General features: G+C 67.9%; 47 protein-coding genes, 1 tRNA gene and 1 pseudogene (1 of these 49 cut by a window edge). 10 read left to right on the forward strand and 39 right to left on the reverse strand.

Features of this window, described 5'->3' with window-relative positions; genetic code table 11:
* From H623_RS0115345 to H623_RS0115380, 7 genes are all read right to left on the reverse strand, one after another.
* Nucleotides 1-67 carry the beginning of a DUF58 domain-containing protein gene (locus H623_RS0115345; protein WP_022901810.1) on the reverse strand. 1,277 nt of this gene lie to the left of the window's left edge, so the window shows 67 of its 1,344 coding nt (coding positions 1-67); the start codon lies at nucleotides 65-67; its stop codon lies off the left edge, out of view.
* Complete coding sequence (locus H623_RS20395) at nucleotides 64-1,068, reverse strand: AAA family ATPase (protein ID WP_051143289.1); 1,005 nt, start codon at nucleotides 1,066-1,068, stop codon at nucleotides 64-66. The genes H623_RS0115345 and H623_RS20395 overlap by 4 nt, the downstream gene beginning before the upstream one ends.
* Before the next feature lie 113 nt (nucleotides 1,069-1,181).
* Entirely contained in the window at nucleotides 1,182-6,962 is a 5,781-nt protein-coding gene (locus H623_RS20400) for an Ig-like domain-containing protein (protein ID WP_245559009.1), read from the reverse strand.
* A gap of 29 nt (nucleotides 6,963-6,991) precedes the next feature.
* Nucleotides 6,992-8,392: a serine/threonine-protein kinase gene (locus tag H623_RS0115360; RefSeq protein WP_157561002.1), complete on the reverse strand. Its 1,401-nt coding sequence runs from the start codon at nucleotides 8,390-8,392 to the stop codon at nucleotides 6,992-6,994.
* 108 nt (nucleotides 8,393-8,500) lie between these two features.
* Nucleotides 8,501-9,325, reverse strand: coding sequence for a PP2C family protein-serine/threonine phosphatase (locus H623_RS0115365; RefSeq protein WP_022901814.1), 825 nt, complete (start codon nucleotides 9,323-9,325; stop codon nucleotides 8,501-8,503).
* Nucleotides 9,326-9,392: 67 nt separating this feature from the next.
* Nucleotides 9,393-10,808: an FHA domain-containing protein gene (locus H623_RS21240; RefSeq protein ID WP_022901815.1), complete on the reverse strand. Its 1,416-nt coding sequence runs from the start codon at nucleotides 10,806-10,808 to the stop codon at nucleotides 9,393-9,395.
* A 293-nt stretch (nucleotides 10,809-11,101) separates the two neighbouring features.
* Complete coding sequence (locus tag H623_RS0115380) at nucleotides 11,102-11,593, reverse strand: HIT family protein (RefSeq protein WP_022901817.1); 492 nt, start codon at nucleotides 11,591-11,593, stop codon at nucleotides 11,102-11,104.
* Between the two features lie 199 nt (nucleotides 11,594-11,792).
* Between H623_RS0115380 and H623_RS0115385 the strand changes: the two genes are divergently transcribed.
* On the forward strand, nucleotides 11,793-13,118 hold the full coding sequence (locus tag H623_RS0115385; protein ID WP_211218013.1) for an HNH endonuclease signature motif containing protein: 1,326 nt from the start codon (nucleotides 11,793-11,795) through the stop codon (nucleotides 13,116-13,118).
* A gap of 276 nt (nucleotides 13,119-13,394) precedes the next feature.
* Here the strand turns inward: H623_RS0115385 and H623_RS0115390 are convergent, their stop codons facing one another.
* From H623_RS0115390 to H623_RS0115410, 5 genes are all read right to left on the reverse strand, one after another.
* Entirely contained in the window at nucleotides 13,395-14,498 is a 1,104-nt protein-coding gene (locus H623_RS0115390) for a DUF4192 family protein (protein ID WP_022901819.1), read from the reverse strand.
* 134 nt (nucleotides 14,499-14,632) lie between these two features.
* Nucleotides 14,633-16,609: an ABC transporter ATP-binding protein gene (locus tag H623_RS0115395; protein WP_022901820.1), complete on the reverse strand. Its 1,977-nt coding sequence runs from the start codon at nucleotides 16,607-16,609 to the stop codon at nucleotides 14,633-14,635.
* Entirely contained in the window at nucleotides 16,606-18,339 is a 1,734-nt protein-coding gene (locus H623_RS0115400; protein WP_022901821.1) for an ABC transporter ATP-binding protein, read from the reverse strand. The genes H623_RS0115395 and H623_RS0115400 overlap by 4 nt, the downstream gene beginning before the upstream one ends.
* A 27-nt stretch (nucleotides 18,340-18,366) precedes the next feature.
* Nucleotides 18,367-19,083, reverse strand: coding sequence for a TetR/AcrR family transcriptional regulator (locus tag H623_RS20410; protein WP_022901822.1), 717 nt, complete (start codon nucleotides 19,081-19,083; stop codon nucleotides 18,367-18,369).
* A gap of 62 nt (nucleotides 19,084-19,145) precedes the next feature.
* Complete coding sequence (locus tag H623_RS0115410) at nucleotides 19,146-19,907, reverse strand: hypothetical protein (protein WP_022901823.1); 762 nt, start codon at nucleotides 19,905-19,907, stop codon at nucleotides 19,146-19,148.
* 122 nt (nucleotides 19,908-20,029) lie between these two features.
* Between H623_RS0115410 and H623_RS0115415 the strand changes: the two genes are divergently transcribed.
* Both H623_RS0115415 and H623_RS20415 read left to right on the forward strand, forming a co-directional pair.
* Nucleotides 20,030-20,518, forward strand: a complete 489-nt coding sequence (locus H623_RS0115415) for a methylated-DNA--[protein]-cysteine S-methyltransferase (protein ID WP_022901824.1) — start codon at nucleotides 20,030-20,032, stop codon at nucleotides 20,516-20,518.
* Complete coding sequence (locus H623_RS20415; RefSeq protein ID WP_022901825.1) at nucleotides 20,515-21,213, forward strand: DNA-3-methyladenine glycosylase I; 699 nt, start codon at nucleotides 20,515-20,517, stop codon at nucleotides 21,211-21,213. Before H623_RS0115415 ends, H623_RS20415 begins: the two co-directional genes overlap by 4 nt.
* A 338-nt stretch (nucleotides 21,214-21,551) precedes the next feature.
* Here the strand turns inward: H623_RS20415 and H623_RS0115425 are convergent, their stop codons facing one another.
* From H623_RS0115425 to H623_RS0115485, 13 genes are all read right to left on the reverse strand, one after another.
* The gene (locus tag H623_RS0115425) at nucleotides 21,552-22,319 is read right to left on the reverse strand and encodes a YaaA family protein (protein WP_022901826.1); all 768 of its coding nucleotides are present in this window, start codon (nucleotides 22,317-22,319) and stop codon (nucleotides 21,552-21,554) included.
* A 52-nt stretch (nucleotides 22,320-22,371) separates the two neighbouring features.
* A complete protein-coding gene (locus H623_RS0115430; RefSeq protein WP_245559010.1) occupies nucleotides 22,372-22,938 on the reverse strand; it encodes a P-loop nucleotide/nucleoside kinase family protein in 567 nt (188 codons plus the stop codon).
* A gap of 227 nt (nucleotides 22,939-23,165) precedes the next feature.
* Entirely contained in the window at nucleotides 23,166-23,426 is a 261-nt protein-coding gene (locus tag H623_RS0115435; RefSeq protein WP_022901828.1) for a F0F1 ATP synthase subunit epsilon, read from the reverse strand.
* A gap of 2 nt (nucleotides 23,427-23,428) precedes the next feature.
* Nucleotides 23,429-24,910 carry a F0F1 ATP synthase subunit beta gene (atpD, locus tag H623_RS0115440; protein ID WP_022901829.1) on the reverse strand — a complete coding sequence of 494 codons (1,482 nt, stop codon included), beginning with the start codon at nucleotides 24,908-24,910 and terminating at the stop codon, nucleotides 23,429-23,431.
* Between the two features lie 54 nt (nucleotides 24,911-24,964).
* Nucleotides 24,965-25,861, reverse strand: a complete 897-nt coding sequence (locus H623_RS0115445; protein ID WP_022901830.1) for a F0F1 ATP synthase subunit gamma — start codon at nucleotides 25,859-25,861, stop codon at nucleotides 24,965-24,967.
* Nucleotides 25,862-25,917: 56 nt separating this feature from the next.
* Nucleotides 25,918-27,555, reverse strand: a complete 1,638-nt coding sequence (atpA, locus tag H623_RS0115450) for a F0F1 ATP synthase subunit alpha (RefSeq protein ID WP_026940428.1) — start codon at nucleotides 27,553-27,555, stop codon at nucleotides 25,918-25,920.
* A 56-nt stretch (nucleotides 27,556-27,611) separates the two neighbouring features.
* Nucleotides 27,612-28,406, reverse strand: coding sequence for a F0F1 ATP synthase subunit delta (locus H623_RS0115455; RefSeq protein ID WP_022901833.1), 795 nt, complete (start codon nucleotides 28,404-28,406; stop codon nucleotides 27,612-27,614).
* On the reverse strand, nucleotides 28,406-28,954 hold the full coding sequence (locus H623_RS0115460) for a F0F1 ATP synthase subunit B (RefSeq protein ID WP_022901834.1): 549 nt from the start codon (nucleotides 28,952-28,954) through the stop codon (nucleotides 28,406-28,408). The genes H623_RS0115455 and H623_RS0115460 overlap by 1 nt, the downstream gene beginning before the upstream one ends.
* Before the next feature lie 31 nt (nucleotides 28,955-28,985).
* Entirely contained in the window at nucleotides 28,986-29,222 is a 237-nt protein-coding gene (gene atpE / locus H623_RS0115465) for an ATP synthase F0 subunit C (RefSeq protein WP_022901835.1), read from the reverse strand.
* Nucleotides 29,223-29,273: 51 nt separating this feature from the next.
* The gene (gene atpB, locus H623_RS0115470; protein ID WP_022901836.1) at nucleotides 29,274-30,071 is read right to left on the reverse strand and encodes a F0F1 ATP synthase subunit A; all 798 of its coding nucleotides are present in this window, start codon (nucleotides 30,069-30,071) and stop codon (nucleotides 29,274-29,276) included.
* A gap of 302 nt (nucleotides 30,072-30,373) precedes the next feature.
* On the reverse strand, nucleotides 30,374-30,904 hold the full coding sequence (locus H623_RS0115475; protein WP_022901837.1) for a Cg1360 family ATP-synthase-associated protein: 531 nt from the start codon (nucleotides 30,902-30,904) through the stop codon (nucleotides 30,374-30,376).
* On the reverse strand, nucleotides 30,901-32,223 hold the full coding sequence (locus H623_RS20420; protein ID WP_022901838.1) for an MraY family glycosyltransferase: 1,323 nt from the start codon (nucleotides 32,221-32,223) through the stop codon (nucleotides 30,901-30,903). The genes H623_RS0115475 and H623_RS20420 overlap by 4 nt, the downstream gene beginning before the upstream one ends.
* On the reverse strand, nucleotides 32,220-32,930 hold the full coding sequence (locus tag H623_RS0115485; protein ID WP_022901839.1) for an L-threonylcarbamoyladenylate synthase: 711 nt from the start codon (nucleotides 32,928-32,930) through the stop codon (nucleotides 32,220-32,222). The genes H623_RS20420 and H623_RS0115485 overlap by 4 nt, the downstream gene beginning before the upstream one ends.
* A 172-nt stretch (nucleotides 32,931-33,102) precedes the next feature.
* Here H623_RS0115485 and H623_RS20425 point away from each other — a divergent pair, with 172 nt between their 5' ends.
* From H623_RS20425 to H623_RS0115500, 3 genes are all read left to right on the forward strand, one after another.
* Nucleotides 33,103-34,173, forward strand: coding sequence for an ATP-binding cassette domain-containing protein (locus H623_RS20425; RefSeq protein ID WP_022901840.1), 1,071 nt, complete (start codon nucleotides 33,103-33,105; stop codon nucleotides 34,171-34,173).
* On the forward strand, nucleotides 34,170-34,976 hold the full coding sequence (locus H623_RS0115495) for an ABC transporter permease (protein WP_022901841.1): 807 nt from the start codon (nucleotides 34,170-34,172) through the stop codon (nucleotides 34,974-34,976). The genes H623_RS20425 and H623_RS0115495 overlap by 4 nt, the downstream gene beginning before the upstream one ends.
* A 69-nt stretch (nucleotides 34,977-35,045) precedes the next feature.
* Entirely contained in the window at nucleotides 35,046-35,996 is a 951-nt protein-coding gene (locus tag H623_RS0115500; protein WP_022901842.1) for a TetR/AcrR family transcriptional regulator C-terminal domain-containing protein, read from the forward strand.
* 8 nt (nucleotides 35,997-36,004) lie between these two features.
* On the opposite strand, the gene prmC is transcribed toward H623_RS0115500, so the two are convergent.
* Nucleotides 36,005-36,877 (reverse strand): peptide chain release factor N(5)-glutamine methyltransferase, encoded by an 873-nt coding sequence (gene prmC, locus H623_RS0115505; RefSeq protein ID WP_026940431.1) that lies wholly within the window; start codon nucleotides 36,875-36,877, stop codon nucleotides 36,005-36,007.
* A gap of 161 nt (nucleotides 36,878-37,038) precedes the next feature.
* Here prmC and cysK point away from each other — a divergent pair, with 161 nt between their 5' ends.
* Together cysK and epsC are read left to right on the forward strand one after the other, a co-directional pair.
* Nucleotides 37,039-37,977, forward strand: coding sequence for a cysteine synthase A (gene cysK, locus H623_RS0115510; protein ID WP_022901844.1), 939 nt, complete (start codon nucleotides 37,039-37,041; stop codon nucleotides 37,975-37,977).
* Between the two features lie 13 nt (nucleotides 37,978-37,990).
* On the forward strand, nucleotides 37,991-38,578 hold the full coding sequence (epsC, locus tag H623_RS0115515; RefSeq protein ID WP_022901845.1) for a serine O-acetyltransferase EpsC: 588 nt from the start codon (nucleotides 37,991-37,993) through the stop codon (nucleotides 38,576-38,578).
* 40 nt (nucleotides 38,579-38,618) lie between these two features.
* Here the strand turns inward: epsC and H623_RS21245 are convergent, their stop codons facing one another.
* From H623_RS21245 to argS, 12 genes are all read right to left on the reverse strand, one after another.
* Nucleotides 38,619-39,191: a TetR/AcrR family transcriptional regulator gene (locus H623_RS21245; protein ID WP_169514930.1), complete on the reverse strand. Its 573-nt coding sequence runs from the start codon at nucleotides 39,189-39,191 to the stop codon at nucleotides 38,619-38,621.
* 59 nt (nucleotides 39,192-39,250) lie between these two features.
* Nucleotides 39,251-40,018, reverse strand: a complete 768-nt coding sequence (locus tag H623_RS21250; protein WP_022901847.1) for a CPBP family intramembrane glutamic endopeptidase — start codon at nucleotides 40,016-40,018, stop codon at nucleotides 39,251-39,253.
* Between the two features lie 165 nt (nucleotides 40,019-40,183).
* Complete coding sequence (locus H623_RS20440; protein WP_022901848.1) at nucleotides 40,184-41,101, reverse strand: bifunctional methylenetetrahydrofolate dehydrogenase/methenyltetrahydrofolate cyclohydrolase; 918 nt, start codon at nucleotides 41,099-41,101, stop codon at nucleotides 40,184-40,186.
* The gene (locus H623_RS20445; protein ID WP_022901849.1) at nucleotides 41,098-41,673 is read right to left on the reverse strand and encodes a cyclodeaminase/cyclohydrolase family protein; all 576 of its coding nucleotides are present in this window, start codon (nucleotides 41,671-41,673) and stop codon (nucleotides 41,098-41,100) included. Before H623_RS20445 ends, H623_RS20440 begins: the two co-directional genes overlap by 4 nt.
* A 63-nt stretch (nucleotides 41,674-41,736) precedes the next feature.
* Nucleotides 41,737-42,813: a peptide chain release factor 1 gene (gene prfA, locus H623_RS0115540; protein ID WP_022901850.1), complete on the reverse strand. Its 1,077-nt coding sequence runs from the start codon at nucleotides 42,811-42,813 to the stop codon at nucleotides 41,737-41,739.
* Nucleotides 42,814-42,925: 112 nt separating this feature from the next.
* Complete coding sequence (gene rho / locus H623_RS0115545) at nucleotides 42,926-45,382, reverse strand: transcription termination factor Rho (RefSeq protein WP_022901851.1); 2,457 nt, start codon at nucleotides 45,380-45,382, stop codon at nucleotides 42,926-42,928.
* Nucleotides 45,383-45,642: 260 nt separating this feature from the next.
* Nucleotides 45,643-46,554 carry a homoserine kinase gene (thrB, locus tag H623_RS0115550; RefSeq protein ID WP_026940432.1) on the reverse strand — a complete coding sequence of 304 codons (912 nt, stop codon included), beginning with the start codon at nucleotides 46,552-46,554 and terminating at the stop codon, nucleotides 45,643-45,645.
* Nucleotides 46,555-46,628: 74 nt separating this feature from the next.
* Complete coding sequence (thrC, locus tag H623_RS0115555; RefSeq protein ID WP_022901853.1) at nucleotides 46,629-47,726, reverse strand: threonine synthase; 1,098 nt, start codon at nucleotides 47,724-47,726, stop codon at nucleotides 46,629-46,631.
* Nucleotides 47,727-47,728: 2 nt separating this feature from the next.
* Nucleotides 47,729-49,075 (reverse strand): homoserine dehydrogenase, encoded by a 1,347-nt coding sequence (locus H623_RS0115560; protein WP_022901854.1) that lies wholly within the window; start codon nucleotides 49,073-49,075, stop codon nucleotides 47,729-47,731.
* Nucleotides 49,072-50,574: a diaminopimelate decarboxylase gene (gene lysA, locus H623_RS20450; protein ID WP_022901855.1), complete on the reverse strand. Its 1,503-nt coding sequence runs from the start codon at nucleotides 50,572-50,574 to the stop codon at nucleotides 49,072-49,074. Before lysA ends, H623_RS0115560 begins: the two co-directional genes overlap by 4 nt.
* 280 nt (nucleotides 50,575-50,854) lie before the next feature.
* Nucleotides 50,855-51,697: an LmeA family phospholipid-binding protein gene (locus H623_RS20455; protein ID WP_022901856.1), complete on the reverse strand. Its 843-nt coding sequence runs from the start codon at nucleotides 51,695-51,697 to the stop codon at nucleotides 50,855-50,857.
* 155 nt (nucleotides 51,698-51,852) lie between these two features.
* Nucleotides 51,853-53,535 carry an arginine--tRNA ligase gene (gene argS / locus H623_RS0115575; protein WP_022901857.1) on the reverse strand — a complete coding sequence of 561 codons (1,683 nt, stop codon included), beginning with the start codon at nucleotides 53,533-53,535 and terminating at the stop codon, nucleotides 51,853-51,855.
* 303 nt (nucleotides 53,536-53,838) lie between these two features.
* Here argS and H623_RS20460 point away from each other — a divergent pair, with 303 nt between their 5' ends.
* Nucleotides 53,839-54,288 (forward strand): iron ABC transporter ATP-binding protein, encoded by a 450-nt coding sequence (locus H623_RS20460; protein ID WP_169514931.1) that lies wholly within the window; start codon nucleotides 53,839-53,841, stop codon nucleotides 54,286-54,288.
* A gap of 218 nt (nucleotides 54,289-54,506) precedes the next feature.
* Nucleotides 54,507-54,579, forward strand: a tRNA-Arg gene (locus H623_RS0115585).
* Nucleotides 54,580-54,635: 56 nt separating this feature from the next.
* Here H623_RS0115585 and H623_RS21985 read toward each other — a convergent pair.
* Nucleotides 54,636-54,892 (reverse strand): annotated as a pseudogene (locus tag H623_RS21985) (IS481 family transposase); the annotation flags it as partial.

Genomic DNA, 54,892 nt, shown 5'->3' on the forward strand with positions numbered 1-54,892 from the left:
GAGCGCCGACCAGCCGCGTGCGCGCGTTGTCGACTCCGGTGTTGCCGGAGTGTCCGTCGAGGCTCACACCGCGGTCCCGTCGAGTGGCGGCGGCGTCTCGAGCACGACGTTCGCCACGACACTCGACGCGGTGACGCCGTCGAACTCCGCTTCGGGGTCCAGCACGATGCGGTGGGCCAGCACGGGTTCGGCGAGCGTCTTCACATCGTCCGGTACGACGTAGGTGCGCCCCAGCCCGGCCGCGTAGGTCTTGGCAGTGCGGATGAGTGCGAGCCCGCCGCGCACGCTCACGCCGAGACGCACCTCGTCTGCGTGACGGGTGGCATCCACCAGTCGCGAGACGTAGTCGTTGATCGTCGGGTCGACGTGCACCGAGCGGGCCAGCTTCGACATGGTCGTCACCATGTCGCCCATCACGACCGTCGGGAGCACCGTTTCGTGCGCTGCGTGGTCCGCGCCCTCGAGAATGCGCACCATCGAGGTGTGGTCGGGATACCCGATCGAGGTCTTCATGATGAACCTGTCGAGCTGCGCCTCGGGCAGGCGGTACGTGCCGGCCTGCTCGACCGGGTTCTGCGTGGCGATCACCATGAACGGCGCCGCCAGCGTGTGGGAGACGCCGTCGACGCTGACCTGGCGCTCCTCCATCACCTCGAGCAGCGCGGACTGCGTCTTCGGGCTCGCCCTGTTGATCTCGTCGGCGAGCACCACGTTCGCGAAGACCGGACCCTGGTGGAACTCGAAGTCGCCTGCACGCTGGTCGTAGACGCCCACGCCCGTGATGTCGCCGGGCAGCAGATCCGGGGTGAATTGGATGCGACTGCTCGTTCCCGAGATCGACTCGGCGAGCGCCCGGGCGAGCGACGTCTTGCCGGTGCCCGGCACGTCCTCCAGCAGCAGATGTCCCTCGCTGAGCAGCGCCGTCACCGCCAGGCGCACGACGTGCGTCTTGCCGAGCAGCACCCGTTCCACGTTCGACACGATGGCGTCGACGGTGCTCTGGAACCAGGATGCCTGGTCATCGGTGAGCGGGGAATGCTGGGTCGTCGCGGTGGGGGCGTCCGTCATGGTTTCGGTCTCTCTTCTCGGATGGCGGCGGTCGTCACTGAGCTGCCTCGGTTCGGGGATGCCCGCATCGGCCGCAAAGAACGGGTCACGATGTTCGTACTCGTCGGCGGGCGTCACGGTCTGTACTCCATGGTGTAGGTGCGCCCGAAGGGATGAGCGATATCGGCGTTTGCAACGACCTGGACTGTGAGCGTTGGGTTGGTTGCTGTCGAGGTACAAGAGCCGCCAGACGCGGGCGTTCCGCTGCATTCGATATCCACGGACGAGTACGGAGGTGACGTTGGCGCACCTGTCCAGCTGAACTTGCCGCCGTTCGCTTCTGTCGCGGGCGAATATCCCGAAAGCGTCGCATCAACGGCCATGCCGGCAGATACTGGCGATGACCATCCGCTCATCAAAATTGCACCATTCGAGTAGGTCGCGACCACTTGCACGGAGACGGACAGGTTGATGCCGTATTGATTCGCGTTGACAGATATCAGACTTCCCGGGCTCAGCGTCTGATAAGTCCCTCCTCCGTCAAGGCTGACGTGATAGGAGACAGTTCCGCCACCGCCGGATTGCGGCGCCGGCACAACGCCATCGAACTCGGGCACAAAATGACCAGACTGCCCCGCGTCAGGGTCGGCGACGCTGACGCGGACAGAGCTAGAACTCGGAGTCTGCGGCGGCGCCGGCGGAATGGCTGACACTCGGTCGGAAGTAGTGCTTCCCACTGCATTGCGTGCGGTGACCGTAATCCAAGACTGCTGACCTTGAGGAAGTGTGCAATCCGCTGACGAAGCGGTCGGCCCTACCGTTTCAGCGCTACACGAAACCGCAAAGGCCTTGATTGCTGAGCCGTTGGCGCTCACCACATTGGAGCTCCAACTGACCGTGACAGTACCGCTCGCATCATTCTTTGGCGTGACAATCGGTGTGCCAGTCCAGATCGGGGCTCCGGCCGGCAGAGCGGTCACCGGCCCCGCTGAGTTCCAAGCGGGCTGTGCCCCATAAAAGGAGTTCATTGCCGCGACCGTAACCGACACTTGCTGACCGTTCGTCAGCCCTGTGAAATCCATCGACGTGCCGGGCGTGTTCGTTGCCCGCACAGCGCTCCCGCCCGCCGAGAGAGTGACCCGGTACTGCGTCACGGCGCTCGCACCGTTGACCGGATCGGGCGCGCTCCACGACACGTGCACGGCCTCGTCTCCCGCCGTCACTCGCAGGTCGGTCGGCGCTCCGGGTACCACGTTCGACCACACCTCGTCCGGGTAGGCCGTGGCGTTCGAGAGATCGATCGCGTTGCGCGCCTGCACGCGCACCGTCACCGCGTTCTGCGGGCCGTTGCCCGGGGTGGCGACGGAGCAGGTCGTGGCTGCGCAGTCGAAGCTGCCGACGATCGAGCCATCCGAGCCGATCAGGGAGACGACGTAGCCGGTGATCGCCGAGTTGTTGTCGGCGCCCGGATCCCAGGCGACCGTGATCCGCCGGTCCCCGATGGAGGTGATGCGCACGTTCGACACCGGATCGGGCTTGTCCTGCACCGAGATGGTCACCGTTCCCCAGGTGTAGCGCCCCGAGTCGCCCGTCGCGTCGGCGACCTCGTACTGCACCGTCGTGTCGGCGGGCCTGGCGTCGGATGCCACACTGACGGTGAGCCGGGACTTGTCGGCACTCGGCGTGACCTGCACGCCCCGCGGCAGGGCGGCATCCGAGACACCGCGCACCGCGACCACTCTCAGCGGCGTACCGGGGAACGGGTTCGTCGCGGCATCGTTCGCCAGCACGTCCACCGTGCGCGACTCGCCGCGCCGGGCGATCACTCTGTCGGGCTGCGGCACCGCGAGCGGTCTTGTCGATGGCACGACGGTGATGTCGATGCGACCCGATTTGCCGGTGTTCACCGAGTCCTTCACGCCCACGATGATGCTCAGCTGCGATCCCTTCGGCGTCTTGTCGGAGACCTGAACGGTCAGCTGCTGCCCGTGCAGCGACGCGGAAACGCCCTGCGGCTTCGGGTCGAGAATGCGGTACTGCAGCTCGGCCTGGTCCTTCGCATATGGATACCTCGTGAGCTTGAGCAGGTCGAGCGTCTTCTGCTGCCCCGGCTCGAAGTCGACCTGCGCTCCCGTGAACGTGGGCGGTTGGTTGTCGCGCGCCGTCACCGTGATGGGCAGCACGAGGGTAGCGACGTGCCCGTTCGGGTCATCGGCCGACGATCCATCGGTGACCTCGAACGAGATGGATGCCGGCCCGTAGTACCGCGCAGCGCTCGTGTACACGAGGGTGTGATCGTTGCGCACCAGCGTGTCGCCGTTGGCGTGCGTGGCGTGCACGTGCGAGGCATCCGTCAGCCTCACCTGCTTGCCGCCGGCCGTGACCACGTAGTCGTTCAAGTCGATGACCAGGGTCTTCTCGCTCGGCACGGTGAGCTTGTCCGCGCCCGGTTTGAGCTGCGGAAGCGCGTCGTCGTACCCGGGAACCCAGATGAAACCGTACGAGACGACGGAAGCGTCGTCGGGGTGTGCGACCTTGAACGGAATGATCTGCGACTTCGACTGGATGCTCACCTGCACCCGATCGCTCTCGGTCACCTTCGCGGTGTCCCCGTAGCCGGGCACTATCGACAGCTTCAGACTCGAGACCGGCCCGTCGGCGAAGAACACGTTCTTCAGCGGGTTCACCGTGACCTTGCTGTGGCCCAGGATGTCGGCCAGGCTCACGACCGTGTCTTGCACGACGGGCCGCGACAGCGGGGCATCCTTGCGCACGACGACGGTCAGGAAGTTGGAGCTGGTGCCGCCGCTGTCGTTCTGGATCGAGTAGATGAAGCCGTAGCGCCCTTCGGTCTTGGGTGCGACGACACGCACGAGCTTGCCCGAGATCTTCGCTTTCGCGATGCCGGTCGAGGTGCGCTTGACCGAGGTGATGTGCAGGGGGCTGCCGTCGGGGTCCGAGTCGTTCTGGAGCACCTGCACCGAGACGGTGCGTCCCGGGCGCACGGTCACCTGGTCTTCGACCGCGACCGGATTGCGCGCGCCGCCGCCCTGCGGAGCGATGCCGACCCGCACGGTTCCGTCGGCGTGCGCGCCGAGCGCATCGACCACCGTGTACTCGAACGTGTCGGTGCCCGCGGCGTACTCCCCCGCCTGGTACTGGATCCAGTCCGAGCCGACCGCGGTCACCGCGCCCTTCTGCGGATTCGTGGACTGCCCGACGAGCTTCACCGAGTCGCCGTCCGGGTCGATCCCGTTCAACGTGATCGGAATGCGCACGGTGTTGCCCGCGAGAACGCGCGCCGTCGTGGTCTTGGGTATCGGTGCCCGGTTCGAGTCGGCATCCAGTTCCCGCACGGCGATCGTCACCTGAGCGGTCGCCCACTGGCCGTCGGCGTCGTTCACGCGGTACACGGCCGAGTAGTTGCCCGGCTTGTCAGGGGCGAGATACCGCAACTCATTTCCTGACGCGAACAGCAGCCCGTCGTCCTTCGGCAGCGGCGTCGGCAGCTTCGTGTCCAGCGTGAGCTCGTCGCCGTCGGCCTGCGTGTCGTTGGCGAGCACGGGGATGTTCACCGCGTCGCCCACGCGCACCGTGACCGTGTCCGGGTTCGCCACCGGCGGTTGTCGTACCGCCGGCCTCGGGATCTCGACCACGCGCACGCTGCCGGTCGCCTCGGCCGTGCCGTTGCTCACCGTGTACCCGAAGGTCACCGGCTGAGTCAGCGGCTTGGTCAGCGTCACGCGCAGGATGCGCTGCTCGAGCACCTCCACCCGCACGCCCTGGGACTGGTTCGGCGACTCGGCCGCCGTGATCAGGAGCACGCCGCCTGCCGGGTCGTAGTCGGTGGCGAGCACGTCGACCTCCTTCGAGGTCTGCTGCTCGATGAACGCGGTGTGCGGCACCGTCACCGGCGCGTCACCGGCATCCTGCGGCGCGCTGACGACGACGCGCACCTCGCCGGTCGCGGTGCTGGTGCCGTCGGTCACGGTGTAATCGATGTAGTGGCTTCCCGGTGAATCGGACTCGAACGCGATGGTGCCGTCGTCGTAGTTCGGGCTGAGGGTCACGTCAGGCTTCTCGGGCACCGCCGTGAGGCGGATCGTCGCCACCCCGCCTCGCACGTGGGCCAGCGGAGCGATCGTCACCTCATCTCCGGCGATCGCAGTCGCCACGAAGGGTTCCGTGATGATCGGCACCTCCGTCGGTGGACGCACCGTCACGGCAAGTGCTCCGGTGGCGGATGCCTTCCCATCCGACACCGTCAGGCTCACGTTCTTGAGGCTCCCGCCTTTGCCGGCGTCGGTGTACACGACCTGACCCTCGGGCGTCGAACTCGCGGAGTCCGGCGAGCCCGTCGTCGCCGACGTCAGATAGAACGGATCACCGTCGGGGTCGTACCAGTCGCCGAGCACCTGGGTGGTGACCCGACCTCCGGACGCGACGGTGGCCTTCGTGGTGCGCACCTGGACCGGCGGTGAGTTCTCCGACGGCTCGCGCACGGTGACGGTGACGTGGGCGTTCGCCTGCCCGCCCCGCCCGTCGCTGATCGTGTAGTCGAAGCCGATCTCGCCGTGCGCGTCGCTCGGCAGGGTGATCAGCAGTTTCTGGTCGTCGGAGGTGCGCTGGATGCGGGCGGTCGCCTGCGGAACCGGCGTCACGGAGTCGATGACGAGCGCGTCGCCGTTCGCGTCGTAGTCGTTGAGCAGCACGGGCAGCGGACTCGTGACACCGGGGCGCGCGCCGAACGCGTCGTCGACGGCGACCGGCGGCACCTGTGCCTTCTCGTAGGTCGGCGGCTTGTCTTCGGTGTTCTCCTCGGTCTGCTGCTGATCGTCGTCGGTGCGGGTGAAGTCCGACCAGTTGTCGATCACGCCGTTGCCGCGCTGCACCGACCACGCCGTGCCGTGCACGGTGTCGTTGAGCACCACCGTGCCGTCGTTGATCCGAAAGCTCAGTGCCGCGCCGGGGCGCACCTGGTCGAGCCGTCCCGACCTCCCGGCGGTGCCACCCGTGCACGAGCGCCACGTCTCGCCGGTGTTCCAGGCCGCATACAGGCATCCGCTCACCTGAACGGGAGCGGCGGCGGCGCCGAACGAACCGGCGCGGACCCGGTGCACGTCGCCACCGGTCGAGACGAGATAGAGTCCGGAACCCGAGGCGATCGCCAGGTCGCCGTCCGTCGACGACGGCTGCTGCACGACGGCGTCCCCGCCCATGACCTGCGGCAGGGTGCGGGTGCCGTCCTCGGTACGCAGAGTGCGAGTGGATGCCCGGTACAGCGCCCAGCGCCCGTTCACGGAGGTGAGCTGAACGCCCGTGACTCCGCGGCGCTTGCCCAGGGCGCCGACATTCCAGCTTTGCGCGACGGACTCCGCGTGGCTCGCGTCGATGCGATAGACGGTGCCGCTCTGCCCCGAGTACGCGAACAGGGTGCCGTCCGGGGCGAGGGAAGTGATGATGCGGCCGCCGAGATCGACGGTGGGCGCCGACGCGGCTGTGAAGGCGCCGAGCTGAGACAGCGGCACGAGCCAGATGCGGCCGGTCGCGGTGGACTCGATGGCGGCACGCGAACCGGCGATGCCGACCTCGGCATCCCGGGGTGGAAGCGCGACCGCCTTGCCGGTGGTGACAGTGGCGGGGTTCACCTTGGAGACCGTGTTGCTGCTGCGGTCGATGAGAAGCACGGACTTGCCGTTCTGCACCACGTCGACCGTCTCATCCGTCGCTGAGACCGCCGAATTGAGTGCGTTGACCTGCGTGTTGGCACGGCCGAGCATCTGCTTCGACGAGTTGGTGACCCACACCGCGGCGTCGCCGAGCACCATGCGCTGCTGCACGAATCCGCCGGAGACGATCGCAATGGTGGCGATCAAGGCGACGACGAGCAACCCGGCCACTGCCGTCGCCGTCACGGACCGGTGCCGTGCCACCCAGGCACGGATCATGATGCGCCCACCGGATCCACGCACGTGGGCGTGCTCGACTCACCCGTATGTCCTGAGCGGTTCACGGTGACCGTGAGACACACTCGGCGATCCGGATGGTCGATCGTGAACGTTGTGCCCCGTTGCAGGCTCGGCTCGCCGCCATCGACGCTCACCTGGTACTGATCGCCGGTCGACAGCCCGGGATCGTGCCAGCTGAACTCGACCGAATCGCCGATGACGCGCCCTTCCACATTGCGCACGAGGGGAATGGCCGAGGGCTGCGCCACATGCGTGAGCACAACGGACAGTGTGACGATGAACGCCGCGCCGAGCACGACGCACGCGGCGATCAGCCAGCCCGCCGCGCGGAGGTTTCTCGGCGCCGGGACCGCAGTCTGCGGCTCCCCCGTCTCGCGCACCGCGGTGCGATCGCTCCCGGTCTCGGCCCTGCGTCGACGACGGCGCTGCTGTGCGGACGACACCGTGACGACGCCTTTGATCCTGGTTCGATCGTCGTCGTCGACCTCCGGCGCGGCAACCCATCCGTCCACCGCGATGTCCGCTGGAGTGGCGGTGAAGCCGAGTTCCGTCTCGACGGATTGCAGGTCGCGGGCGAACTCCAGCGCGCTGGCCTGCCGCGCCTCCGGCTTCTTCGACATCGCGCGGCTGAGAACCGCCTCCAACCGGGCGGGCACGTCGTCGCGACCGATCTGCTCCGGCTTGGCGCGCTGGATGCGCGACATGAGCTGAGCCGACGAGTTGTCGGTTCCCGGCACTTCGAACGGCGAGCGCCCCGCGATCAGCGAGTACACGGTGGCACCGAGCGCCCACACCTCACTGGCCACCGTTCCCGTGGTGTCATCGGTGAGGACTTCGGGCGCAGACCACGGAATCGACATCCCGACCGACCCCGTGGCCTGCACGTCGCCGACCGTGGCGGCGATGCCGAAGTCGGAGAGCACCGGATGCCCGTAGACCGTCGTCAGGATGTTCGACGGCTTCACGTCACGGTGCAGAACGCCGGCGCGGTGCGCGGTCTCCAGCGCGCCGGCGATCTTGACGCCGATCGACAGCGCCTCGGCGACGCTCAGCGGGTCGGCGCGGTAGCGCTGGTTCAGCGTCGGCGCACACAGCTCCATCACGAGATAGGGCCGACCGTCGGATGCCACGCTCGCCTGATACACGGTGAGCACGGCGGGATGCGAGCTCAGCTGAGCCATCAGGTTGGCCTCGGCCTGGAACATCGCGCGGATCTCGGGTGTCACGACCTCGGAGAGAAGCACCTTCACGGCGACCTGGCGTCTGGGCATGTTCTGCTCGTACAGGAAGACGTCGGCGAAGCCTCCCGATCCCAGTGCGCGCACGTACGAGAACCCGGGGAGGTTCGGCGGCGCCGAGGGCAACCGCTTGGCCATCGCGCCTCCCATCGGCTCGGTCATCCTCGTCCCGGCGAGCGGGAAACGTGCACCATTGTAAGCGGCCGCAGGGCGCCAGGCCTGAGGGGCCCGCGCGAAAGCTCACCCTCAGCGGCGACGCGCTCCGCGCTTCGGCGGCAACGGCGATTCCGGCGTCTCGAGCACGTCGACCACGACGACCGTCACGTTGTCGCGCCCACCGTTGCCGAGGGCCGCATCCATCAGCTGCCCTGCCGCGTCGAGCGGGCTCGAGCCGACCGTGAGATAGTGCCGGATGCCGTGTTCTGTGAGCTCTTTGGTGAGACCGTCGGAGCACGCCAGAAGCCGGGTTCCGGCCACCACGGGCACCAGGCTGAAGTCCGGCACCGGGTCCTCGTTGAAACCCACCGCCCTCGTGATGACGTTCGCGTGGGGATGCACCTCCGCCTCGGACGGCGTGATCGCCCCGGCGTCGAGGAGCTCCTGCACGATGGAGTGATCGACGGTGAGTTGGCGCAGCTCGTCGTCCTCGAGCTCGTACACGCGGGAGTCGCCGATGTTGAACACGAGCCAGCTCGGCTCGCCCGAGGCCATCGTGAGACCGAATCCGGTGACCGTCGTGCCTGTGCCGAGATCGGTGCGGCCGGCATCCTTGTCCATGTCCGCCACGGCGGCCCGGAGTGCGGAGTCGATGCCGTCCTCATCGACGAAGGGGCTCGACACCTGCTCCGCGAGGCGCGTCACGACAGCGTTGCTGGCGATGTCGCCGGCACTATGACCGCCCATGCCGTCGGCCACCGCGAACACCGGCGACTTGGCGATGAGGCTGTCCTCGTTGGCCGCTCGGCGGTAGCCCTTGTCGCTCAGCGCCGCCCACGACAGGGTGATGCGAGCGCCGCTCGTGCCGGGCACGACAACATGATGCCGCCTGCTGCTACGCCCGATCTGGGTCACGCGGGCATCCTTTCGGGTGTGGCTGCATGCCGAGGATTCCCCAGTCCTCGCCTCGTTGCGCGGGCGTTCACCGTGCTTCGGGGATGATGTCGATGATAGTCCCGTCGCCGATGTCGACCGACGCGGTGCCGACGACGACGATCGATTCGCCGGGCCGCAGCCGCCGCGGCGGGCGGCCGGGCAGTACCACCGTCGTGCCGTTGCGTGAGCGCAGATCGGTGATCACGACGGTGCTTCCGATGCGTTCCACGCGCAGGTGGGATGCCGACACCACGTGATCGGGAGAGGGCACCGTCACCAGTTGCGGCTCCACCCCTCCCCGCGAGCTTCGCGACGGTCGACGGCCGAACACGATCGGCGTGTGCAACTGCCGCGCCTCGCCGCCGCGCACCGCGACGACCACCGTCGCCGAGGCACCCAGGGCGGGGACGTTCGTCGGTTCGGCGGACGATTCGAATCGATCGGCCGGTGTTTCCTGCGGAGGCGACGGCGGTGCGGGCGGGGCAGGCACCGCCGCGGCTGGCGCGGGTGGAGGCGGGGGCATCCGGATGCCACCTGGAATGACGGCCAGGGGCTCGGTCGGCACCCCGTTGTCCAGGGGGGCACGCGGCCGCAACGCGGTGCGCTCGTCGATCTCCCTGCGTTCGACGCGCCGTACCGTCTCGTCGTCGATGGTCTGGTCGGTGTCGGCGGGGCCATCCAGCCCACTGTTTCTGGGCGGATCGCGCACGATCCGCACCGTCTCGTCGTCGACGACAGGGCGCGGGGCATCGGATGCCCGGCCGCGGACGATCCGGATCGTCTCGTCGTGCGGGACATCCGTCGCAGTGTTCGAAGGGGGACGACCCCGCAACACCGTCGCTTCGTCCAATGCTGCGGCGGGCCGCAGGTAGGCGACTGCCGCACCATCGGTTGCCGTACGGCGTGAACCGGTCCCCATGTCGGTGCCGGACCAGAGCACCGAACCCGCGCGCGTCATCCCTGACGACACCTCGACCGCACCGGGAACACGATTCGCCACGGCGTCGAATCGCCGCGCGGGTCCGCCGAGCTCGACGGCGATGGTGTCGCGGAATGTGGCGATGAGCCACGGCTGCACGCCCGACGAGGAGAATCGGCGAGACCCGCCCACCGAGTACACGTCGACGACGGCGCGACCGCGCGTGACAGCCGTGACCTGCCACCCGCCGGGACGGTCGCTCTGTGCCGCGTCCACGTGCACGACGGCGAACGAGTCGGCACCGTCGGCGCCGAGCGGTATGGCCGAGACGACATCTTCGAGCGGGCATTCCCCCCTCGCTGCCAGGGCGGAGAGCTGGCGCAGCACATCGGTGCCCAGACCCGAGTCGTCGGTGCCGGATGCCGCATCCCGCGATTCGATGACCGCGACGAACGATCGGCCGACGACGGTGAGCCAGTCGTCCTCCGGCGGGCGCGACGGCGCCGCGTAGGCGAACCAGCGAATGTCACCGGGCTTCTCCACCGGCGGCCCCCTGTCGTCGTTCTGATCGTCGACGGCAGCACCAGTCGATCGGCACAGCGCCCTTGGTTCGTGCGCACCATGAGTGTAATGGCGCCGATGGCGGCGAACGTGCAGCGTCGGGTGCCGAGCGCGTTCAGCGGTCGGGAAATGTGGACGATTCGCCACACGCTGATGATGCGTCGGACGCGACGATTCGTCGCAGGCTGATGATGCGTCGGAGGTGACGATTCGTCAGAGGGTGACGATTCGTCTCATCTGAATGGTTCGTCGACCGTGAGCGGATGCGGTGCGGCTCACTCGGTGATGCGGATGTCGTCAGCTGCGGCCAGAGAGCGAAGCTCGCGGGTGATGCCGGCACGGAGGTCGTCATGCTGTCGACCGAGCCTGGAGCCCGGGTCGCTCCAGTTCGCGAGGTCGTAGAGCCATACGGGTCGCCAGATCAGCTCGGCCGATTCCCATTCGTAACGGGGCCACACGTGTGCGTGCACGAAGGAATCCGCGTTCCCGAGAATGTCGATGTTGACCCGACGGAATGACGGATCCATGTTCTTGCAGGCTCGCTCGACGGCGGTCGCGAGAAGATCGACGTCAGCAAGGAACTGGACGCGCTCCGCGCGCGGCAGTTCCGCGAGCGCCGTCGCGTTCGGGTCCTTGCCGAGCAGCACGCAATACCCGGGCAGAAACTGCACGTCTCCGATGACGGCATATCCGCTGGTCAACTCAGCCAGAACCGTGGGGTTCTCTCCACGTGCCGCAGACCCGATTCGGTCGTCGCGCCAGTCCATGGTCTTCGACGGTACTGGAGTTCCTGGCGTTGGCGGTACTCGAGCCCGAGGGCGCGACGGTTCCCGAACCCGAGGCGTCAACGGTCGCTTGAGCTCGACCTGTGGTCAGAACTCTCCACAGATCTCACCTTAAGACTTCCGTCGATCGTCGGTGACGGATATAATCGAAAGTATGTTCGATATTCGCGAGGACGACGCGGTGGCCGGCAGTCGCACAGTCGACGCTTCCGCGGGTGTGCGAACGGATGACGATCTCTGGACGGATGACGGCGTCTGGGGAGAAGAATGCGAGGGACCGGATTGGTTCGATCCGGAGTTGCCGCTGACAGCGCCCATGCGGGTGTCGGCTGGCCGGCTTCTGGGCTGGGCTTTGGATGATGCGGTGGCGACCCAGACGGTGGTGAACATGCAGGCGGCGCGGCAGATGTTCGCGATCGGTGACGCGTTCCGTCTCGCGCGGGAGAATCCACTGATCTACGTCTCCTCCGCCGCCGCCGAACGCATCCCTGGCGCGAACGATGTGGATTTCGCGGTGCGGTCGGTCGCGTTCGATCTCGCGCAACGACTCACGTTCAGCGAGAACCTGGTGCGTGATCTCGCCTGCCAGGCCGACACGTTGAACACGTCCCTGCCGCGGCTGCGGGGCTTGTTCATGTCGGGCCGAATCAGCCAAGCGCACGTGCGCGCCGCGGTCGACAACATCGTCGGGCTGCCGAGCGCGGAGGCGACCGGGGTCTATGACGAGAAACTCGCCAACATCGCCGTCGGTGTGCCCGCTGGACGGTTCCGCGCCCGCGCGCGCCGGTTGCGGGAACGGCTGTGCAGCGAGACCCTGCAGGAGAGGCATGAAGAAGCGGCGAGGCTGCGGCGTGTCGTCGTCGAACCGGCCGAGGACGGCATGGCGTGGTTGCACGTGTTCGCTCCCCTGGTCGAGGTGGTGCGCGCCAACGCTCGGCTGACGGGCACCGCGGAGCATCTGAAACACCAGCAGGGCGAAAAGCGTACCCGCGACCAGCTGAAAACCGACCTGCTGATGTCCTGGCTGACCGGAGACGGCACTCCGACCGCCGCGACCGTGCACCCTACGATCCTGATCGATGACAAAGGCCGCATGGCCGAACTGCTCGGCTACGGACCGATCCCGCCGAAGGCCGCTGGACTGGCGTTGCGCGACGCGCCAGCGTTTCGCAAAGCGATGGCGGACCCGATCCGACCCGCGAATCTGAAACTCGACACCACTCGATACCGGCCCACCGCCGACCAGAAGCACTGGCTCACCCTCCGCTACGGACTCGACGACAACGCCGACCCCTACCTCGCGCCAGGCGTGACCACTGGCGGGGAGATCGACCACGTCACCGAATGGCACAACGGCGGCACGACAGATGTTGACAACCTCCTCCCCCTGAAACCGCGACTCCACCGACTCAAGTCAGTCACCCGTATCCGCCTCGACCCCAAACCCGACGGCGGCATCCGTATCCGCACACCCACCGGCTACGACACCGACCCACCACCCTTCTGACGGACCAGAAACCGGCATAGCCTGTCTGCGCCACCTGGCTGCACCGCCTGCCCGCATGGCCTGTCTGCGCCACCTGGCTGCACCGCCTGCCCGCATGGCCTGTCTGCGCCACCTGGCTGCACCGCCTGCCCGCATGGCCTGCCCGCATGGCCTATCTACATGGCTGAGAGGGGCACGGGGAGATTGTCGGGTCCTCTGAGGGACTCAGGCGAATGCCGTGTCGTCCAAAACACAGGCGAATGCCGTGTCATCCCAAAACACGCACCTCAGGATGCCTCACCGCCGCAAGCGGCCGAATGCATCGCGATCCGAGCGCCGGCCGTTGGCGGGAGCTTTGTCTTCGAAAGCCCAGTCGGGCAGCATTCCGCGATCGAGCATCTCCTCGATCAACTCGGCGAAGCCGTACGAACGGTCGGCGGCACGAGCCGCCAGCGTGTACTCGCCCGCGACGGAACTCGCACCCAGCGCCCAGTTCAGCCAGGCGAGCGATGACAAGGCCGGCGCCCGGTCCGCTTCGGGGAGCAGCGCGGCGACGTGACGGAGCAGCGTGTTGGCACGGTCGACTGCGCTGCGATCCGGTCTTCCCAGAGCGCCGCGACCGGAAAGCGCGAGTTCGACGTCGCGGTCGTCGACGGGTTCGCCCCGCTGGAAACGTTCCTGGAACCGAAGGGCGCGCTCACCGACCTTCGTACCCCAGCACCAGGTGAGCAGCAGGACATCTCGAAGCGGCGGACGCGAGAGCGCGCTGGCGACGAGAGCCGCCGCCACAGGGCCGACCTTCTCGGGGTCCCAGTGCAGGCTGTACTCGGCCACCCAGAGCGGATCGGGCACGTCGTCCGCAGCTTTCCAGGTAGTGAGCACGTCGAGAGTACGTTGACGAAGTGTCGGGTCTGTGAGGGGAAGAGCCGCCTGGTCCTTGGGCGATGCGCCGCGTGCCGGCGCGTCCGGATCGAGCGCGCGAAGACTCGACGCCGCCTCCAACTCGTCGATGGGCCGGGGCTCGTCCGTGTAGTCGCCCCATCCGTCACTCGCGACGTACAGCGGATCGCGCACCTCGAACCCTGCTGCCGATGCGGCACGCACGATGGCATCCACCACGTCCCGCCGCGGAGCGCCCGTGGCGCACGAGGCATCCGTGTAGACGACCGGCAGCACACCGTCGACCTCGCGAAGCCGGCAGAGCATCCCGGTCACCGTCGAGGCGAACAGGGCGGCTCGCGACTCTGAGCTGTCGGGAGGAAGATCCACGCGGAACGTTCCACCGGAGACTTTGCCGGCGAACGCGACGAGAACAAGGCTCTCCCTCGGTTCGAATCCGACGAGCTCGGGCACGAGTGCGAGCAGGGCGAGTGGGCTGGTGGCGACGACGCGGTAAGACATGTCCCTCAGCGTCGTCCGACCGGCATCGGCGTGCGGACGCTCACCACTTCGGTGGACAGGCGGCCTCACGCGCCGCACTGTGGACGGGAAGATGGGATCTGCCGCAGCGGACAAGGTCGACCGGGCGCTCCCCGTCAGACGTCGTCCGTGACAGCACCCGCGAACTGCGCGTTGTACAGCGAGTAATACGCGCCGCCGGCGGCCAGCAGCTGCGCATGCGTCCCCTGCTCCACAATGTGGCCCGCCTCCATCACCAGGATGAGGTCGGCGTCACGAATGGTGGAGAGCCGGTGCGCGATGACGAAGCTGGTTCGTCCCGTGCGCAGCGCGCTCATCGCCTTCTGCACGAGCAACTCCGTGCGGGTGTCCACCGAGCTCGTGGCCTCATCGAGGATGAGCACGCTCGGCCTGGCGAGGAAGGCGCGCGCGATCGTGAGCAGCTGCTTCTCCCCCGCCGACACGTTCGACGCATCATCGTCGAGTACGGTGTCGTACCCGTCGGGCAGCGAACGGACGAAACGGTCGACATAGCTCGCGCGCGCGGCATCCAGGATCTCGTCCTCGGTGGCGTCCGGCCGTCCGTAGGCGATGTTCTCGCGGATGGTCCCGGCGAAGAGCCAGGTGTCCTGCAGCACCATGCCGATGCGGCTGCGCAACTCCTGCCGCGTGAGCGAGGTGATGTCCGCCCCGTCGAGAGTGATGCGGCCGGAATCGACCTCGTAGAAACGCATGATCAGGTTCACGAGCGTCGTCTTGCCCGCCCCCGTGGGCCCGACGATAGCGACCGTCTGCCCCGGCTCCGCCACCAGCGAGAGGTCGTCGATGAGCGGCTTCTCCGCCACGTAGCGGAACGAGACGTCGTTGAACTCGAGCCGCCCCTTCGTCTCCCCCATCGGAACCGGCGTCGACGGGTCGGAGGACTGCTCGTCGGCATCCAGGAGCTCGAACACGCGCTCGGCGGATGCCACGCCCGACTGCAACAGGTTCGCCATCGACCCGAGCTGGGCCAGCGGCTGCGTGAACTGGCGCGAGTACTGGATGAAAGCCTGCACGTCGCCGATCTGGATGACGCCGGCCGCCACCTGCAGGCCACCCACCACCGCGATCGCCACGTACACGAGGTTCCCGACGAACGTCATCGACGGCATGATGATGCCGGAGACGAACTGGGCGCCGAAGCTCGCGCGATAGAGCTCCTCGTTCTTCGCATCGAAGCGGGCGTTCACCTCGCGCTGACGTCCGAAGACCTTCACGATGGCGTGGCCGGAGTACGTCTCCTCGATCTGGGCGTTCAGCATGCCGGTGTTCTTCCACTGCGCCACGAACATGCGCTGCGAGCGCTTGGCGATGACCATGGTCACGATCAGCGTGAGCGGAATGGAGACCAGCGCGATCACCGCGAGCAGCGGGGAGATCACGAACATCAGCACCAGCACGCCGACCACGGTGAGGAGCGACGTGATCACCTGGCTCATCGTCTGCTGCAGACTCTGCTGGATGTTGTCGATGTCGTTCGTCACCCGGCTGAGCAACTCGCCGCGGGGCATCGTGTCGAAGTACTTCAGCGGCAGACGGTGGACCTTCTCCTCGACCTCCTTGCGGAGCCGATAGACGGTGCGCATCGTGACGCCGTTCAGGATGTACGCCTGCAGCCAGCTGAAGATCGAGGCCGCGATGTAGAGCACCAGCACGAGCATCAACACATGGGACAACGCGGTGAAGTCGATTCCATGACCCGGATTCAGGTCGACACCGCTGAGCATGTCGGCCATCTGACCCTGGCCGTGCTGGCGCATTCCCTCCAGCACTTCATGCTTCGTCGCGCCCGCCGGGAGGCTCTTGGAGATGAAGCCGGCCACGATGATGTTGGTCCCCGTGCCGAGCAGCTTCGGCCCCAGCACGGTGAAGGTCACGCTGACCACCGTCAGCACGAAGACGAAGACGAGAGCGATCGCCTCCGGGCGAAGACGACCGATCAGCCGCTTGGCGCTCGGACCGAAGTTCATCGCCTTCTCTGCGGGCATCCCAGCGCCGCCGAACGGTCCGCGACCGCCAGGGCCGCGACGAGGTGTGGGGCCGGCACCGCGTGCCGGGGTCTTCGTCTCGCTCATGCCGCTTCCTCCGCCGTGAGCTGGGACGACACGATCTCCGCATAGGTCTCGGACGTCTCCAGAAGTTCTTCGTGCGTGCCGGACCCGACGATCCGCCCGTTCTCCAGCACCAGGATCTGGTCCGCGTCGGTGATGGTGGAGACGCGCTGCGCGACGATCACGAACGTCGACCCTCGTTCGTGCTCTCGAAGCGCGCGCCGCAGCCGGGCATCCGTCGCAAGGTCCAGGGCGGAGAACGAGTCGTCGAAAACGTAGATCTCCGGCCGCTTGACCAGCGCTCGAGCGATCGCGAGGCGCTGCCTCTGCCCGCCGGAGACGTTCGTGCCGCCCTGGGCGATCTCGGCGTCCAAGGTGCCGTCCATCGCCTGCACGAAGTCCTTCGCCTGGGCGATCTCGAGTGCTCGCCACAGCTCGTCGTCGGTAGCGTCCGGCTTGCCGTATCGCAGATTGGATGCCACGGTGCCCGAGAACAGATAGGGCTTCTGCGGCACGAGTCCGATGCGCGACCAGAGGACGTCCGGGTCGAGTTCTGCGACATCCACTCCGTCGATCATCACCTGACCGCTGGTGGCGTCGAAGAGCCGGGGCAGCAGGTTGATCAGCGTCGTCTTGCCGGATCCGGTCGAACCGATGATCGCGACAGTCTGCCCACGCTCGACACGCACATTCAGGTCGCTGAGAACGGGATCCTCGGCGCCCGGGTAGGCGAATCCGACCTCGAACAGCTCAATCGAACCGTGCTCGTCCAGGTGAGTGATCGGGTTCGCGGCCGTCTTCACCGTAGGCTCGGTCTGAAGGACCTCGCCGATCCGCTCCGCGCACACGGCAGCACGCGGCACCATCACGAACATGAAGGTCGCCATCATGACGCCCATCAGAATCTGCATCAGGTAACTGAGGAACGCGGTCAGGGTGCCGACCTGCAGCGATCCGTCATCGATGCGGAACGCCCCGAACCAGATCACGGCGACGCTCGAGAGGTTGAGCACGAGCATCACGGTCGGGAACATCAGCGCCATCAGGCGTCCGGCCTTCAGCGCCGTCTCGGTCACCTCCGCGTTCGCCGTGTCGAACCGATCGCGTTCGATGTCCTCACGCACGAACGCGCGCACCACCCGGATGCCCGACAACTGCTCGCGCAGAACCCGGTTCACCTGATCGATGCGCTTCTGCATGCGTCGGAACTGGGGCACCATGCGAGTGATGATCAGCACGACGCAGATCAGCAGCACGGGCACGCTCACGGCGATGAGCCACGACATCCCGGCGTCCTGCTGGATCGCGAGCACGATGCCGCCGATGCACAGGATGGGCGCCGAGACGAGAAGCGTGCACGTCATGAGCACCAGCATCTGCACCTGTTGCACGTCGTTCGTCGTGCGCGTGATCAACGACGGCGCACCGAAGTGCGTGACCTCGCGTTCGGAGAATGCGCCGACGTGCCCGAAAAGGGCGCCGCGCAGGTCGCGGCCGAGGCGCATCGACGCTTTGGCACCGAAGTAGACGGCGACGATGTTGCAGATCACCTGGCCGAGGGTGACGATCAGCATGAAGCCGCCGTTCGCCAGAATGTAGCCGGTGTCGCCCTTGATCACGCCCTCGTCGATGAGGTCGGCGTTCAGCGTCGGAAGGTAGAGCGAGGCGAACGACTGCAGGAGCTGGAAGCACACGACGCCGACCAGCAGGGGCCAGTGCGGCCTCAGGTAGCGCACGAGCAAGCGCATCAACATTTCTTGTCCTCGGTTCGCATTCGTCGTTCAGACAGTGGTTTTCACCGTGGCCGGGGCATCCTGTCCGGCCAACGGTCGTCCTTCATCGGATGTCCGTGCCCGCCTCGCGTCGGCGAGCGCGCGAGCCGCCCGCGTGCGCGCCGCGTCCTCGTCTCCCTCGGCGGTGCCGCCGGCGATGCCGTACACGATCAGTCGCGCGAGCTCGCCCGCATCGAACGTCTTCTCCTGGTTGAAGGCCGGGATCGCCGAGGCGAAGGCGACGAGGCGAATGTACGGCGCCACGTCTTCAGGCGGCACGTTCAGCCGCTCGAGCTCCGGCTCGATCAGCTTCGAGACGATGGTGACGTACTGCCCCGTATCCCCCGGCTCGCGCTGGCGGAGCGGTGGCTCCTGCCCGGTGCGTCCGATCGCCGCCATGATGTTGATCACGCCGTGAAAGCGACGCTGCAGGAGGGTCAGCACGGAGCGCATCTTCTCTTCGAGCGGAAGCGACTGCTCGAGCTCGGCGAGGCTGGCGCGCAACGGCGCAGGGTCCAGATAGACCTCCGCAGCCTCGCGCAAGAGCGTCTCCTTGTCGCCGAACGCGCGGAACACGGTCCCTTCGGCGACGCCGGCCGCCTCGGCGATCTGACGCGACGTCAGCGCCGCGCCATGCTCGATCACGGCAGGGATCACCGCCTGGATGATCGCCGCCTTGCGTTCGTCAGGAGGCAATGGGCTGGCACGATGGGGGACTTTCGGCACGTGCAGATGCTAACTGAGTGTGCGCTCACTCCGCAAGAGGCGGCGAGTACACGAGCCGCGACTCAGGAGGGGGCGAGCACCGTGAACTCACGGGAGTAGGCCGGAGACCCGTCGCCCTCGCGCCAGGTCACGCGGATGCGCGGCGGCGGTGCCCCGCGTCCGCCGGTGACCCGGAACTGCAAGGCATCGTCCCGGTCGACGTCGCGTGGGATCACCTCGTCGGGCCGCACGAACTTCGGCGGCAGCGTGGCGTCGGAGAGCAGCGCGTCGTTCGCCTTCGTCAAGCCGGTATTGCGCAATGCCCACGTCGAGCTGCGCACGCGCTCCAGCCGCCACGTCACGCGGACGACGCGTTCCGTCGCGCCGGTCCCGCCGCTGTGCACGTCGTGGTCTTCGGCGCGTGACACGGTGGCCCGTCCTGCCACGGCGACGGACGCCGCCTGCTCGGTGGACTCACCCCCGTCACCTTCTGCGGGCTCCGCCCCGGTCAGCTCGGCCTGCGCCTCTGCTCGGGCCGCCTTGTCGGCCGCCGCTTCGGCCTCGCGGCTGCTCTCTGCGGCAGCCGCCGACGCCTGCGCGGCAGACTGCGCGGCGCGCGTCGCCTGGTCGAGCGCCTGGGCGGCATCCTGCCGCGCGTCGGCGAGCCGCGTCTCGAACTGGTCGAGCGTAACCGCAGCGGCCTGCGCCGTAGCTTCGGCTCGTGCGGCACCAGCAGCTGCCTGCGTGGCTCGCTCGTCGGCACCGCGCGCGCGGAGGACCGCGATGACGCCGAAGGCGATGGCGACGAGTGCGACGACGAGGCAGATGACGTTCAGGAGTATCACGAGAAAATACTAGGCAGTGCGGCCGACGAATCTCTGCGGCCCCTGCGAGCACTGATACCGGTTCTCCACAATTCGTCCCGCACGACGAATCGTGGTCGGATGTCGGCCGTAGTGTGACGGGCATGAACAGCCATCTGGTACGCATGTCGAGCCCCATCGGAAGGCTCGAGATCGTGGCGAACGACGACGCCATCACCGCCATCACCATCGAGCGCTCGGGCATGCTCCCCCGCGACGACGATGCGGAGAGCCCGAACGACGTCGCCAGGCTCGCCGCCGAGCAGCTGGAGGAGTACTTCGACGGCGACCGCCGCTCCTTCGACGTGCCGCTCGACCTCTCGGGGACTGCGTTCCGAAGGTCCGTCTGGACGGCGCTCATCGGTGTCGCGTGGGGCGAGCACACCACGTATGGTGAACTCGGTGCGGCCGTCGGCAAGCCCTCGGCGGGCCGAGCCGTCGGAGGAGCGATCGGAGCCAACCCGATACCGCTCCTGATCGGATGCCATCGCGTACTCGGTTCGGACGGCCGCGTCACCGGTTACAGCGGTGGCGAGGGCATTCCCACGAAGCTCTGGCTGCTCCAACATGAAGGGATCACACTCGCCGCATGACGGAGAACGCCGCGACCACCACGAGCACCACAACCACCACGACCACCGCGAACGACGTCACCGCCGGCATCCGCCCGAGCCTCGCCATCGGCGTGGACGGTGTTCCTCGCTGCGCGTGGGTGGGTGACGATCTCGAATACCAGCGCTATCACGACGAGGAATGGGGCACGCCCCTCACGGATGACCGCGCGCTCTACGAGAAGATCTGTCTGGAAGGGTTCCAGGCCGGGCTGTCCTGGCGGACCATCCTTCTCCGTCGCGACGCCTTCCGCCTGGCGTTCCACGGCTTCGACGTCGAGCGCGTCGCTGCGATGACCGAAGAAGATGTCGAGCTGCTGCTGCAGAACGCCGCGATCATCCGGCACCGGGGAAAGATCGAGGCCGCGATCTCGAACGCGCGCGCCGTGCTCGCGCTCGAGATGCCCCTGAGTGAGCTCGTCTGGTCGTTCGCCCCGCCCGAGAAGGCCGACAACGCCCCGGCATCGCTCACCGAGGTGCCTGCCGTCACCCCGGAATCGGTCGCCCTGAGCAAACGGCTGCGCTCGCTCGGTTTCCGCTTCGTCGGTCCGACCACGATGTACGCGCTCATGCAGTCCGCGGGCCTGGTCGACGATCACGTCGCCGGATGCTGGCGAGCTCGTGACCCTCGGACGCAACGGCGAAGCGAGAGCCACGCAACGAGGTCCGCGCGATGAGGCCGACACGATGAAGCCGGCGCCATAAGAACGGCGCAACGGGAGTTGCACTGATAGGCCGGGCCGGCGGGGAAGTCCGGTGATCCTGACGGTGTGCCTCGTAGTGACCGGCATCGCACATGCCCGACCGCAGGCGATCAGAATTCCGATCATCGCACCGTGAACGATCGCTCTGACGCGCGGAGGGGACGCGCGCCGACTTCATTCGCCGACCCGACGGTATTGCGTTCGCTCGAGGTGAGAAGCTTCGCCAAACCCGACGGGCGCCCTGATTAGCTGGCAGCGGAGCCCACGATCCGAAACGTGCCGACCCCCGCTGACACAATTCTGATCCTAACTCAGTCGACCAGCAGACGTACCTCCCGATCACCTGCGGATTCCATCCGGAATCCCGCGTCGCACGCCCAACGGACGAACGCCGCCACCGATCGCACGCGCGGCCCGTCCAGCACGAACCTGCGGACCAACTCGCCCTTCGCGTGCTTGTTGAAGTGATTGAGAGCGCGGTGCACGCCGTTCTCACCCTCTGTCATGACGCGCACATACGCGGTGTCGCCACGAGGCTCCGCCGGCGGGCTCAGCGGACCGAGCGCCACGTAGCTTTCCGACCGCAAATCGATGATCGGCCCCGCCACTTCGGTCAGCGCGGCCGTGACCGCGGAGGCCCACAGCCGGCGCAGCCGCAGATCCGGCAGCCGCGACGATGCCGACATGCGGTAGTCCGGAATCCGGTCGAGGGCTCCGACCGGCCCGAAGACGGCCGAGTGGATCGCGACAGTACGCCCGAGGCGACGACGTGCCTGCGCGGGCAGCGACGCGGCATCCAATGCGTCGTAGAGGACGCCCGTATAGCGATCGACTGCCGGCATCACGGGCGACTCGAACAAGGCGGCATCCGTGGCGAGCTCGTCGATGAGAGTACGCGGGATGCCCAATGCCTTGGCCGCCACACTCGGCTCGCCATCGCGCGCCAAGCGCACCAGTGCCTCGGCGGTGATCTTTCTGGCCGGGGTCAACGAGGGAAAACGCCAGGTGTCCCAGTCCATACGGGCGCTGCCGACACCGCCGGCCCGCTTCGACTCGGACGGCGGAAGGAGGATCAGCACGCAGAAACCTGCTCTGAGGCGACCGCGACGAGCACGTGGACGGGGCCGCGAGTCACAGGGTGACGAATCCGACGGCCGCCTCCACGTTCTGACCGAGCGGGTTCACGGTGTCGAGAGTGATTCGCGGCATCTCCGCGCACTCGCCCTTCCACGGCTGATAGTCCTCCAGGCTCTGCTCCACGGCACGCCACGACGGTTCCTCGAAATGCGGCATGTTGCGCTCTCGCTTCTCCAGGCGCTGCCGGTGCAATTCCGGATCGGAGCACTCGACCTCGATGACGCGCAGGGGAACGTCCGCACGTCGCGACAGGTCACGCCACTGCAGCCGTGCCGGCTCCACGGCGTTGACCGCGTCGACGACGACGCTCCGTCCCGACATCAGCACCTGCTCGGCCAGCGTCTCCGCCACCAGATAGGCAGCGAGACCGGTCGGCTGGTTCGCATCGATGCCCGCGCGCAGGATCGACGATTCGATCGGGTCCACCGACACGATCGTGGCGCCCAGGCGTGCGCTCACCACTTCTGCGATCGTCGACTTGCCCGCTGCGGGCAGGCCGGCCATCGCCACGAGCATCGGAATCCGGATCTCTCCGAACTGCCTCTCCACCGGCTGCGTCATCTCGGCCTCCCCCACGCGGATCCCTCACAAACTCTAGTGAACGCCCGGCTCTCTGGCGACCGGTTCGCCGTCTAGGCGAGCGACGCGGCCAGCGGACGACGAAGGCGGATGCCCGGGAACAGTCCCGAAGCATCCGCCCGTCAGTCTCGGTCGCGAGCCAGACGTCATTCGCGCGGACCGGCCGCCGCGCGAACCGGCCGTCGTGGACGTGACGGCCCCGACGTCGGTCAGACCAATTCGGCCTTGCCCGCCACGACAGCGACCATGTTGTTCTCGACCGACAGGAATCCGTCCGCCGCATTCGCCGTGATCTTCTCCCCGCCCGGCAGCGTCACGCGCACCTCGCCGGTGGCGAGGATCGCGAGCATCGGCTCGTGGCCCGGAAGCACGCCGATCTCGCCTTCGACAGTGCGGGCGACCACCATGGCGGCATCGCCCGTCCACACCTCGCCGTCGGCGGAGACGACACTGACGTTCAGCGTGGCCATGGTCAGCCGTTCTCCTTCTGGATCTTCGCCCACTTCTCCTCGACGTCGGTGATCGGGCCGACGTTGAAGAACGCCTGCTCGGCCACGTGGTCGAAGTCGCCGCGGCAGATGGCGTCGAACGACGCGATCGTGTCCTTGAGCGGAACGGTCGATCCCTCCACGCCGGTGAACTTCTTCGCCATGTACGTGTTCTGCGAGAGGAACTGCTGGATGCGACGAGCACGGGCGACCGTGATCTTGTCCTCTTCGGAGAGCTCGTCGACACCGAGGATGGCGATGATCTCCTGCAGCTCCTTGTTCTTCTGCAGGATCTGCTTCACCGTGGTCGCGACGCGGTAGTGGTCCTCGCCCAGGTAGCGGGGATCCATGATGCGGCTGGTCGAGGCCAGCGGGTCGACGGCCGGGTACAGACCCTGCGACGCGATCTCGCGGGAAAGCTCGGTCGTGGCATCCAGGTGCGCGAACGTGGTGGCCGGGGCCGGGTCGGTGTAGTCATCGGCCGGAACATAGATGGCCTGCAACGACGTGATCGAGTGGCCACGCGTCGACGTGATGCGCTCCTGAAGCACGCCCATCTCGTCGGCGAGGTTCGGCTGATAGCCCACTGCGGACGGCATGCGGCCGAGCAGCGTCGAGACCTCGGAGCCAGCCTGCGTGAACCTGAAGATGTTGTCGATGAACAGCAGCACGTCCTGCTTCTGAACGTCGCGGAAGTACTCCGCCATGGTGAGCGCCGAGAGGGCGACGCGAAGACGCGTCCCCGGCGGCTCGTCCATCTGGCCGAACACCAAGGCGGTCTTGTCGAAGACTCCCGCCTCTTCCATCTCATGGATGAGGTCGTTGCCCTCACGGGTGCGCTCACCGACGCCGGCGAACACGGACACACCACCGTGGTCCTGCGCCACGCGCTGGATCATCTCCTGGATGAGCACGGTCTTGCCCACGCCGGCGCCGCCGAACAGGCCGATCTTTCCGCCCTGCACGTACGGAGTGAGCAGGTCGATTACCTTGATGCCGGTCTCGAACATCTGGGTCTTCGACTCCAGCTGGTCGAACGCGGGCGCCTTGGCATGGATCGGCCGGCGCTCGGTGATCTCGATCTTCTCGCCGGGCTCGAGGTCTAGCACCTCCCCGGTCACGTTGAAGACGTGGCCGAGCGTGACGTCGCCCACCGGAACCGAGATGGCGGCTCCGGTGTCGCGCACCTCCTGCCCACGGACGAGACCGTCGGTCGGCTTCAGTGCGATGGCGCGCACGAGGTCGTCGCCGAGGTGCTGCGCGACCTCGAGGGTGATCTCGTGGTCAGCGGTCTCGCCCTCCTCGCCGTAGGCGATGGTGGTCTTGAGAGCGTTGTAGACCTCGGGAATCGCGTCGTGCGGGAACTCGATGTCGACGACGGGGCCCGTCACGCGGGCGATGCGGCCGACGCCCGGGGTCGTCTCCGCTGCCGCGGCCTGGGACTCGGCGGTGGCTGTCGGTGTCATTTCTTCTCTCTCTGTCTCGTAAGACGGTGTCTTCACAAGCCGTGGATGTGCCGGCTACTGCGATGCCAGCGCGTCGGCGCCGCCCACGATCTCCGAGATCTGCTGCGTGATCTCGGACTGGCGGGCGTTGTTGGCCAGGCGCGTGTAGTTGGTGATCAGCTTGTCGGCGTTGTCGGACGCGGCCTTCATCGCCTTCTGGGTGGCGGCGTGCTTCGCCGCGGCGGACTCGAGCATCGCGTTGAACAGCCGACTGTGCACATAGGCGGGCAGCAGCGCGTCGAGCACAGTGTCGGCATCCGGCTCGAACTCGTAGAGCGGAAGAACGTCGTTCTCGCCGGCCTCTTCCACACCCTCGACGATCTCGAGGGGCAGCAGCCGCACCACGTGGGGCTGCTGCACGAGCATGCTGACGAAGCGGTTGTAGACGATGTGGATCTCATCGACGCCGCCATCGGCCGCATCCTGGATGAAGGCATCCAGAAGCGCCTGGCCGAGCTCGTGCGCCGTGTCGAAGGTCGGAGCTTCCGTCGAGCCGACCCAGTCGCGCACGCTGGCGCGCTTGCGGAACGCGAAGTAACCGACCGCCTTGCGCCCGACGAGGTAGAACACCACCTCTTTGCCCTGCGACTTCAGCAGCGCCTCGAGCTCGAGCGCCTCACGGATGACCTGTGAGTTGAACGCGCCCGCCAGGCCGCGGTCCGACGAGAAGATGACCACGGCGGCGCGGTCGACGTGTGCCGGCTCGGTGGTCAGCACGTGGCTGACCTTCGAATGCGCCGCCACTGCCGACACCGCACGGGTGATCGCTCGCGTGTACGGCGCGGATGCCTTCACGCGGGCCTGCGCCTTCGCGATGCGGCTGGCCGAGATCAACTCCATGGCACGGGTGATCTTCTTCGTCGTATTGGCAGAGCGGATGCGCTGTCGGTAGACCCGAAGTTGCGCTCCCATGGGACTCCTGTCTTGCTCTTAGTCGGATCGTCAGGCTGTTGTCGGATCGTCAGGCGTCAGCGACGGCCGGCGACGATCTTCTCCTGGTCGACGTCTTCTTCCTCGATCGCCTGGTGCTCTTCACTGCCCGGGCCGATCAGCGGCTTGCCTTCGCCGGTCTGGAAGCCGCGCTTGAAGGCATCGACCTCCTTCTCGAGAGTGGCCACCGTGTCGTCGTCGAGGACGTTGGTCTCCCGCAACGTGGTGAGCACGTCGGTGTTGTGGCGCAGGTAGTCGAGGAGCTCGGCCTCGAAGCGGAGGATGTCTTCCACCGGCACCTCATCGAGCTTGCCGTTCGTGCCGGCCCAGATCGAGACGACCTGTTCTTCGACGGGGAACGGTGAGTACTGCGGCTGCTTGAGCAGCTCGGTCAGTCGCGCACCGCGGTCGAGCTGGCGACGGGACGCCGCGTCGAGGTCGGACGCGAACATCGAGAACGCCTCGAGTGCGCGGTACTGCGCGAGTTCGAGCTTCAGCGTGCCCGAGACCTTCTTGATCGACTTCACCTGGGCGTCGCCACCGACGCGGGACACCGAGATGCCGACGTCGACAGCGGGACGCTGGTTGGCGTTGAACAGGTCGGACTGCAGGAAGATCTGACCGTCGGTGATCGAGATGACGTTGGTCGGAATGTACGCCGACACGTCGTTCGCCTTCGTCTCGATGATCGGCAGTCCCGTCATCGAACCGGCGCCGAGCTCGTCGGAGAGCTTCGCGCAACGCTCCAGCAGGCGCGAGTGCAGGTAGAAGACGTCACCCGGGTATGCCTCGCGGCCCGGCGGACGACGCAGCAGCAGGGAAACGGCGCGGTACGCCTCGGCCTGCTTCGACAGGTCGTCGAAGATGATCAGCACGTGCTTGCCGTCGTACATCCAGTGCTGGCCGATGGCCGAGCCGGTGTACGGGGCGAGGTACTTGAAGCCGGCCGGGTCGGAGGCCGGAGCGGCGACGATCGTCGTGTACTCCATGGCTCCGGCATCCTCGAGCGCGCCCTTCACCGACGCGATCGTGGAGCCCTTCTGACCGATCGCGACGTAGATGCAGCGAACCTGCTTGTTCGGGTCGCCCGTCTCCCAGTTGGCCTTCTGGTTGATGATGGTGTCGATCGCGATCGCCGTCTTACCGGTCTGGCGGTCGCCGATGATCAGCTGGCGCTGGCCGCGTCCGATCGGGATCATGGCGTCGATCGCCTTGATGCCGGTCTGCATCGGCTCGTGCACGCTCTTGCGCTGCATGACGCCCGGCGCCTGCAGCTCGAGCGCACGACGGCCCTCGGTCGCGATCTCGCCGAGACCGTCGATCGCGTTGCCGAGCGGGTCGACGACGCGGCCGAGGTAGCCGTCACCGACCGCGACGGAGAGAACCTCTCCGGTACGGGTGACCTCCTGGCCTTCCTCGATTCCGGCGAACTCGCCGAGCACGACGACGCCGATCTCGTTCTCGTCGAGGTTCTGGGCGAGACCCAGTGTTCCGTCGGCGAAGCGCACGAGCTCGTTCGCCATGACGCCGGGCAGGCCCTCGACGTGCGCGATGCCGTCGGCGGCGTCGAGCACGTGGCCGACCTCGGTCGCCTCGGCCCCGGCCGGCTCGTACGAATTCACGAAGTCTTTGAGCGCGGAGCGGATCTCGTCGGGGCTGATGGTCAGATCTGCCATGATGTTCCTTCTCTAAACGACTCGGCGTCACGCCGCGTCACGGTTGTCGGGCCTTCTCAGCCCGCGAGCTTCTGGCGCACGTCGCTCAGACGTGCGGCGATCGAATTGTCGATCACGTCATCGCCGATCTGCACACGGACTCCGCCGAGCAGCGACGGGTCGATCACCGTGTTGACGGCGACGTCGCGACCGTAGCGGCGCGACAGGGACGCACGCAGACGCTCCGACTGAGCCTCGTCCAGGGGCGTCGCGGTGACGACCGTGGCGAGTGACGCTCCGGCCTCGTCGGCCACGATGACGGCGGCCTGACGCAATGCTTCACGGATGCTTCGACCCGCCGGCCGCTGCACCAGCTGGCGCACGATCGCCTGAGTGGCACCGGATGCCTTGTCGCCGAGCAGACGGTCGACGAGGGCGGACTTCGCGTCGCGTGCGGCCAGCTTGCTGCGGAGCGCCAACTCGAGCTGCGCGTCCGAACTCACGGCGCGGATCACCTCGAACAACTCGGCGTCGATGCGCTCGGTCGAACCGGCCGCCGCCGCGAATGCGCGGATGCCGAGCTCCTCCAGACCCCCGGGCAGATCGGTCGGGTCGGACCAGCGCTGCGCGACCGCCTCGTCGAGCACAGACTGCGCCGCCGCCGACACCTTGCCGCCGAAGACCGCGCGGACCAGCGCGACCTTGGCGTCGGCCTCTGCCGAAGCATCGCCGAGAGCGCCGCGCAACTGCACCGACGAATCGACCGCGCGAGCTGCGGAGAACAGATCTTCCGCCGTCTCGCGGTCCACGCTCTTCTGCGCCGCGAGCGTGGCTCGCAGCGCCTGAAGAGCACTTGTCGTCGCGCTTCCCATTACGCCTTCGATCCTGCCTTGTCGTCCTGCTCGAGCTCGGCGAGGAACCGGTCGACGACACCGGTCGCCGTCGTGGAATCCTTCAAGCTCTCGCCGATCACGCCGGATGCCAGATCGATTGCGAGCGACCCGACCTCCGCGCGAAGCGCCACCGCGGCGGCCTTCTTCTCGGCGTCGATCTGCACCTGCGCATTGCGCGTGATGCGATCGGCCTCAGAGGTCGCCTGGTCCTTGTGCTCCGCGACGATGCGCTTGCCGTCCTCGCGAGCCTGCTCGCGGATGTGGGCGGCCTCGCTGCGAGCGTCCGCCAGCTGCGCCGTGTACTCCTCGAGCAGGGCCTCGGCCTGGTGCTGAGCCTCGTCCGCCTTGGCGATGTTGCCTTCGATGGCCTCCGCGCGCTCGTCGAGCATCTTCTTCATGCGCGGCAGCGCCAGCTTCCAGAAGAAGATGAGAATCACGACGAAGCACAGCGCCGACCAGACCAGGTCGGACGCCGACGGGATCAGAGGGTTCGGAGCCTCTTCCGCCACGACGATTGCGTGGATCATCACGCCTCCTTATCGGTGGTCGTGCTGACCGTCAGGACACGAAGATGAAGTAGGTCGCGATACCGATGAGCGCGAGCGCCTCGGTGAAGGCGATACCGATCCACATCAGAACCTGAAGACGACCGGCGAGTTCGGGCTGGCGGGCGATCGACTCGATCGTCTTGCCAACCACGATGCCGATACCGATGGCCGGGCCGATGGCCGCGAGGCCGTACCCGACGGTAGCGATGTTTCCGCTGATGGCTGCGACGACAGACGTTGCGTCCACGTTGTTTCCTTCCGTGATGGTGAACCGGGTGGCCGGTTCGCTTGTAGCTGTTTAGTGCTCTTCAGCCAGCGCGAGCTGGATGTAGACGGTGGTGAGGATGGCGAAGATGTAGGCCTGCAGTGCCGCGACCAGCACCTCGAAGAGAGTGAAGACGAAGCCGAACGCCAGCGTTCCCACGCCGAGGAGCTTGAAGAACCCGGGCGCGGTGAAGAAGAAGAACGTCGTCGCGCCGAAGAACAGTGAGAGCAGGAGGTGGCCCGAGATCATGTTGAACGTGAGTCGGAGCACCAGGGTGACGGGCCGCAAGACGAACGTCGAGAAGAACTCGATCGGCGTGATCAGCACGTAGAACGGCCACGGAACGCCCGCCGGGAACAGCGCGTTGCGGAAGAACCCTGCCGGATGCTTCTTGACGCCCGCGTAGATGAACGCCACGTATGCGACGGCCGCGAGCAACATCGGTGTCCCGACCACCGAAGTACCGGCGACGTTCAAGAACGGGACGACGCCCGTCAGGTTCATGAACAGCACCATGAAGAAGATGGTGGTCAGCAGGGGCAGGAAGCGTCGGCCGTCTTTCTTGCCGAGAAGATCGAACGCGAGATTCACTCGCACGAAGTCCAGGCCCATCTCCACCAGAGACTGGAAGCGACCGGGAACGACGCGCATCTTGCGGGTACCGATCCAGAATAGGACCAGAAGCACGATGACCGCGACGAAACGGACCAGCATGATGCGGTTGATCTCGAAGGGGGTGCCCTCGAAGAAAAGCACCGGCGGGAAGAATTCGTCGATCGTCGGCCCGTGGAAGGTGCCGTCACCATCGGCGGCGGGGACCAGCAGGTTCACAGCGTTAGCTAACAGCGCTATCTCCGGATTCGAAGGCGTCGAGCGAGGCTCAAAGCGACGATGAACAATTACCAAGGCATCGCGCCCGGCGCGATTGCTCGCGGGACAAGATGGGGGAATCTTCAGTCAACTGTACCGGAGATTCTGCCTTGTAACGAATTGATATGAACCGCTCGGCGCTCGCATCACGCGGGAGATCACGACCCGAGACCGTGGGTTCTACAAACCGTCGAAATCGATTCTACGGTATGTCGAAGACTGCTCGGAACACTCGTGGCCGATGTCGCCGGGCCGAGCCGGATTCAGCGTCCGCCCGGCAGGCGCGTGTCGCTGGCGTAGGGCATCCGGGATCGCAGCACGACGACCACGTCGACCACGAGCGAGCCGATCACGCCCACGATCATGGTGAGGAACATCACCTGCGGATTGACCCAGGGCTGACCCTTCAGCAGGATCGCCACGACGATGAAGAGCACGAACTTCACCAGCCAGGCACCGAGCACGATCCCGAAGAAGATGCCGACGAAAAGGTCACTGGCGGTGAATCGATTCGCCAGCAGGATGCTCGCGGCCGTGATCCCGAGATAGACCACGGCCATCGCTGTGCCGATGAGAGCGCTCACGACGCCGACACCTCCGGCGACCAGGCCGCCGACGACGCTTGCGACCACCGCGATGGCCAGCGCGAGCAGACCGCCCCACAGGAGAGCGGACTTGAGGACGAGATTGGAACTGGGGCCGCTCGACTGCTGGGGCGCTCTCGCTTCGTCCGCGGGGACGGGACGGGATGCGGTCGACTCCGTCTCGGGCCGGTCTGGTTGCTGATCGGTCACGGCGTTCTCTCGTTCTGGTGGGTCTCGTCGGTCTGGGTGGTCTGAGGGTTCTGGGTGGGCTGCGGGTTCTGGGTGGGCTGCGGGTTCTGGGTGGCCTGGCTGCGGCTTGCCCGCGCTCGCCCCGCATCGTCGGTCAAGGGCGCTGCCGGCGTTCCGGTCGCGACGACGATGGCCCCCGGCACGGCCGCCGCGCCACGGCGTCTGCTCAGCGGAGCGAGCGTGAAGGCGGCGCACGCGACGAGTCCGACGCAGAGGAACACGATCGCCGGCCAGACGGGCTGGAAGAAGAAGAGCAGGCATCCGATCGAGACGACCGCGGTCCAGGCGTAGAAGATGAGCACGGCTTGCAGATGCGTGTGCCCCATGTCGAGCAGTCGGTGATGAAGATGCTTGCGGTCGGCGCTGAACGGAGACTTTCCTGCGCGGACGCGCCGGAACACGGCGAGGCCGAAATCGAGCAGGGGAACGATCAGTACCGCGAACGGCAGGATGATCGGGATGAAGGCGGGAAGCAGGGTGTGCGCGCCGCCCTGCTGCAGCGAGATCGGGTCGATCTGACCCGTGACGGCGATGGCCGAGGAGGCCATGAGCAGGCCGACGAGCAGCGCTCCCGTGTCGCCCATGAACATGCGAGCAGGGTGCCAGTTCAGCGGCAGGAAACCCGCGCAGGCGCCGACCAGGATGATCGCGAGCACCGACGCGAGGCTGAAGTAGTTGTAGGGGTTCGTCTTCACCGTGATGAGGTAGCTGTAGAGGAAGAATGCCCCGTTGGCGATGAGGGCCACCCCCGCGACCAGGCCGTCGAGCCCGTCGATGAAGTTGATCGCGTTCATCACGAGCACGATCGCGAACACGGTCATGGCGACACTCATCCAAGGCGACCCCACCGTCACTCCCCCGCCGAGCGGAAGCGAGTAGATCTGCACGCCCAGCCAGGCCACCAGGCCGGCCGCGACGAACTGCCCGGCGAGCTTGGTCATCCAGTCGAGGTCCCAGAGGTCGTCGGCGACGCCGATGACCACGATGAGCAGTGCCGCGCCGAGGATCGCGAACACCGGCGTCGGCTCGGAGAACACGACGGCGAGCAGCGGGCCTCCGAAGTCGGGAAAGATTTGGGAGAACAGATAGGCGACGCCGAACGCGACGATGATGCCGAGGAACATGGCGACGCCGCCGAGCCGCGGCGTGGGCGTGGTGTGCACATCGCGTTCCCGGATGCGCGGGTACAGCTTGAACTTCAGCGCCACCCGCCACACGACGATCGACAGCACGAACGTGACGATCGCCGTGACCAGGCCGATGACCAGAAGAAGGGTCATGTCGTCTGCGTGTCCCCTGCGGACTCGTCCTCGAGTGCGTCGCCGACGACCTCGCGCAGCTGCTCGTCGGAGATGACGCCGTGGCGCAGAATGCGCAGCTTGCCGGCACCCGAGACGAGGGCGGTGGCATCCACGATGGTGGACGACGTCTCGGTGAGGCCCTCGCGCGCGTAGTCCACGCCCACCTCGCCCCCGTCGAGGTAGGCGTCGATGCTGTCGCCGAGCATCTCCTCGGCCTGCTGCGCCGTCGTCGCGGCCTTCATGCCCGTCTTGTTGGCGCTCGAGACCGCGAGCGGCCCCGTCGAACGCAGCAGCGCCAGCGCGATCGGATTGTTCGGCATGCGCAGTGCGACGGTGCCCTGCGTCTCGCCGAGATCCCACGACAGCGAGGGCTGCGCCGGGAGCACGATGGTCAGACCGCCTGGCCAGAACGCGCCCGCCAGGTCACGAGCCTCCTGCGGGACGGTCTCGGCGAGCGCGTCGAGCGTCGTCAGCGCCGGAATGAGGACGGGCGGCGGCGACTGACGCCCTCGGCCCTTCGCCTCCAACAGCCGCGCCACGGCGTCGGCGCTGAACGCGTCGGCACCGATGCCGTAGACCGTGTCGGTGGGGAGGACGATGAGGTCGCCGTTCTCGATGGCGGCGCGTGCGTACCTGGTGCCCTCGGCGAGAGAGTCGTCGTCGGAGCAATCGAAGAATGTGGTCATGACCGCTCGATTCTAGCGATGCCGATCACGACCTCCCTGTGACGCCCGGACAGCGACGCCGACGAAGCAGGCCCGGCCACGGGCATCCGATAGAACTGTTTATCTCGCACACTGTGTGTGTTATACACTCTGAGTACGACATAGACAGTTAGTCGATCGGAAGGACGACGAAATGACCGCGACGAACCGAACGGGGCCTGCCATCGACGTAGCAGGGCTGCGGAAGGGCTACGGGAACCACGCTGTGCTCGATGGTGTGGACTTCACGGTGGCGCGATGCGAGATCTACGCGCTGCTGGGGCCGAACGGTGCCGGCAAGACGACGACCGTGAACATCCTTTCCACGCTCGTCCGGCCCGACGCCGGCGAGGTGCGCATCGGCGGCGTCGACGTGCTCGCGCGGCCCGCGCAGGCGAGACGGATGTTCGCACTCACCGGGCAGTACGCCTCGGTCGACGAGTTCCAGACCGGGGCAGAGAACCTCGCGATGATGGCACGGCTGAACCACCTGCAGGCATCCGCTCGGCGCACTCGCGTGGCCGAGCTGCTCCAGGCGTTCGACCTGAGCGGAGCGGCGAACAAGCGGGTGGCCGGATACTCCGGAGGGATGCGACGTCGGCTCGACCTCGCCGTCAGCCTCATCGCGATGCCGCCCGTGCTGTTCCTCGACGAGCCCACCACAGGGCTGGACCCCCGAAGCCGTGCCCAGCTCTGGTCGCTCGTCGAGGAGCTCGCCCACACCGGCACGACCATCCTCCTCACGACGCAGTACCTCGACGAGGCCGAGCGCCTCGCCGATCGCGTGGGACTCATCGACGACGGACGGATCGTGGCCACCGGAACGCCCGACCAGCTCAAGGCGCAGGTGAGCGGCGACCACATCGTGTTCTCGTTCGGCGAGCGCCACGACGTTCTCCGGGCGGCCGAGCTCGCGTTGCGGCACTGCGCCGACGGTGCTCAGGTCGAGACCGACGAGGCGACCCTGTCGGTACGCATGCCGACGTCGGATGCCGTGGAGGACATCCGCGCGCTCCTCGCCGAGACGGCGAAGGCCGGAATCCGAGTGAGCGACATCGCGATCGCGGGTCCGACGCTCGACGACGTATTCCTCACCCTCACCGGACGGCCGTCTGCACAGGAGAGATCGGACGACGCTGCAGGCTCGCACGAACAGCCCACGGCCGGCGAAAAACGCGCAACCCACGAAGAGAAGACCCACGAAGAGAAGGAGAAGGCGGCATGAGCACCATCACGATGACCTCGCGTGGGGTCGAAGTTCGCCATCAGAGCCGGTGGAGTGCCGGCTCGGACATCATCGCGATGTCGGGACGGGAACTGCGACGCTCGCTCCGCAGCGTGGACGCCCTCGTGACGGCATTCGCCATTCCTGTCTCGATCATGCTCGTCTTCGTCGTGATCTTCGGGGGCGCAATCTCCTCCGACGGCGACTATGTGAACTACGTGGTACCCGGAACCCTCGTGCTGTGCCTCGGATTCGGTGCAGCAGCCACCGCGATCGGCGTGGCGCAAGACGTCGCCACGGGCACCGTCAACCGGTTCAAGACGCTCCCCGTGCTCGGCTCGGCCGTGTTGCACGGCCATGTCGTGGCGAGTCTGCTGCGCAACCTCGCTGCGTGCGTGCCCGTGGTGGTCGTGGCGCTCCTGCTCGGCTTCCGTCCCGCCGCGGGCCTGTCGGGGTGGATCGACGCGGGGCTCTTCGCGGTGCTGATCATTCTCGCGTTCACCTGGCTCAGCGTGCTCGGCGGCCTGCTCCTGAGCGTGGACGCCGCGGGCTCGATCAATTTCGTGTTCCTCTTTCTGCCCTACATCTCCAGCGGGTTCGTGGCCGTCGACACGATGCCGGGCTGGTTGCACGGCTTCGCGGACCACCAGCCGTACACGCCGATCATCGAGACTCTGCGCGCACTGTTGGACGGCGCAGCGCCGGGCGCCACGTTGTGGGTGGCGCTGGCCTGGCTCGCGGGCATCCTGGCGGTGGGAGCGGTGGGATCCGCTCTGGTGTTCGCCCGTCGGGTGAAGGGGTGACGCCGCGGGCGGGCCGGGTGTACGCCATAAACTGGCCGCACCCGGTCCGTCCCGAGCGTGAGGAGCGCGATGTCCGACACCGAAGCATCCGCCGACCTGTCGCTGCCGCACGCCGTCGCTCTCGCCTGGGGCGTGGCCGAGCGACCGCAGCGGGGTCCGAAACGCGAGCTCAGCATCGAGCGCATCGTTGAAACCGCGATGAAGCTCGCGGATGCCGAGGGGCTCGGCGCCGTGTCGATGGCCCGTGTCGCCTCCGCGCTCGGTTTCACGACGATGTCGCTCTACCGGTACGTGACGAGCAAGGACGACCTGCTGCTTCTGATGCAGGACGCCGTCGCCGACATCGAACTGCCCGAACCGCCCGAGGACGACTGGCGAACGGGACTGAGGCAATGGACGCTCGCCAGTCTCGCCTCCCTGCGCGCGCACCCCTGGTACAGCCGGATCCCGATCAGCGGCACACCCCTCACGCCGAACGTGATGCGGCTCATCGACGCCGCGCTGCGGGCACTCCGTCCCGCTCCGCTGAGTGACCAGGAGAAGATGGCGTGCGTTCTGTTGGTCGGCTCATACGCGCGTGCCGTCGGCAGCGTGCAGGCAGACATCGCGAGTTCCGGAGCGAGGGCCGACGAGGTCAACGGCCAGCGCTTCGCCGCTGCCCTCGGCCAGCTGGTCACCTCCGATGGCTTTCCCGATCTCGCACCGGTGATCGCCTCCGGCGCCTACACCGATGACGAGTTCGACGACTTCGCGTTCGGCCTGGAACGCGTGCTCGACGGCATCGCCCGCTACATCGACGAGAGGGGCGAGGCGAGCTCGCTGCAACGGGACGGCGTTCCCGACAGCGCGACGCGCGTCGCGGAGGACGCCACGCTCTACGGCTCCGACAAGCGCGTCAGAGAAGCCGCGAAGGCTCGTCGCGAGGCCGAGAAGGCGCTGCGGGAGGCGCGCAAGCGCGAGCGAGAGGCGCTGAAGGCCGCTCGGGAGCGCGCGGAGAAGAACGCCACGAAGAGCGCGTAGGCGTCCGCTCAGCGCAGCGCCGTCGTCACGCGGTCGCGCAGGGTGAGGTCGCGGTGAGTGGCGGAGGCGTGCCAGCCATCGGCATCCAGGATGCTGCGCACCGCCTCCCCCTGCAGCTCGCCGTGCTCGATCGCCAGCAGGCCGCCGGGGTGCAGCAGCGCCCGGGCACGACGCGAGAGCACGCGCACGACGTCGAGCCCGTCCTCGCCGCCGTACAGCGCCTCCTCGGGGTCGAAGAGGCGCACCTCCGGATCACGCGGGATCGCGTCGTCGGGCACGTACGGCGGGTTCGAGGCGACGACGGAGACCCGCCCGTCCAGCTCGCCGAACGCGTCGGCGAGGTCGCCGCCCACCAGCTGCAGGTTCGCCGCCCGCTGCTCCTGGAGGTTCCGCTTCGCCCACGCGTACGCCTGCGGCGAGCGCTCCACGGCGAACACGCGGGCGTGCGGCACCTCGGTGGCCATCGCCAGCGCGATGGCTCCGCTGCCGGTGCCGAGATCGACCGCGATCGGCGCGGGATCGGCCGCGGCGACCAAGGCATCGATCGCGAGCTGCGCCAGCAGTTCCGTCTCCGGCCGTGGGACGAAGACACCGGGCCCGACCAGCAGGTTCATCGCCCGGAACGGAGCGCGTCCGGTGAGATGCTGCAGCGGTTCGCGAGCAGCACGCCGCGCGGCCAGAGAACGCAGCTCGGATGCCTGTGCCCGCGTCACGGAGGACCCCATGACCGCCATCGCCTGCACGCGGCCGCGCGAGGCATCCAGAATGTGGCCGAGCAGCAGTTCTGCATCGACCTGCGGGTGAGGAATGCCCGCAGCCGTCAGCTGCTCCGCGACCTCGTTCAGCAGCGAACGCACGGAGGAGTCGGGCTCAGCGGTCATGGCGGAGGCATCCTTTCGCGCCACGATCTGTGCCATGCGAGGGTCGTCACATTCGCGATCGGGGCCGAGCGTCAAGAATAGGCTCGTCACGTGCCGCGCCGCACGATCCGAGGCGGCGTAGCGCTGTGAAGATTCACCGCCGTCACGACGAAAGGCAGCCCATGTCAGGCACCGTGCACTCCGACATCACCGAGGTGGTCGGCAAGACCCCGCTCGTGCGACTCAATCGCGTGACCGACGGGGCAGAGGCGACTGTCGCCGCCAAGCTCGAGTTCTACAACCCCGCCGCGAGCGTCAAGGACCGCATCGGGGTCGCGATCGTCGACGCTGCGGAAGAGGCCGGTGCGCTGAAACCCGGTGGCACCATCGTGGAGAGCACCAGTGGCAACACGGGTATCGCGCTCGCGTTCACCGCCGCCGCCCGGGGCTACAAGCTGATCATCGTGATGCCCGACACGGCGAGCAAGGAGCGCCGAGTGCTGATGCGGGCGTTCGGCGCCGAGGTGCGGCTCATCCCCGGCTCGGAGGGCATGAGCGGCGCGGTCGCCATGGCACAGGACATCGTGGCGAACACCGACAACGCCATCTGGGCCCAGCAGTTCGCGAACCCCGCCAACCCCGGCATCCACCACGCGACGACAGGCCCGGAGATCTGGGAGGACACCGCGGGGTCCGTCGACATCCTGGTCGCCGGAATCGGAACCGGCGGCACCATCACCGGCGCGGGCTCGTACCTCAAGGAGCAGAATCCCGAGGTGCGCGTCATCGCCGTCGAGCCCGAGGAGTCGCCCATCCTGAACGGTGGGCAGCCCGGCCCGCACAAGATCCAGGGGCTGGGCGCGAACTTCGTGCCCGAGGTGCTCGACACCTCGGTGTATGACGAGGTCGTGGACGTGAACGCGGATGCCGCACTCACCATGGCGCGCCGGCTCGCGGCGGAAGAGGGCATCCTGGGTGGCATCTCGTCGGGCGCGGCCGTGCACGCCGCCGTGCAGGTCGCGAAGCGGCCCGAGAACGCGGGCAAGACCATCGTGGTCGTGCTGCCGGACTTCGGCGAGCGCTACGTGTCGACCGTGCTGTACGAGGATCTGCAGGACTGACGACACCGCCACGATGAGCGTTCTCTCGCGAATGCGCGAAGACATCGCCGGCGCCCGGCGGCACGATCCTGCCGCGCGCGGCGATGTCGAGATCGCGCTGTCTTACTCCGGGCTGCATGCGATCTGGCTGCACCGCATCGCGCACCGGTGGTGGGTCTCCCCCGGCCTGAAGACACCGGCGCGGCTGCTGTCGCAGTTCGCGCGCTTTCTCACCGGGATCGAGATCCACCCCGGCGCGCGCATCGGCCGACGCTTCTTCATCGATCACGGCATGGGCGTCGTGATCGGTGAGACCGCCGTCGTCGGCGACGACGTCATGCTGTACCACGGCGTGACGCTGGGCGGAAAGTCGCGGGGACGCGGCAAGCGGCATCCCACGCTGGGCGACGGGGTCGTGGTGGGGGCCGGAGCGCAGGTGCTCGGCGACATCGTCGTCGGGGCGCGGTCGGTGGTGGGCGCGAACGCGGTCGTCGTGAAGTCGGCGCCGGCGGACTCGGTGCTGGTGGGCATCCCCGCGCGCCCTCGTGCACAGGATGCCCCGCACCACCTCACGCAGACCACCTCCGACGAGACATGGCTCGACCCCGGCATCTACATCTGAAGCGGCGCCCGGTGCAAGGCGCTCAGCCCAGTACAGACCGTCAGCTCAGCAGTGCTGCGACAGCGCGATCGAGCCGTTCACGCACAGACGTCTCGGGCTCGGGCCGGTAGAGGAGTTGCGCCGCCACGCCCTGTGCGAGCGCGAGCACTGCCCAGGCGGTCGTCGCGGGGTCGACGTGCTCGGGAACCTCTCCCTCCGCACGAGCGCGTGCCACCAGGGACGCCAGGAGGCCGCGGACCTGATCGTCGCTCTCGGCGATCGCGGCCGCCACGGCCGCGTTCGTCAACGCGTGCTGCCCGAAGGCGTCACCGCGGCGCTGACTGGCGATGCGCGCCTCGTCGAGCGGAAGGATGCCGATCAGCAGCGCCACGAGCCACTCGCGCAGGGTGGGCCGTCCCGGCTCCCCCGGCGGCAGCGGCGCCTCGCTCTCGCGCAGACGGGCGAACGCGGCCGCGAGCATACGGTCCTTCGAGGGGAACGCCTTCTGCACCGCGCCGAGCGACCAGCCCGCTTCGGTCGCGACGGCGCGGAACGACGCCGCCTGCAGGCCTTCGCGGCCGATGATCCGCAATGCGGCGTCGGCGAGCTCGCGTTGCCGTGCCGTCAAGTCCACGCCTCTCAGGCTAGGGCTCACCGTCTGGAGGGCGGGGCAGGCACACACGTCGACGTTCGTCAGGCGGGCGTGGGCGACGTTCGCCGCCACAGCACGATCGCATACGCGATCATGACGGCACACGCGATGCCCACTCCGGCGAGCGTGGCGCCGGTCGTGGCGTTGCCGCCCACGTAGTTCGTGAAGTCCCAGAGCGCGTGCCAGACGATCACCGGCCACAGGCTTGCGGTGATCACGACGAGTTCGGCAGCGACGACGCCGAAGACCACAGCGAACAGCAGTTGCAGTATCGCGGAGGACGGGTCCTCACCCCCGGCGAGGTTCGCTAGGTGGAGCACGCCGAACATCACCGAGCTTCCGACGATCGCGACCCGAGTGCCGCCGCTGCGCAACACCGCGAGCACGATGCCGCGGAACCAGATCTCCTCGTCGAACGCGACGGCGACCGTCAGAACGAGATAGGCGAGCGCGGTCTGCCAGCCGACATGGACCCCCGCGCTGACGAGCACGATGCCGATCGTGACGGGCAGCGGCACGAACCACCAGACGGCAGCGGCACGGCGCGGAGCGCGGAAGCCGTACTGCGTCAGCGCGGGAGACGACATCCGCATGACGAGCAGGCCGACGAGGGCGGATACGCCGGCGCCGATCGCGACGGTGAGCGCCGCGCCCGCCTCGCTCTGGTGCGTGATCTGCGCGACGGCCGACGCTGCTGCGGTGAAAACGACCGGGATGAGCGCGAATCCGATCGCGGCGAGCCAGCGCAGCCGGATGCGCCATATGGCACGGTTCGCAGCGGAAGCCGGTTCCATGTTGCGTGCTCGCATCGCAGAGTCGCTTCGTTCCATGGCCGCCTCGCGTCCAAATACGCCCGTATTCACGATGATAAGAATACGGATGTATTTCGTCGGGTGCAAGTGTCTTCTCGGCGCTCCCCTTCCTGGGGACGACAGCCCAGTTCGCGCGAACGACGCGGTGGGAATCCTGCGGCGTCAGCGCGTGCGCATCGCGGCGAGCCTCGTGAGGTTGCGCATGGCCATCGCGATCGTCAGCGGGCCGACCCGCGGCACGAACACACTGGCCACCTCTTTCACCGATTCGTCGAAGTTCGTGTACTCGGCGACGTCGACGCAGATCGCGCCGGGCCGGATCTCGTCCCCCCGAATCAGCTCGAAGCTCCTCGACGGCACCGCGGAGATCACCACGTCGGCCCCGGCGAGCGCTTCCGTGCGATCGGGACCCGATTCACGGATGTCGTGCGCGCGGCGTCCGATGGCCGGCTCGAACGTGACGGCGCCGTCGACGTCGAGCGAGTGCACGACGGCACCGTCGTTGGCGAGCATGGCCGCCAACGGTCGCCCGACGAGGTCGCTGCGGTTAACGATGCACGCCGTCACGCCGGCGAGCGGCGCGGCCGCGTCGGTGCCGCGCATGCCGGCGTGCTGCAGCAGTTTGAGGATGGCGAGGGGCGTGCACGGCAGGATCGCTCGGGTGGTGCCCGCGTCGTCGACGAACCGGTGGTTCTCGTACAGGAGCCGGCTCCAGAAGGAGTGCAGTCCCTCCACGTCCTTGCGCGGATCCACGAGCTCCCGCAACCAGCGGTCTGAGGCGCGGTCCATCAGCGGGTAATACAGGAAGACGCCGTCCACATCGGGGTCGATGTTCGCCTCAGCGATCTCGGCTTCGACGCGGTCCGCCGGTGTCGGATGCACATCGAGCTCGATCCCGACGGCTTCGCATCCCTTGCGCGCATATCGGGCGTACGTCGCGGCCGGACCGTCGCTCTGCCCGAGGATGCCGAGGATGCGCGGGCGCCTGCCGAGATCGGCGGTCAGACGTGCGACGTCACCGCGCACCTGCTCGCGGTACGCCGCCGCGACAGGCGACGGGTCGAGGATCTCCGCGCTCACAGCGTCTCTCCCAGTCCGACGACGAGCGCGTCCCTGCGCGCGCGCAATTCCTCCGCCGCCGGCGACGAGCGCCGCAGAAGGGCGTCGATGTTGATGTCGGCGGTGCGCACGGCCGCTCTCGCCGCGCCGGTCACGAGGTCCTCGCCGGCGAGCACATCGCTGCGGATGCCCGGCTTGACCCGGTCTTCGAGCTCACGCGCCAACGTGAGCACGTCCCGCAACGACTCCACCAGCGCCAGCGGGCGTTCGGCGGCGGCGATGGTCGCAGCCTCGACGGCCCGCGATCGTGCTTCGCGCTCGGCGTCATCACCGCGCGGGAGTCGATACGCCGCCATCAGAGCACCGAAGTCGTGCACGTCGCCATCGGCTGCAGCGGCGATGTCGTCGCGAAGCACGCAGAGGCGCTCTGCCTGCTCCTGCAGTGCCTCGTCGCCGGTGATCGCGATGGCCATCTGCACGAGCCCGGTACCCAGGGCCCCGCTGATCGCGGCGATCGAGCCCCCGCCGGGCGTCGGCTCGGCCGATGCAGTGGCAGACAACAGCGCCGAAGCGGATTCATCCCACAGACTCACGCGACCAGTGTCCTCTCGAAACGTGGGGTGCGGCTTTCGTGCCGGCCCCGGGCATCCGTCGTCTCAGTCCTCGCCGAGCGCGGCGAGCTGTGCCTCTTCGTCGGCGTGCACGGCCGATTCGATCACCGGGTCGAGCGCGCCGTTCATCACCTGATCGAGGTTGTAGGCCTTGTATCCGGTGCGATGATCGGCGATGCGGTTCTCCGGGAAGTTGTAGGTGCGGATGCGCTCGGAGCGGTCCATGCCGCGGATCTGCGACCTGCGCGCATCCGACGCCGCCGCCTCCAGCTCCTCCTGCTGCTTCGCCAGCAGCCGGGCGCGGAGCACGCGCATCGCGGCCTCGCGGTTCTGGATCTGCGACTTCTCGTTCTGCATCGACACCACGATGCCCGTCGGCAGGTGCGTGATGCGTACCGCGGAGTCCGTGGTGTTCACCGACTGGCCGCCCGGACCCGACGATCTGAAGACATCCACCCGGATGTCGTTCGCCGCGATGTCGATCTCCTCCGGCTCGTCGACCTCGGGGAAGACCAGAACGCCGGCGGTGGAGGTCTGGATGCGCCCCTGCGACTCGGTCACGGGCACGCGCTGCACGCGGTGCACCCCGCCCTCGTACTTCAGGTGCGCCCACGGGCCGTCGGCGGGATCGGCCGAGCGGCCCTTGATGGCCACCTGCACGTTCGTGTACCCGCCGAGGTCGGTGTCGTCGTGCTCGAGGATCTCGGTCTTGAAGCCGTGCGACTCCGCGTAGTGCAGGTACATGCGCAGCAGGTCGGCGGCGAACAAGGCCGACTCCGCTCCCCCGGCCCCGGCCTTGATCTCCATGATCACGTCGCGGCCGTCGTCGGGATCGCGCGGAATGAGCAGACGCCGCAGCTTCTCCTGCGCCGCCTCGTGCGCCTCCTGCAGCGCGGGAATCTCCTGGGCGAAAGCGTCGTCCTCGCCGGCCAGCTCTCGCGCGGCATCCAGATCGTCGCCCAGCGAGAGCCAGGACTCGTGCGCCGCCTTGATCTGACTCAGCTCCGCGTAACGCCGGTTCACCTTCTTGGCGCGCGCCGCGTCGGCGTGCAGCGCCGGATCGGCCAGCTGCTGCTGCAGCTCCTCGTGCTCGTCGAGCAGTGACTGGATGGAGTCGAACACTTCGTACTTCCCGGATGATGGTGGCGGCTGACGATGTTAACCACAGGATGCCCGCCCCGGCCCGCCGCGCCTCAGAGGGTCGCGACGGTTCGGACGGGCATCCGTGGATCAGCTAGCGGTGGTCGTTCTCGTGCGCGTGCGAGTGCGCGACGCCGTGGCCGCCGGTGGGCGCCGGGATCGACTTCTGCATCTGTACGAGGAACTCCACGTTCGAACTGGTCTCCTTGAGCTTGCCGAGCACGACCTCGAGCGCCTGCTGCGGGTCGAGACCGGCGAGCGCGCGGCGAAGCTTCCAGGTGATCTTCACTTCGTCGGAGCTCATCAGCATCTCTTCACGGCGCGTACCCGACGCGTTCACGTCAACGGCCGGGAAGATGCGCTTGTCAGCGAGCTGACGCGAGAGGCGCAGCTCCGAGTTGCCGGTGCCCTTGAACTCCTCGAAGATGACCTCGTCCATCTTGGATCCGGTCTCGATGAGCGCCGTGGCCAGTATGGTCAGCGACCCGCCGTGCTCGATGTTGCGTGCGGCGCCGAAGAACCGCTTCGGCGGGTAGAGCGCAGAGGCGTCGACACCACCGGAGAGGATGCGACCGGACGCCGGTGCCGCCAGGTTGTAGGCACGGCTCAGGCGGGTGATGGAGTCGAGCAGCACGACCACGTCATGGCCCAGCTCGACCAGGCGCTTCGCACGCTCGATGGCGAGCTCGGCGACCGTGGTGTGGTCCTCGGCCGGACGGTCGAAGGTGGAGGCGATGACCTCGCCCTTCACCGTGCGCTGCATGTCGGTGACCTCTTCAGGTCGCTCGTCCACGAGCACGACCATGAGGTGCACCTCGGGATTGTTCGTCGTGATCGCGTTCGCGATCTGCTGCATCACGATGGTCTTGCCGGCCTTCGGCGGCGCGACGATGAGGCCGCGCTGGCCCTTGCCGATCGGCGCGACCAGGTCGATGATGCGCTGCGTGAGCTTCGCCGGCTCCGTCTCCAGGCGCAAGCGCTCCTGCGGGTACAGCGGCGTCAGCGCGGAGAACTCGACGCGGTTCTGCGCCTCGTCGTTCGGCTGACCGTTGACCGAGTCCACCTTCACCAGCGCGTTGTACTTCTGGCGGCCGGTGTTCTCGCCCTCGCGCGGCTGGCGGATGGCGCCGACCACGGCATCGCCCTTGCGCAGGTTGTGCTTCTTCACCTGGCCGAGCGAGACGTACACATCGCTCGGGCCGGGCAGGTAGCCGCTGGTGCGCACGAACGCGTAGTTGTCGAGCACGTCGAGAATGCCCGCGACCGGGATCAGCACATCGTCGTCGAGAATCTCGGGCTCGACGTCGTCCGCTGCTCCCCGACGCTTGCGGTCGCGGTAGCGGTTACGGCCGCCGCGCTCGTCGTCCTGCTGACCGTTCTGGCCCTGCTGCTTCTGGCCCTGCTTCTGCTTCTGCTTCTGCTGGCCGCCCTGCTGGTTCTGGTTCTGGTTCTGGTTCTGGTTCTGGCCGTCCTGCTGCTCGCCGGACTCGCCCTGCTGATCGCCCTGCGCGTTGTCGCGCCGGTTCTTGTTGCGACCGCGGTTGCGGCGCCCCTGGCGCGGCTGCTGCTCGCGCTGCTCGTCGCCGGAGGACTGATCGTCGGATGCCTGACCGTCGGATGCCTGACCGTCGGATGCCTGACCCTCGCCGGCGGGCCGCTCACCGTTCGCCACGTCCTGGCCTGCGTCACCGTGGGAGGCCTGCCCGGCACCGGCATCCTGGCCGTTGCCGCGTTCCTCGGCGGACGATGTGCCCTGGGAGCCCTGCTCGCCGCGGTTCTTCTCGCCACGGTTCTGCTCGCCACGGTTCTGCTCGCCACGGTTCTGCTCGCCACGGTTCTGCTCGCCGCGGTTCTGCTCACCACGGTTCTGGCCGCCACGCGTGCGGTCGCTCTGCGCCGAGCCGCCCTGCGCCTGGTCGTTCGAGGACTCGGTGCTGGCCGCCTCACCGTTCGAGGACGGAATGTCGAGCATGGCAGGCACACCCGCCTCCGCGGAATTCACGTGGGTCGACGCCGACACGGTGCGTCCGCCATCGGCGCTGGTCGCGCGGCGCGAGCCACGGCGGGTGCGGGCAGGCGGGGTCTGCAGGTCGAGGGCGGCCTGCAGAGCTGCCTCGGCCTGCGCCGGGCTCAGGTCGGACTGCTGCTCGACGGCGTGAGACTGCTCCGGCTGCAACGTCGCCGCCGGAGTGGTCGCCTGCTCGGTGCTGGCCAGCTCTGTGCTCGCCTGCTCGGTGGTCTGCTCTGTGCTGCTGGCCGGCTCTGTGCGCGCCTGCTCGGTGCTGGTCCGCACGGCGCTCACCTGCTCGGTGCTCGCCTGCTTCGGCTCGGAGGCCGTCTGCGGTGCCGGGGCGTTCTGCTCCGCAGCACCGTTGGCAGACGGCTGCGCCTCGCGCGCGGCCTCGATGGCCGCCACCAGCTCACCCTTGCGCAGCTTGGCCGCACCGGGGATGCCGAGACTCGCCGCCAGCGACTGCAGCTGCGGCACGCGCAGAGACGACAGTTCGACAGTGGGGTCCACGCCCTCGGCGTGGAGATTGACATCGGTCACTGAAAAGGATTCCTTTCCTCCGGCAGGCATAGAGGCGCCTCACTCGGAGTGCGTGTCGTGAGATTTCCGCTCGATCGTGTTTCGACCGCGTGCGTCGGGGATCGCTGCGCGGGGTTCGGACGGGAACGACAGCAGTGAGTTACAAGAATTTCACCCGATCGCCGCCCATCGCGTTCACTACGCGTTGTCTGGCGGCTGCCGCCCAGTCTACCACCCCCGAGGTACCAACCCGGCCATGCACGCGCCGGGCGGAAGCGGTGTCAGGAGGCGTCGGCATCCACTCGGTGCACCGTCGCACCGAGGAAGTCGACGGCCAGCATGAGCGGCTGCCAGCGGGACTCGGCGCGATCGGCGACGAGCTGCGCGGCAGCCAGGCGCTGCGCAGGATCGCTGCACAGCACCAGGATCGAGGGGCCGGCTCCGGAGACGACGGCCGGGAACCCGGCGCCGCGGAGCTCGGTGATGAGCCGGTTCGTCTCGGGCATGGCGCCGGCGCGGTAGTTCTGGTGCAGCTTGTCTTCGGTGGCGGCCAGCAGAAGCTCCGGGCTCTGCACCAGGGCGGCGACCAGCAGCGAAGAACGAGACACGTTGAAGACCGCGTCCTCGTGCGGAACCGACTCCGGCTGCAGACTGCGCGCCAACGCCGTCGACATCACGTGCTCGGGAACGAACACCAGGGGTGAGACGCCGCGGTGCACCATCAGCTTCTTGTGCAGCGGACTGCGGTTGGACATCCAGGCGATCGTCAACCCGCCGAAGAGCGCCGGAGCCACATTGTCCGGGTGTCCCTCGAGGTCGGTGGCGAGCGCGAGGAGGCGTTCGGCGTCGAAATCCACGATGCCGTCGAGCAGGCCCTTGGCCGCCATGACACCGGAGACGATGGCCGCACCGGACGATCCCAGCCCGCGCCCGTGCGGGATCACGTTGTTCGCGACGAGCCGCAGGCCCGGCAACGGGACGCCGGCGGACTCGAAGGCGTGCGCGATGGACCGCACCACGAGGTTCGTCTCGTCGGTCGGTACCTCGCCTTCGCCGACCCCGTGCACTTCCACGAAAGCGCCGGGCTCGGCCACCGCGGTCACCGTCAACTCGTCGTAGTGCGCGAGGGCGAGGCCGAGGGTGTCGAATCCCGGCCCCAGGTTGGCTGAGGTCGCCGGGACCTTCACACGCACCGTGCGCCCGGGAGGAACCGGTGAGGCTCCCGCGGCGACACCGGTGTGCGACGCACCGGCAACGGATGCCGTGCTCACGCCGCGCCCGAGGAATCCGTCGCGGCGCTCAGGCCCAGCACGTCGGCGATCTGTGCCGTATCGACCGGGACGACGGTCGGCTGCACCTCGCCGCCGCCGGGGATGCGCAGCGCCCACTGCGGATCCTTCAGGCCGTGACCGGTGACGGTCAGCACGACGCGCGAGCCGGCGGGGACGGTTCCCGCCTCTGCCTGCTCGAGAAGGCCGGCGACACTGATCGCGCTGGCCGGCTCCACGAAGATGCCGACCTCGGCGGAGAGGATGCGTTGTGCGGCGAGGATGCGCTCGTCGTCGATCGCACCGAAGTAGCCGTTCGTCGCATCGCGAGCCTGGAGTGCCAGTTCCCACGACGCCGGGTTGCCGATGCGGATGGCGCTGGCGACGGTGTCGGGGTCTTTCACCGGGTGTCCGAGGACGATCGGCGCGCTGCCCGCGGCCTGGAACCCGAACATGCGGGGCAGCTTCGTGGTCACGGAGCGCTCCGCCTCCTCGGTGTATCCGCGCGTGTAGGCCGTGTAGTTGCCCGCGTTGCCGACCGGGATGAAATGGAAATCGGGAGCGTCGCCGAGCACCTCGACCACCTCGAAGGCCGCGGTCTTCTGACCCTCGATGCGGTCATTGTTCACCGAGTTCACCAGGTGCACCGGATAGTTCGCGGCGAGGTCGCGGGCGATGTCGAGGCAGTCGTCGAAGTTGCCCTGCACCTGCAGGAGGTGACCGTTGTGAGCGATGGCCTGGCTCAGCTTGCCCATCGCGATCTTGCCCTCGGGCACCAGCACGACGGCCTGGATGCCTGCGTGCGCGGCGTACGCGGCCGCCGACGCCGACGTATTGCCGGTGGAGGCGCAGATCACGGCCTTCGCGCCGTGCTCGACCGCCTTCGAGATCGCCATCGTCATGCCGCGGTCCTTGAACGAGCCCGTCGGGTTCATTCCCTCGAACTTGACGTAGACATCCGCTCCCGTACGACGGGACAGAGCAGCGGCGGGGATCAGCGGCGTGCCGCCCTCGCCCAGCGTGACGATCGGCGTCGCCTCCGTCACGTCGAGACGATCGGCGTATTCGCGCAGAACGCCCTGCCATTGATGCGCCACGTTCAGGCTCCTTCAACTCGTAGAACAGAGGTCACGGTCACGACCTCATCGCTGTCGCGAAGGGCGTCGACCGTCGCCGCCAGAGCGGACTCGAACGCCGTATGCGTTCCGATCACCAGCGTAGCCGTGCCGGATGCCGCCTCCTCACCGCTCTCGGACGGCATCGCCTCGTCGACACGAGCCACCGTCTGGGTGAGCGTCTCGACCGAGACGTGATGCGCGGCGAACACGGCGGCGATGCGCGAGAGCACGCCGGGCACGTCGGTCACCCGCAACGTGATCTGGTAGCGGGTGCGCACGGCGCCCACGTCGAGCACGGGCAGGTCGGCGTGCGTGGACTCGGCCACGCCCGGTCCGCCGACGACGTGGCGTCGCGCTGCCGAGACGACGTCGCCCAGCACTGCCGACGCCGTCTGCAGCCCGCCGGCGCCCGCGCCGTAGAACATCAGATCCCCCGCGGCGGCGGCCTGCACGAACACGGCGTTGTGCACGCCGCGTACGGCGGCCAGAGGATGCTCGCGCGGCACGAGCGCGGGATACACGCGCGCCGAGACGCCCTCGCGTCCTTCGCCGTCGGTGACGCGCTCGCAGATCGCGAGCAGCTTGATCACATAGCCGGCGGCGCGAGCCGCGTCCACCTGCTCCTTGGTGATGTCGGTGATGCCCTCGCGGTGCACGGCGGACAGCGGCACTGTGGTGTGGAACGCGAGCCCGGCCAGGATCGCGGCCTTCGCCGCCGCATCGAAGCCCTCCACGTCGGCCGACGGGTCGCTGCGCTCGGCGTAACCGAGCTCGGTGGCGACCTCGAGTGCCGATTCGAGGCTGTCGCCGGCGACGTCCATGCGGTCGAGGATGAAGTTCGTGGTCCCGTTGACGATGCCGAGGATGCGCTGCACGCGGTCGCCCGCGAGGCTGTCGTGCAAGGGCCGGATGATCGGGATGGCGCCGGCCACGGCGGCCTCGTAGTACAACTGCGCGCCGACCTGTTCCGCGGCGGCGAACAGCTCCGGTCCGTGCTCGGCGAGCAGCGCCTTGTTTCCCGTGACGACATCTGCGCCCGAGGTGAGCGCCAGCAGCACCTGCTCGCGGGCCGGATCGATGCCGCCCATCAGCTCGATGACGATGTCCGCGCTCAGAATCAGCGAGTGCGCGTCCGTCGTGAACAGCTCGCGCGGCAGATCGGCGCGACGCGGAGCATCCGGGTCGCGCACCGCGATGCCGATCAGCTCGAGCCCGGCGCCCACACGCGCCGCGAGCTCATCCGCGTGATCGATCAGCAGCTTGGCCACCTGGGAGCCGACGGAGCCGGCACCGAGCAGCGCGACCTTCAGCGTGCGGTACTCGATCATCGCTCGCCCTCCGTCGCCGTGGGATGTTCGTGCTCGCGTTCCGCGCGCGCCAACGGTCCCGGCGCATCCTCGTCGCGTCCGTTGGGCTCCGCTGTGGTAGCAGCGTGCCGGGCACCGAGGTCACGCGCCAGCAGGTCGTCGATGGTCTCGCCGCGCACGATCACGCGAGAGTCGCCGTCCCGTACCGCGACCACGGCGGGCCGCGGCAGGTAGTTGTAGTTGCTCGACAGCGACCAGCAATACGCGCCAGTCGCCGCCACCGCGAGCAGGTCGCCCGGGGCGACATCCGCGGGGAGATACTCGGCGTCGACGACGATGTCGCCCGACTCGCAATGCTTTCCGGCCACGCGCACGAGCACCGGTTCGGCGGTGGATGTCCGGCCCACCACCCGTGCCGAATAGTCCGCCCCATAGAGTGCCGGTCGAGCGTTGTCGCTCATGCCGCCGTCGACGCTGACGTAGAGGCGCGACGAGCCCACGCCGTCGGCATCCAGCGTCACGGGCTTCGTCGTTCCGACGCTGTAGAGCGTGATGCCCGCCGGTCCGACGACGGCGCGTCCCGGCTCGAACGCCACGACCGGAACCGGGATGAGCGCCCGCTCGCACTCCGCTGCCACGATCTGCGCGATGCGCTGCGCGAGCTCCTCGATGGTGTCCGGCGCGTCGGCGCCGGTGTAGGCGATGCCGAAGCCGCCGCCGAGGTTCAGTTCGGGGACCGGCCCGCCAGTCAGGAGCCGCGCGTGCAGCGCGACGAGGCGTGCGGCGGACTCCGCGAAGCCCTCGGGTCCGAAGATCTGCGAGCCGATGTGGGCGTGCAGTCCGACGAACTCCAGCGAGTGCTGCGCGCGGATTACCGCGGCGAGTCGCTCCGCGTCGTCGAGTGCGACACCGAACTTCTGGTCTTCGTGCGCGGTGGCCAGAAAGTGGTGCGTGTCGGCGTGCACGCCCGTGCGTACGCGCAACCGCACCCGCTGCACCCGGCCGTGCACCGACGCAGCGGCCGCGACGCGGCCGATCTCCTGTTCGGAGTCGATCACGATGGTGCCGACTCCCGCGGAGACCGCGGCGTCGAGCTCGCCGGTCGATTTGTTGTTGCCATGCAGACCGAGCCGCGACGCGTCCACTCCGGCCGCGAGCGCGACCGCGAGCTCACCGCCGCTGGCGACGTCGATGCGCAGCCCGGCCTCGGTCATCCAGCGCGCCATGTCGATAGTGAGGAACGCTTTGCCGGCGTAGTAGACCTCCGCGCTGCTGCCGATGCGCTCGAACGCCTCGGTGAAGGCCGATCGAATGCGCTCGGCCCGCTCGCGGACGTATGCCTCATCGAGCACATACAGCGGCGTGCCGTACTGCTCCGCGAGCGCGTCGACGCGCACTCCGGCGATCTCGGCCACTCCGTCGGCGTCGCGCGCCAGGCTCGGCGGCCACACCCCCTCGGCGAAGGCGTTCGCATCGTCGGGAACGCGCAGCCAGGCAGGGGAAAGCGGGTTGTCGGGCACGATCGTGAGTCACCTCGAACTGAGTGGGCTGAGCTGGCGAGCGGACCCGGATTGGCCCCTGAAGCCGAGAGACGTGTTGCGCATTCGCGCGCCGAAGAAGTCTAACGAGCACCGGCCGTGGCCCGGAAAACGGGCGCGTCACATTGTGCCCCGCGCCACGCGCCCGCGACCCGTCCGCACGCGTCTTCCCTCCCGTTTCGGACGGATGCGGCCGGCGCATCAGCCCCATTCGTGGGAAACGGATCACGAGAAGCAGCCGACCGCTCGCGTCTGCCGCCGCTCAGTCGCAGGACCCCTTGGTGTCGAAGGTTTTCGCGTCGAGCACGATGTCGTCGGCCCGCACGCCGACGCGTGCCGTTCCCTTGCGGATGGTGAGCTCGGTGGCATCCACTCCCTCGGGGAGATACTGGGCGACGCAGATCGAGATGGTCGACGGCAGCAGGTCCTTGGCGAAACGGGTCACGTCGAGCGCACCCCCGCCGGCCGTGACGGTGACGTTGCGCGGCGTGAGAGTCACCGTGCCGGTGCCGACCAGGGTCGGTGTGACGGATGCCGTGTACCCGACATCGATGCCCAGGATCTGCCCACTGCCCTGCAAACCGACCTCGTCATCCTTGAATGTGGCCGTCGTGTCGTCGGGGAGGTCGACGAGCTTGTTGACCGCCTCCTGATCGATCTTCATCGACCCGTCGATGCGCTCGACGGGCTTCGAGAAGTCGAGCGGAACGCCGTAGGCGGTGACCGTCGCCGACATGCGGCTGCCCTGCACCTCGAGATCGGAGGTGTGCAGCCTCACCTCGTCGAACCGGCCGGTGTACAGCTGTGCGAACACGGAGGTGCCGCGGATCTGCACGCTCAGGTTGTTCGCCTTCACGTCGGGCGGCAGCTGCTTCTGGATCTCCGAGGCCACGACGCCCTGCGCCACCTGACGCAGAATCGCGTCCGTGACGAAGAAGAGGCCGACGGCCAGCACGACGGCGCCGACGACCCACAGCGCCACCCGAAGGCGCCGCCGGCGAGGCGAGCGGGCAGGATCTGGGCGGGCAGAGGCATCCTGGCTCCGCGTATCCGTGTGCTCCGTGGATGCCTCCAGCGGCTCGGTCGATCGTTCGTACGTCGCCATGATCCCCCGTTCTGCCCTCGTTCGCGTGCGGACTGAGCATTATGCGGTACCCAGCCGCACGCGCCGTGTGCGTTGCCTGTGCCGCCCCGCAGCGTCGAGTGCGTTGCTTGTGCCGCTCCGCAGCGTCGCGGGCGCCGCGCCGCATGCGTTTCGCGCTACATCCGCTCCGGCGCGGAGACGCCCACGAGCGCGAGCCCGTTGCGGATGACCTGGCCCGTCGCGTCGTTCAGCCACAGCCGCGTGCGATGGAGGTCGGTGATCGGCTCCTCGCCCAACGGGATCACCCGGCAGTTGTCGTACCACTTGTGGTACAGCCCGGCGACCTCCTCGACATAGCGCGCCACGCGGTGCGGCTCCCGGAGCTCTGCAGCCTGCGCGACGATGCGCGGGAACTCCTGCAGCGCGCCGAGCAGCGCCGATTCGGTCTCGTGCGTGAGCAGCTGTGGCGCGAACGCGCTGCGGGTCACACCCGCCACCTCCGCGTTGCGCGCGACGGAGCGGGTGCGGGCGTGTGCGTACTGCACGTAGTACACGGGGTTGTCGTTCGAGTGGCTGCGCAGCAACTCGGGGTCGAGCGTGAGCGGCGAGTCGGCGGGAGAGCGCGCCAGCGAGTAGCGCAACGCGTCGGTGCCGAGCCATTTCTGCAGGTCGGTGAGCTCGATGATGTTGCCCGCGCGCTTGGACAGTTTCGCGCCGTTGATGCTCACCAGCTGGCCGATGAGAATCTCGATGTCGGCATCCGGGTCGTCGCCGGCAGCACCGGCGAGTGCGCGCAGCCGGTGCACGTACCCGTGGTGATCGGCGCCGAGCAGGTAGATCTTGTGCTGGAAGCCGCGATCCGACTTGTTGAGGTAGTACGCGGCATCCGCGGCGAAGTAGGTGTAGACGCCGTTGCTGCGGCGGATGACCCGGTCCTTGTCGTCGCCGAAGTCGGTGGTGCGCACCCAGACCGCGTCGTCCTGCTCGAAGACGTGGCCCTGTGCCCGCAACCGCTCGAGGGCGTCGTCGACCAGGCTCATGTCGGTCTGCGCGTTCTTCGCGTGCAGCTCACGCTCGCTGAACCAGACATCGAACTCGACGTTGAAGTCCTTCAGCGCCTGGCGAATCTCCGCCAGCTGCAGCTCGTAAGCGAGCTCGCGGGCGCGCTCGAGCGCCTGGTCGTCGGGCAGCTCGAGCAGGCCAGGCTCGCGCTCGAGCACGGCGGCGGCGAGATCGGCGATGTACTGGCCGGGGTAGCCGCCTTCCGGCGTCGGCTCCCCCTTGGCCGCCGCGAGCACCGAGGCGCCGAATTTGTCCATCTGGCTGCCTGCGTCGTTGATGTAGTACTCACTCGCGAGCTTGGCGCCGGATGCCTTCAGCACGCGGGCGATCGAGTCGCCGAGCGCCGCCCAGCGGGTGTGCCCGATGTGCAGCGGTCCCGTGGGATTGGCCGACACGAACTCGAGATTGATGCTCGCACCGGCCTGCGTGACGTTCTGGCCGTACGCCTCACCGGCATCCACGATCGTCTTCGCGAGCGCGCCGGCGGCCGCGGCGTCGAGCCGGAAGTTGATGAAGCCGGGCCCCGCCACCTCGGCGGAGGCGACGCCATCGAGGCGCTCGGACTCCAGCGCGATCTCCTGAGCGAGTTCGCGGGGGTTCGCGCCGAGCGGCTTCGCCAGTCGCATGGCGGCGTTGGACGCCCAGTCGCCGTGATCGCGGTTCTTCGGTCGCTCCAGTCGGATGTCGGTACGCGCCAGCAAGGGGTCCGTCACCGAGTCGCCCTCCGCGGCACGTCGCGCCTCGACCACACGCGTGATGATGGCGTACAACTGGTCGGCGAGCTGATCGGGATTCACGACGGCCGATTCTACCGGGACCGGGCTGGGCGAGCGCCGCCGATGACCGATGCCCGTTGCACACATCGTCTCTTGCTATCCTCGTGCGCACGCACCCCTCCTCCACCGGAGTTCCCCATGCGCACAGCCCCTTCCCGCCACGGCCGACGACGCCCGTGGCGCTCCGCCGTCGTCGCAGGCGCTCTGCTGACGGTCTCGGCGCTCCTTCTCACCGCATGCCAGAGCGACCATGCTTCGCCGTCGACGACGAGCTCGTCGAAACCACGGGCGTCCGCCACCGCATCGTCTGTGCCGAAGGCGACGATGACACCGGCAGCGAGGCCCACGCCGGTGAAGATCGCCTGCGACGAGGTTCTGACCGCCGACCAGCTCACGAAGCTCGTACCGGTGCTGACCGCGATCGACGACTTCACGCCGGAGAAGGGCACCGATGCCCTCACAGCCCTCGACGCCGACGGCGTCGCATGCGGCTACACCAATCCGGGAACCGGGCACACCGTGACCGTCTCGATCGCCCGTCCGGCGAAGCCCCAGCTGACGACATTGAAGAACAAGGCCATCGACGACAGCAACGTGGTGCCCACCTACGGTGTGCCGCCGAAGGTGATGGGCTACTTCACAGTGACCGGATCGGTCGGGATAGCCGAGGTGTTCACGGGCGACTACTGGATCGTGGTGGCGTCGAAGGACTACATCGAACCCGGCGACGCGAGCCAGGTGGTCGCCGACGTGCTCGGAAACATCGCCGGCTGAGTCGCCGGGCCGAGGGCGGGCCCAGCTGCCGGGCACCGCCGGACCCGGTCGCCGGGCCCGGCCGCTGGGCACCGCCGCGAAAACGGCAGATGTCGTCGGAAACAGCGGTGATTCTGCTGTTTCGGTACCGAGAGCGCGGACATTGCTGTTTTCACTGCAGGCGCCGGACGAGGGTGTGAGAAGGACCCGCCGCGGATGCTAGCCTTGACGGGCACTGAGCCCCCATAGCTCAGGGGATAGAGCGTCTGCCTCCGGAGCAGAAGGCCGTAGGTTCAAATCCTACTGGGGGCACTCTGTGATGTCTCAGGACATCGGAATAGCCCGAACCCACGTTGTGTGGGTTCGGGCTATTGCTTTGTGCGGGGTTGGTAGTCGCGTTCGAGGTTGATGGTCAGTTCGCGTAGGAGTTCTCCGGTGGTGGCGTTGATGACGATCACGTCGAGGTCGTGGATGAGGAGTTTGACGTGGGTTCCGGCGTGGGTTCGGCCGATGCCGATGTGGCGTAGCCGGCCAGCGACGCGCAGGGTGACGGTGCCGCTTTTGTCGATGCGGTCGTCTCGGACGCGGTCGTGGCTGTCGGTTCTGGCGTTGGCGGGCGAGGTCT

The organism is Humibacter albus DSM 18994 (genome assembly GCF_000421825.1).
GTDB lineage: Bacteria > Actinomycetota > Actinomycetes > Actinomycetales > Microbacteriaceae > Humibacter > Humibacter albus.

What these genes read in the sequence shown, in the direction of transcription:
- H623_RS0115395 (WP_022901820.1), bottom strand. Translation starts at nt 16,609, where the DNA reads ATGAGCGAGACGAAGACCCCGGCACGCGGTGCCGGCCCCACACCTCGT.
- H623_RS0115460 (WP_022901834.1), bottom strand. Translation starts at nt 28,954, where the DNA reads ATGATCCACGCAATCGTCGTGGCGGAAGAGGCTCCGAACCCTCTGATC.
- H623_RS0115485 (WP_022901839.1), bottom strand. Translation starts at nt 32,930, where the DNA reads ATGACCACATTCTTCGATTGCTCCGACGACGACTCTCTCGCCGAGGGC.
- H623_RS20415 (WP_022901825.1), top strand. Translation starts at nt 20,515, where the DNA reads ATGACGGAGAACGCCGCGACCACCACGAGCACCACAACCACCACGACC.
- H623_RS21250 (WP_022901847.1), bottom strand. Translation starts at nt 40,018, where the DNA reads ATGCGAGCACGCAACATGGAACCGGCTTCCGCTGCGAACCGTGCCATA.
- H623_RS0115390 (WP_022901819.1), bottom strand. Translation starts at nt 14,498, where the DNA reads ATGTCTTACCGCGTCGTCGCCACCAGCCCACTCGCCCTGCTCGCACTC.
- H623_RS20395 (WP_051143289.1), bottom strand. Translation starts at nt 1,068, where the DNA reads ATGACGGACGCCCCCACCGCGACGACCCAGCATTCCCCGCTCACCGAT.
- H623_RS0115360 (WP_157561002.1), bottom strand. Translation starts at nt 8,392, where the DNA reads ATGGCCAAGCGGTTGCCCTCGGCGCCGCCGAACCTCCCCGGGTTCTCG.
- H623_RS0115445 (WP_022901830.1), bottom strand. Translation starts at nt 25,861, where the DNA reads ATGGGAGCGCAACTTCGGGTCTACCGACAGCGCATCCGCTCTGCCAAT.
- H623_RS0115560 (WP_022901854.1), bottom strand. Translation starts at nt 49,075, where the DNA reads ATGATCGAGTACCGCACGCTGAAGGTCGCGCTGCTCGGTGCCGGCTCC.
- atpD (WP_022901829.1), bottom strand. Translation starts at nt 24,910, where the DNA reads ATGACACCGACAGCCACCGCCGAGTCCCAGGCCGCGGCAGCGGAGACG.
- H623_RS0115500 (WP_022901842.1), top strand. Translation starts at nt 35,046, where the DNA reads ATGTCCGACACCGAAGCATCCGCCGACCTGTCGCTGCCGCACGCCGTC.
- H623_RS0115435 (WP_022901828.1), bottom strand. Translation starts at nt 23,426, where the DNA reads ATGGCCACGCTGAACGTCAGTGTCGTCTCCGCCGACGGCGAGGTGTGG.
- H623_RS20455 (WP_022901856.1), bottom strand. Translation starts at nt 51,697, where the DNA reads ATGGCGACGTACGAACGATCGACCGAGCCGCTGGAGGCATCCACGGAG.
- atpA (WP_026940428.1), bottom strand. Translation starts at nt 27,555, where the DNA reads ATGGCAGATCTGACCATCAGCCCCGACGAGATCCGCTCCGCGCTCAAA.
- H623_RS20460 (WP_169514931.1), top strand. Translation starts at nt 53,839, where the DNA reads ATGACACCGGCAGCGAGGCCCACGCCGGTGAAGATCGCCTGCGACGAG.
- H623_RS0115455 (WP_022901833.1), bottom strand. Translation starts at nt 28,406, where the DNA reads ATGGGAAGCGCGACGACAAGTGCTCTTCAGGCGCTGCGAGCCACGCTC.
- epsC (WP_022901845.1), top strand. Translation starts at nt 37,991, where the DNA reads ATGAGCGTTCTCTCGCGAATGCGCGAAGACATCGCCGGCGCCCGGCGG.
- cysK (WP_022901844.1), top strand. Translation starts at nt 37,039, where the DNA reads ATGTCAGGCACCGTGCACTCCGACATCACCGAGGTGGTCGGCAAGACC.
- H623_RS20425 (WP_022901840.1), top strand. Translation starts at nt 33,103, where the DNA reads ATGACCGCGACGAACCGAACGGGGCCTGCCATCGACGTAGCAGGGCTG.
- H623_RS20420 (WP_022901838.1), bottom strand. Translation starts at nt 32,223, where the DNA reads ATGACCCTTCTTCTGGTCATCGGCCTGGTCACGGCGATCGTCACGTTC.
- H623_RS0115415 (WP_022901824.1), top strand. Translation starts at nt 20,030, where the DNA reads ATGAACAGCCATCTGGTACGCATGTCGAGCCCCATCGGAAGGCTCGAG.
- prmC (WP_026940431.1), bottom strand. Translation starts at nt 36,877, where the DNA reads ATGACCGCTGAGCCCGACTCCTCCGTGCGTTCGCTGCTGAACGAGGTC.
- H623_RS0115430 (WP_245559010.1), bottom strand. Translation starts at nt 22,938, where the DNA reads ATGACGCAGCCGGTGGAGAGGCAGTTCGGAGAGATCCGGATTCCGATG.
- H623_RS0115400 (WP_022901821.1), bottom strand. Translation starts at nt 18,339, where the DNA reads ATGTTGATGCGCTTGCTCGTGCGCTACCTGAGGCCGCACTGGCCCCTG.
- H623_RS0115380 (WP_022901817.1), bottom strand. Translation starts at nt 11,593, where the DNA reads ATGGACTGGCGCGACGACCGAATCGGGTCTGCGGCACGTGGAGAGAAC.
- H623_RS0115495 (WP_022901841.1), top strand. Translation starts at nt 34,170, where the DNA reads ATGAGCACCATCACGATGACCTCGCGTGGGGTCGAAGTTCGCCATCAG.